Annotated in this window: 68 protein-coding genes and 3 tRNA genes (2 of these 71 running past the window's edge); 59 read left to right on the top strand and 12 right to left on the bottom strand. The window is 65.4% G+C overall.

All coding sequences use genetic code 11. From position 1 onward, the window contains the following. The 6 genes from EPJ54_RS04200 to recJ all read left to right on the top strand — a co-directional run. Window positions 1-270 carry the 3' portion of a hypothetical protein gene (locus EPJ54_RS04200; RefSeq protein ID WP_135210405.1) on the top strand. 48 nt of this gene lie to the left of the window's left edge, so the window shows 270 of its 318 coding nt (coding positions 49-318); its start codon lies off the left edge, out of view; its stop codon occupies window positions 268-270. 54 nt (window positions 271-324) lie between these two features. Next, window positions 325-1,521 (top strand): LL-diaminopimelate aminotransferase, encoded by a 1,197-nt coding sequence (locus tag EPJ54_RS04195; RefSeq protein WP_135210404.1) that lies wholly within the window; start codon window positions 325-327, stop codon window positions 1,519-1,521. A 4-nt stretch (window positions 1,522-1,525) separates the two neighbouring features. After that, the gene (locus EPJ54_RS04190; RefSeq protein ID WP_135210403.1) at window positions 1,526-2,833 is read left to right on the top strand and encodes a homoserine dehydrogenase; all 1,308 of its coding nucleotides are present in this window, start codon (window positions 1,526-1,528) and stop codon (window positions 2,831-2,833) included. After that, on the top strand, window positions 2,830-3,780 hold the full coding sequence (gene glpX / locus EPJ54_RS04185) for a class II fructose-bisphosphatase (protein ID WP_135210402.1): 951 nt from the start codon (window positions 2,830-2,832) through the stop codon (window positions 3,778-3,780). The genes EPJ54_RS04190 and glpX overlap by 4 nt, the downstream gene beginning before the upstream one ends. An 84-nt stretch (window positions 3,781-3,864) precedes the next feature. Then, complete coding sequence (locus tag EPJ54_RS04180) at window positions 3,865-4,224, top strand: hypothetical protein (protein WP_135210401.1); 360 nt, start codon at window positions 3,865-3,867, stop codon at window positions 4,222-4,224. Between the two features lie 73 nt (window positions 4,225-4,297). Next, complete coding sequence (gene recJ, locus EPJ54_RS04175; RefSeq protein WP_135210400.1) at window positions 4,298-6,097, top strand: single-stranded-DNA-specific exonuclease RecJ; 1,800 nt, start codon at window positions 4,298-4,300, stop codon at window positions 6,095-6,097. Window positions 6,098-6,184: 87 nt separating this feature from the next. Here the strand turns inward: recJ and EPJ54_RS20205 are convergent, their stop codons facing one another. Further along, the gene (locus tag EPJ54_RS20205; protein ID WP_275574741.1) at window positions 6,185-6,313 is read right to left on the bottom strand and encodes a hypothetical protein; all 129 of its coding nucleotides are present in this window, start codon (window positions 6,311-6,313) and stop codon (window positions 6,185-6,187) included. 84 nt (window positions 6,314-6,397) lie between these two features. On the opposite strand from EPJ54_RS20205, the gene EPJ54_RS04170 reads away from it, so the two are divergent. The 3 genes from EPJ54_RS04170 (at window position 6,398) to EPJ54_RS04160 (ending at window position 7,128) form a co-directional block, all read left to right on the top strand. Next, a tRNA-Glu gene (locus EPJ54_RS04170) sits at window positions 6,398-6,472 on the top strand. A gap of 54 nt (window positions 6,473-6,526) precedes the next feature. Further along, window positions 6,527-7,006 (top strand): DUF192 domain-containing protein, encoded by a 480-nt coding sequence (locus EPJ54_RS04165; RefSeq protein WP_135210399.1) that lies wholly within the window; start codon window positions 6,527-6,529, stop codon window positions 7,004-7,006. Between the two features lie 45 nt (window positions 7,007-7,051). Continuing rightward, window positions 7,052-7,128: transfer RNA gene (locus EPJ54_RS04160), tRNA-Pro, on the top strand. Between the two features lie 81 nt (window positions 7,129-7,209). Here EPJ54_RS04160 and EPJ54_RS04155 read toward each other — a convergent pair. The 7 genes from EPJ54_RS04155 to EPJ54_RS04125 form a co-directional block, all read right to left on the bottom strand. Beyond that, entirely contained in the window at window positions 7,210-8,451 is a 1,242-nt protein-coding gene (locus tag EPJ54_RS04155; RefSeq protein WP_135210398.1) for a hypothetical protein, read from the bottom strand. Next, window positions 8,426-8,668, bottom strand: coding sequence for a hypothetical protein (locus tag EPJ54_RS04150; protein WP_135210397.1), 243 nt, complete (start codon window positions 8,666-8,668; stop codon window positions 8,426-8,428). The genes EPJ54_RS04155 and EPJ54_RS04150 overlap by 26 nt, the downstream gene beginning before the upstream one ends. Continuing rightward, window positions 8,665-8,871, bottom strand: coding sequence for a hypothetical protein (locus EPJ54_RS04145; protein ID WP_135210396.1), 207 nt, complete (start codon window positions 8,869-8,871; stop codon window positions 8,665-8,667). Before EPJ54_RS04145 ends, EPJ54_RS04150 begins: the two co-directional genes overlap by 4 nt. Beyond that, the gene (locus tag EPJ54_RS04140; RefSeq protein WP_135210395.1) at window positions 8,868-9,263 is read right to left on the bottom strand and encodes a hypothetical protein; all 396 of its coding nucleotides are present in this window, start codon (window positions 9,261-9,263) and stop codon (window positions 8,868-8,870) included. Before EPJ54_RS04140 ends, EPJ54_RS04145 begins: the two co-directional genes overlap by 4 nt. Then, window positions 9,260-9,457, bottom strand: a complete 198-nt coding sequence (locus EPJ54_RS04135) for a hypothetical protein (protein ID WP_135210394.1) — start codon at window positions 9,455-9,457, stop codon at window positions 9,260-9,262. Before EPJ54_RS04135 ends, EPJ54_RS04140 begins: the two co-directional genes overlap by 4 nt. After that, window positions 9,454-10,059, bottom strand: coding sequence for a J domain-containing protein (locus tag EPJ54_RS04130; protein ID WP_135210393.1), 606 nt, complete (start codon window positions 10,057-10,059; stop codon window positions 9,454-9,456). The genes EPJ54_RS04135 and EPJ54_RS04130 overlap by 4 nt, the downstream gene beginning before the upstream one ends. Before the next feature lie 99 nt (window positions 10,060-10,158). Continuing rightward, a complete protein-coding gene (locus EPJ54_RS04125; protein WP_135210392.1) occupies window positions 10,159-10,509 on the bottom strand; it encodes a helix-turn-helix domain-containing protein in 351 nt (116 codons plus the stop codon). 110 nt (window positions 10,510-10,619) lie between these two features. Here EPJ54_RS04125 and EPJ54_RS04120 point away from each other — a divergent pair, with 110 nt between their 5' ends. From EPJ54_RS04120 to EPJ54_RS03955, 34 genes are all read left to right on the top strand, one after another. Continuing rightward, window positions 10,620-10,874, top strand: a complete 255-nt coding sequence (locus EPJ54_RS04120; RefSeq protein ID WP_135210391.1) for a hypothetical protein — start codon at window positions 10,620-10,622, stop codon at window positions 10,872-10,874. Between the two features lie 51 nt (window positions 10,875-10,925). After that, window positions 10,926-11,474 carry a GcrA family cell cycle regulator gene (locus EPJ54_RS04115; RefSeq protein WP_135210390.1) on the top strand — a complete coding sequence of 183 codons (549 nt, stop codon included), beginning with the start codon at window positions 10,926-10,928 and terminating at the stop codon, window positions 11,472-11,474. Then, a complete protein-coding gene (locus tag EPJ54_RS04110) occupies window positions 11,471-11,836 on the top strand; it encodes a hypothetical protein (RefSeq protein ID WP_135210389.1) in 366 nt (121 codons plus the stop codon). Before EPJ54_RS04115 ends, EPJ54_RS04110 begins: the two co-directional genes overlap by 4 nt. Window positions 11,837-11,872: 36 nt before the next feature. Then, window positions 11,873-12,466 carry a GcrA family cell cycle regulator gene (locus EPJ54_RS04105; RefSeq protein ID WP_135210388.1) on the top strand — a complete coding sequence of 198 codons (594 nt, stop codon included), beginning with the start codon at window positions 11,873-11,875 and terminating at the stop codon, window positions 12,464-12,466. Beyond that, on the top strand, window positions 12,466-12,759 hold the full coding sequence (locus EPJ54_RS04100) for a hypothetical protein (protein WP_135210387.1): 294 nt from the start codon (window positions 12,466-12,468) through the stop codon (window positions 12,757-12,759). The genes EPJ54_RS04105 and EPJ54_RS04100 overlap by 1 nt, the downstream gene beginning before the upstream one ends. Next, complete coding sequence (locus EPJ54_RS04095) at window positions 12,756-13,859, top strand: helix-turn-helix domain-containing protein (RefSeq protein ID WP_135210386.1); 1,104 nt, start codon at window positions 12,756-12,758, stop codon at window positions 13,857-13,859. The genes EPJ54_RS04100 and EPJ54_RS04095 overlap by 4 nt, the downstream gene beginning before the upstream one ends. Then, complete coding sequence (locus EPJ54_RS04090; protein WP_167755571.1) at window positions 13,825-14,313, top strand: hypothetical protein; 489 nt, start codon at window positions 13,825-13,827, stop codon at window positions 14,311-14,313. The genes EPJ54_RS04095 and EPJ54_RS04090 overlap by 35 nt, the downstream gene beginning before the upstream one ends. Then, window positions 14,306-14,488: a hypothetical protein gene (locus tag EPJ54_RS04085; protein WP_135210384.1), complete on the top strand. Its 183-nt coding sequence runs from the start codon at window positions 14,306-14,308 to the stop codon at window positions 14,486-14,488. The genes EPJ54_RS04090 and EPJ54_RS04085 overlap by 8 nt, the downstream gene beginning before the upstream one ends. Next, complete coding sequence (locus tag EPJ54_RS04080) at window positions 14,454-14,921, top strand: DUF1064 domain-containing protein (RefSeq protein WP_167755570.1); 468 nt, start codon at window positions 14,454-14,456, stop codon at window positions 14,919-14,921. Before EPJ54_RS04085 ends, EPJ54_RS04080 begins: the two co-directional genes overlap by 35 nt. Beyond that, the gene (locus tag EPJ54_RS04075) at window positions 14,921-15,208 is read left to right on the top strand and encodes a helix-turn-helix domain-containing protein (protein ID WP_135210382.1); all 288 of its coding nucleotides are present in this window, start codon (window positions 14,921-14,923) and stop codon (window positions 15,206-15,208) included. Before EPJ54_RS04080 ends, EPJ54_RS04075 begins: the two co-directional genes overlap by 1 nt. Beyond that, window positions 15,205-15,882: a hypothetical protein gene (locus EPJ54_RS04070; RefSeq protein ID WP_135210381.1), complete on the top strand. Its 678-nt coding sequence runs from the start codon at window positions 15,205-15,207 to the stop codon at window positions 15,880-15,882. The genes EPJ54_RS04075 and EPJ54_RS04070 overlap by 4 nt, the downstream gene beginning before the upstream one ends. Next, window positions 15,882-16,112, top strand: a complete 231-nt coding sequence (locus EPJ54_RS04065; RefSeq protein ID WP_135210380.1) for a hypothetical protein — start codon at window positions 15,882-15,884, stop codon at window positions 16,110-16,112. The genes EPJ54_RS04070 and EPJ54_RS04065 overlap by 1 nt, the downstream gene beginning before the upstream one ends. Then, on the top strand, window positions 16,109-16,402 hold the full coding sequence (locus EPJ54_RS04060) for a hypothetical protein (RefSeq protein ID WP_135210379.1): 294 nt from the start codon (window positions 16,109-16,111) through the stop codon (window positions 16,400-16,402). Before EPJ54_RS04065 ends, EPJ54_RS04060 begins: the two co-directional genes overlap by 4 nt. Continuing rightward, complete coding sequence (locus EPJ54_RS04055; protein WP_135210378.1) at window positions 16,399-16,683, top strand: hypothetical protein; 285 nt, start codon at window positions 16,399-16,401, stop codon at window positions 16,681-16,683. The genes EPJ54_RS04060 and EPJ54_RS04055 overlap by 4 nt, the downstream gene beginning before the upstream one ends. 4 nt (window positions 16,684-16,687) lie before the next feature. Continuing rightward, window positions 16,688-16,933, top strand: a complete 246-nt coding sequence (locus EPJ54_RS04050) for a hypothetical protein (protein ID WP_135210377.1) — start codon at window positions 16,688-16,690, stop codon at window positions 16,931-16,933. 154 nt (window positions 16,934-17,087) lie between these two features. Then, a complete protein-coding gene (locus EPJ54_RS04045; protein WP_135210376.1) occupies window positions 17,088-17,489 on the top strand; it encodes a hypothetical protein in 402 nt (133 codons plus the stop codon). Further along, complete coding sequence (locus tag EPJ54_RS04040; protein ID WP_135210375.1) at window positions 17,486-17,932, top strand: hypothetical protein; 447 nt, start codon at window positions 17,486-17,488, stop codon at window positions 17,930-17,932. The genes EPJ54_RS04045 and EPJ54_RS04040 overlap by 4 nt, the downstream gene beginning before the upstream one ends. Further along, window positions 17,929-18,411, top strand: a complete 483-nt coding sequence (locus EPJ54_RS04035; RefSeq protein WP_135210374.1) for a hypothetical protein — start codon at window positions 17,929-17,931, stop codon at window positions 18,409-18,411. Before EPJ54_RS04040 ends, EPJ54_RS04035 begins: the two co-directional genes overlap by 4 nt. Before the next feature lie 3 nt (window positions 18,412-18,414). Next, window positions 18,415-20,025 (top strand): terminase large subunit domain-containing protein, encoded by a 1,611-nt coding sequence (locus EPJ54_RS04030; protein WP_135210373.1) that lies wholly within the window; start codon window positions 18,415-18,417, stop codon window positions 20,023-20,025. After that, on the top strand, window positions 19,994-22,054 hold the full coding sequence (locus EPJ54_RS04025; protein ID WP_135210372.1) for a flotillin family protein: 2,061 nt from the start codon (window positions 19,994-19,996) through the stop codon (window positions 22,052-22,054). The genes EPJ54_RS04030 and EPJ54_RS04025 overlap by 32 nt, the downstream gene beginning before the upstream one ends. A gap of 11 nt (window positions 22,055-22,065) precedes the next feature. Continuing rightward, complete coding sequence (locus tag EPJ54_RS04020) at window positions 22,066-22,452, top strand: GapR family DNA-binding domain-containing protein (protein ID WP_167755569.1); 387 nt, start codon at window positions 22,066-22,068, stop codon at window positions 22,450-22,452. 82 nt (window positions 22,453-22,534) lie between these two features. Beyond that, window positions 22,535-22,891, top strand: a complete 357-nt coding sequence (locus tag EPJ54_RS04015; protein ID WP_135210370.1) for a hypothetical protein — start codon at window positions 22,535-22,537, stop codon at window positions 22,889-22,891. Continuing rightward, window positions 22,878-24,143 carry a hypothetical protein gene (locus EPJ54_RS04010; RefSeq protein WP_135210369.1) on the top strand — a complete coding sequence of 422 codons (1,266 nt, stop codon included), beginning with the start codon at window positions 22,878-22,880 and terminating at the stop codon, window positions 24,141-24,143. Before EPJ54_RS04015 ends, EPJ54_RS04010 begins: the two co-directional genes overlap by 14 nt. Before the next feature lie 9 nt (window positions 24,144-24,152). Further along, on the top strand, window positions 24,153-25,121 hold the full coding sequence (locus EPJ54_RS04005; protein WP_135210368.1) for a phage major capsid protein: 969 nt from the start codon (window positions 24,153-24,155) through the stop codon (window positions 25,119-25,121). 107 nt (window positions 25,122-25,228) lie between these two features. Then, window positions 25,229-25,711, top strand: a complete 483-nt coding sequence (locus EPJ54_RS04000) for a hypothetical protein (RefSeq protein WP_135210367.1) — start codon at window positions 25,229-25,231, stop codon at window positions 25,709-25,711. Window positions 25,712-25,782: 71 nt separating this feature from the next. Continuing rightward, window positions 25,783-26,220, top strand: coding sequence for a hypothetical protein (locus EPJ54_RS03995; protein WP_135210366.1), 438 nt, complete (start codon window positions 25,783-25,785; stop codon window positions 26,218-26,220). A gap of 14 nt (window positions 26,221-26,234) precedes the next feature. Continuing rightward, complete coding sequence (locus EPJ54_RS03990; protein WP_135210365.1) at window positions 26,235-27,083, top strand: hypothetical protein; 849 nt, start codon at window positions 26,235-26,237, stop codon at window positions 27,081-27,083. Next, complete coding sequence (locus tag EPJ54_RS03985; protein WP_135210364.1) at window positions 27,080-27,787, top strand: phage adaptor protein; 708 nt, start codon at window positions 27,080-27,082, stop codon at window positions 27,785-27,787. Before EPJ54_RS03990 ends, EPJ54_RS03985 begins: the two co-directional genes overlap by 4 nt. After that, window positions 27,787-29,370 carry a hypothetical protein gene (locus EPJ54_RS03980; RefSeq protein WP_135210363.1) on the top strand — a complete coding sequence of 528 codons (1,584 nt, stop codon included), beginning with the start codon at window positions 27,787-27,789 and terminating at the stop codon, window positions 29,368-29,370. Before EPJ54_RS03985 ends, EPJ54_RS03980 begins: the two co-directional genes overlap by 1 nt. After that, window positions 29,367-29,864 carry a GNAT family N-acetyltransferase gene (locus EPJ54_RS03975; RefSeq protein WP_135210362.1) on the top strand — a complete coding sequence of 166 codons (498 nt, stop codon included), beginning with the start codon at window positions 29,367-29,369 and terminating at the stop codon, window positions 29,862-29,864. The genes EPJ54_RS03980 and EPJ54_RS03975 overlap by 4 nt, the downstream gene beginning before the upstream one ends. After that, complete coding sequence (locus EPJ54_RS03970) at window positions 29,851-31,044, top strand: hypothetical protein (RefSeq protein WP_135210361.1); 1,194 nt, start codon at window positions 29,851-29,853, stop codon at window positions 31,042-31,044. Before EPJ54_RS03975 ends, EPJ54_RS03970 begins: the two co-directional genes overlap by 14 nt. Before the next feature lie 3 nt (window positions 31,045-31,047). Further along, window positions 31,048-32,499, top strand: a complete 1,452-nt coding sequence (locus EPJ54_RS03965; protein ID WP_135210360.1) for a hypothetical protein — start codon at window positions 31,048-31,050, stop codon at window positions 32,497-32,499. Window positions 32,500-32,502: 3 nt separating this feature from the next. Further along, window positions 32,503-34,689, top strand: a complete 2,187-nt coding sequence (locus tag EPJ54_RS03960) for a hypothetical protein (RefSeq protein WP_135210359.1) — start codon at window positions 32,503-32,505, stop codon at window positions 34,687-34,689. Next, entirely contained in the window at window positions 34,686-38,330 is a 3,645-nt protein-coding gene (locus tag EPJ54_RS03955) for a hypothetical protein (protein WP_135210358.1), read from the top strand. The genes EPJ54_RS03960 and EPJ54_RS03955 overlap by 4 nt, the downstream gene beginning before the upstream one ends. Here the strand turns inward: EPJ54_RS03955 and EPJ54_RS03950 are convergent. Together EPJ54_RS03950 and EPJ54_RS19730 are read right to left on the bottom strand one after the other, a co-directional pair. Continuing rightward, a complete protein-coding gene (locus EPJ54_RS03950; RefSeq protein ID WP_135210357.1) occupies window positions 38,327-38,635 on the bottom strand; it encodes a hypothetical protein in 309 nt (102 codons plus the stop codon). The two genes, EPJ54_RS03955 and EPJ54_RS03950, sit on opposite strands and share 4 nt — an antisense overlap. A 32-nt stretch (window positions 38,636-38,667) precedes the next feature. Beyond that, window positions 38,668-38,808 (bottom strand): hypothetical protein, encoded by a 141-nt coding sequence (locus EPJ54_RS19730; RefSeq protein WP_167755568.1) that lies wholly within the window; start codon window positions 38,806-38,808, stop codon window positions 38,668-38,670. Between the two features lie 38 nt (window positions 38,809-38,846). Between EPJ54_RS19730 and EPJ54_RS03945 the strand changes: the two genes are divergently transcribed. From EPJ54_RS03945 to EPJ54_RS03900, 12 genes are all read left to right on the top strand, one after another. After that, on the top strand, window positions 38,847-40,220 hold the full coding sequence (locus EPJ54_RS03945) for a hypothetical protein (protein ID WP_135210356.1): 1,374 nt from the start codon (window positions 38,847-38,849) through the stop codon (window positions 40,218-40,220). Further along, window positions 40,220-40,654, top strand: coding sequence for a hypothetical protein (locus EPJ54_RS03940; protein ID WP_135210355.1), 435 nt, complete (start codon window positions 40,220-40,222; stop codon window positions 40,652-40,654). Before EPJ54_RS03945 ends, EPJ54_RS03940 begins: the two co-directional genes overlap by 1 nt. 8 nt (window positions 40,655-40,662) lie before the next feature. Further along, on the top strand, window positions 40,663-41,070 hold the full coding sequence (locus EPJ54_RS19725) for a hypothetical protein (RefSeq protein WP_167755567.1): 408 nt from the start codon (window positions 40,663-40,665) through the stop codon (window positions 41,068-41,070). 24 nt (window positions 41,071-41,094) lie between these two features. Continuing rightward, window positions 41,095-41,814 carry a hypothetical protein gene (locus EPJ54_RS03930; protein ID WP_135210353.1) on the top strand — a complete coding sequence of 240 codons (720 nt, stop codon included), beginning with the start codon at window positions 41,095-41,097 and terminating at the stop codon, window positions 41,812-41,814. 1 nt (window position 41,815) lies between these two features. After that, window positions 41,816-42,793 carry a hypothetical protein gene (locus EPJ54_RS03925; protein ID WP_135210352.1) on the top strand — a complete coding sequence of 326 codons (978 nt, stop codon included), beginning with the start codon at window positions 41,816-41,818 and terminating at the stop codon, window positions 42,791-42,793. Then, window positions 42,777-43,025 (top strand): hypothetical protein, encoded by a 249-nt coding sequence (locus EPJ54_RS19720; protein WP_167755566.1) that lies wholly within the window; start codon window positions 42,777-42,779, stop codon window positions 43,023-43,025. The genes EPJ54_RS03925 and EPJ54_RS19720 overlap by 17 nt, the downstream gene beginning before the upstream one ends. Next, a complete protein-coding gene (locus tag EPJ54_RS03920) occupies window positions 43,022-43,393 on the top strand; it encodes a hypothetical protein (protein WP_135210351.1) in 372 nt (123 codons plus the stop codon). The genes EPJ54_RS19720 and EPJ54_RS03920 overlap by 4 nt, the downstream gene beginning before the upstream one ends. Window positions 43,394-43,408: 15 nt before the next feature. After that, complete coding sequence (locus tag EPJ54_RS03915) at window positions 43,409-44,677, top strand: hypothetical protein (protein WP_135210350.1); 1,269 nt, start codon at window positions 43,409-43,411, stop codon at window positions 44,675-44,677. Next, window positions 44,674-46,257, top strand: coding sequence for an Hsp70 family protein (locus EPJ54_RS03910; RefSeq protein ID WP_135210349.1), 1,584 nt, complete (start codon window positions 44,674-44,676; stop codon window positions 46,255-46,257). Before EPJ54_RS03915 ends, EPJ54_RS03910 begins: the two co-directional genes overlap by 4 nt. Further along, window positions 46,254-46,391, top strand: coding sequence for a hypothetical protein (locus EPJ54_RS19715; RefSeq protein ID WP_167755565.1), 138 nt, complete (start codon window positions 46,254-46,256; stop codon window positions 46,389-46,391). Before EPJ54_RS03910 ends, EPJ54_RS19715 begins: the two co-directional genes overlap by 4 nt. A 279-nt stretch (window positions 46,392-46,670) precedes the next feature. Continuing rightward, entirely contained in the window at window positions 46,671-48,095 is a 1,425-nt protein-coding gene (locus EPJ54_RS03905) for a methyl-accepting chemotaxis protein (RefSeq protein WP_239590743.1), read from the top strand. Between the two features lie 13 nt (window positions 48,096-48,108). Further along, on the top strand, window positions 48,109-48,573 hold the full coding sequence (locus EPJ54_RS03900) for a chemotaxis protein CheW (protein ID WP_135210348.1): 465 nt from the start codon (window positions 48,109-48,111) through the stop codon (window positions 48,571-48,573). Between the two features lie 66 nt (window positions 48,574-48,639). On the opposite strand, the gene EPJ54_RS03895 is transcribed toward EPJ54_RS03900, so the two are convergent. Next, complete coding sequence (locus tag EPJ54_RS03895; protein WP_135210347.1) at window positions 48,640-48,993, bottom strand: YMGG-like glycine zipper-containing protein; 354 nt, start codon at window positions 48,991-48,993, stop codon at window positions 48,640-48,642. A gap of 77 nt (window positions 48,994-49,070) precedes the next feature. Beyond that, window positions 49,071-50,291, bottom strand: coding sequence for a CaiB/BaiF CoA transferase family protein (locus EPJ54_RS03890; RefSeq protein WP_135210346.1), 1,221 nt, complete (start codon window positions 50,289-50,291; stop codon window positions 49,071-49,073). A 53-nt stretch (window positions 50,292-50,344) separates the two neighbouring features. Between EPJ54_RS03890 and EPJ54_RS03885 the strand changes: the two genes are divergently transcribed. The 4 genes from EPJ54_RS03885 to EPJ54_RS03870 form a co-directional block, all read left to right on the top strand. After that, on the top strand, window positions 50,345-50,806 hold the full coding sequence (locus EPJ54_RS03885; RefSeq protein ID WP_135210345.1) for a GFA family protein: 462 nt from the start codon (window positions 50,345-50,347) through the stop codon (window positions 50,804-50,806). Continuing rightward, complete coding sequence (locus EPJ54_RS03880; RefSeq protein WP_135210344.1) at window positions 50,803-51,609, top strand: potassium channel family protein; 807 nt, start codon at window positions 50,803-50,805, stop codon at window positions 51,607-51,609. The genes EPJ54_RS03885 and EPJ54_RS03880 overlap by 4 nt, the downstream gene beginning before the upstream one ends. Further along, window positions 51,600-51,674 (top strand) — tRNA-Val (locus EPJ54_RS03875). Before EPJ54_RS03880 ends, EPJ54_RS03875 begins: the two co-directional genes overlap by 10 nt. Before the next feature lie 120 nt (window positions 51,675-51,794). Beyond that, window positions 51,795-52,182, top strand: partial view of a hypothetical protein gene (locus tag EPJ54_RS03870; RefSeq protein ID WP_135210343.1) — the 5' portion only. It continues 152 nt past the right edge of the window; the window shows 388 of its 540 coding nt (coding positions 1-388); the start codon lies at window positions 51,795-51,797; its stop codon lies off the right edge, out of view.

Here is a 52,182-nt window from a genome sequence, read left to right as displayed (position 1 = left end):
GCCAGCGCCGGCGAAACGCCGGATTGGCTGGCCGAGCGCTCGGCGACCGCGGACGAAGCATATCCCGATTTGCACGCCGTGCCGCGCACGCATGACGCCAATGTCGACCAGGCCCATTGGGCGGCGGTTGAGGCGGAGATGCTGGCGGTAGGCCAAGCGGTGCGGGCGAATCCGCGAGCGGCTCCGGCCGCACAAACGGAAACCCCGACTGAGTTTCTCGAAGAGGCCCAGCGCGACCTCGAAGAGACCCGTCAGTCGCACACGCCCTGATATTACTTCCCAACGTGATCCGCTCGCGCGCGGGTCCGCATTCCCCTTTGAGCCATGAGCACGTCTGACTTTCACAAAATCCGCCGTCTGCCCCCGTACGTCTTTGAAGAGGTCAACAAGCTGAAAGCGCGGCTGCGCAATCAGGGCGTGGACATCATCGATTTCGGCATGGGCAACCCCGATCTGCCGGTGCCGGCGCATATTGTTGAGAAGCTGGTTGAGACCGCGCGTAAGCCGCGCACCAATCGCTATTCTGCGTCGCGCGGCATTCCGGGGTTGCGCAAAGCGATGGCCGGTTATTACGAGCGCCGCTTCGGCGTGAAGCTCAATCCGGATACGCAGATCGTGTCCACGTTGGGCTCGAAGGAAGGCTTCGCCAACTTGGCGCAAGCGATCACGGCGCCGGGCGATGTGATCATCGCGCCGAACCCGTCTTATCCGATCCATGCGTTCGGCTTCATCATGGCGGGCGGCGTGATCCGCTCCGTCGAAGCGCACTCGCCGGAGCAATATCTGAGCGGGCTCGGCCGCGCTGTGCGCCATTCGGTGCCGCCGCCGATCGCGCTGATCACCTGCTATCCGGCGAACCCGACCGCGCAGACGGCGGATCTGGATTTCTACAAAGAGATCGTCGCGTTCGCGAAGAAGCACGAGATGTTCGTGCTCTCGGACATGGCCTATTCGGAGATTTACTTCGAAGGCGATCCGCCGCCGTCCGTGCTGCAGGTGCCGGGCGCGACGGATGTGGCCGTCGAAGTGAACACGCTGTCGAAGACATATTCGATGGCCGGCTTCCGTGTGGGCTTCGCACTCGGCAATGAGCGGTTGATCGCCGCTTTGGGGCGCGTGAAATCGTATCTCGATTACGGCGCCTATACGCCGATCCAGGTCGCGGCCGCGGCCGCGCTCAATGGTCCGCAAGATTGCGTCGCCGAGATGCGCGACATCTACAAGCAGCGCCGCGATGTGCTGTTGGACTCGTTCGCGAAGGCGGGCTGGACGCTGCCGAAGCCGAGCGCGTCGATGTTCGTGTGGGCGGAGCTGCCGGAGAAGTTCAAGCATCTGGGCTCGGTGGAGTTCGCCAAGCGCTTGATGGAAGGCTCGGAGATCGCGGTCGCGCCGGGCGCGGGCTTTGGCGAGTACGGCGACAATTTCGTCCGCATCGCTTTGGTGGAAAATGAGCAACGCATTCGCCAGGCCGCGCGCAATCTGAAGAAATTCCTGCAATCGAACGCTGCGGCGGCGGAGTAGTACGATGACGAAAAAACTCCGCGTAGGCGTGGCGGGCCTGGGCACTGTCGGCGGCGGGCTGCTGAAGCTCTTCGCCGATGAGAGCAATCGCTTGAACGAGCGGCTGGAAGTGACGGCTGTGTCGGCGCGCAATCGTACGCGCAATCGCGGCGTCGATATTTCGCGTTTCCAATGGTTCGATGATCCAGTCGAGCTAGCAGCAAACGCTGACGTTGATGTGCTGGTGGAGCTCATAGGCGGTTCCGATGGTCCGGCAAAGCGAGCGGTGGAAACCGCGCTCGAGCGGGGCGCGCACGTGATCACGGCGAACAAGGCGCTGCTGGCGGTGCACGGTTCGCGGCTTGCGGCGATTTCGGAGCGCACCGAGGCAAAGCTGCTTTTTGAGGCAGCGGTGGGCGGCGGTGTGCCGATGGTGAAGGCCGTCAAAGAAAGCCTCGCCGGCTGCCGCGCGAGCGCCGTCGCGGGCATTCTCAACGGCACCTGCAATTACATCCTCACCGAGATGGAGCAGAACGGGCGTTCGTTCGAGGACGTGCTGGCTGATGCGCAGCGCCTTGGCTATGCCGAAGCAGATCCGACGACCGACGTCGGCGGTTTCGACGCGGCGCACAAGCTCACGATCCTCTCGGCGATCGCGTTTGGTTCGCGGCCTGATTACGAGCACGTGCGCATCGAAGGCATCGAGCGTGTGTCGCTCACCGACATTCGCATGGCCGGCAAGCTTGGTTATCGCATCAAGCTGATCGCCAAAGGCGCGTTCGACGGTAGTGCGGTGTCGATGCATGTGAGCCTGGCGTTGCTTGCGTTCGATCATCCGCTGGCGAATGTCGGCGGCTCGCTCAACGCGTTGGTGGCGGATGCTGATCCGGTTGGGCAACTTACGTTTATAGGTCGTGGCGCTGGCGAGGGCCCCACGGCGGCTTCGGTTGCCGCTGATCTGCTTGATCTGGCTGAAGGCCGAGGCGGTTACGCGTTTGGCCGTCCGCTCGCGCAGCTCGCGGAAGCGCCGCGCGCGGCGCCGGCGGAGTTCGGCCGCTTCTATGTGCGCCTCATGGTGCAGGATAAGCCGGGCGTGGTGGCTGCGGTGTCCGATCGCCTCGCGCACGAGAGCATTTCGATCGAGAGCTTCCTGCAAATGCCGGGTCACGAGGGTCCATCCGTGCCGATCGTGCTCACGACCCAATCGTGTGCACGTGCAGCATTGGAGAAAGCTGTGGAAGCGATTCAGCGTCTCGATGTTGTCGCTGAGCCCCCTTACGTTATGCCGATAGAAGAATCCGGCCACAGAGCTCGGACCTGGAGTAAGGGATGAACGCCATCACCGACGATCTCGCGTTTGCCGCGGTTCGTGCGCCGATAGCAGCCGCGATTGCGGCGGCGCAGTTTACCGGACGAGGCGACGAGAGAGCGGCGGACCAGGCGGCGGTCGATGCGATGCGCGCGGCGTTGAACGCGCTGCCGATCAAGGGCCGCGTCGTGATTGGTGAAGGCGAGCGCGATGAAGCGCCGATGCTTTATGTGGGCGAAGAAGTCGGCAAGGGCGTCGGCCCCGCGCTCGATATTGCGGTCGATCCGTTGGAAGGCACCACTCTGACGGCGAAGGCGAAGGCCAACGCGATGTCGGTGATGGCGCTGGCGCCGAAGGGCGGCCTTCTGCATGCGCCGGACACGTATATGGATAAGCTCGCGATCGGGCCGGGCTACGAAGAAGGCATCGTCGATCTTGATAAGCCAGTGGACCAAAACGTGCGCGCCCTGGCGCGCGCGAAAGGCGTCACGGTGCAGGACATCGGCGTCTGCGTGCTCGATCGCCCGCGCCATGCCAGCATCATCGAAGCGCTGCGTGCTGTCGGCGCGCGCGTGCATTTAATCGGCGACGGCGACATCGCCGGCGTTATCAATTGCACCAATCCCGAAACCGGCATCGATATGTATGTCGGCTCCGGCGGTGCGCCCGAAGGCGTGCTCGCGGCGGCGGCTCTGAAATGCGTCGGCGGCCAGTTTCAAGGGCGGCTCATCATTCGCAACGATGAAGAGCGCGTGCGCGCTGAACACGCTGGCCTCTCCGATGTGAAGCGCCGCTACACCCTGGATGAATTGGTCAGCGCCGATGCGATCTTTATTGCAACGGGCGTGACGACCGGCTCGCTACTCTACGGTGTAAAGAACGTCGCCGGAATCGTGCACACGAATACGATCGTGATGAATTCGGCGACGCGCACCGTCGCTGAGCTGCGCTTGAAGCAGCCAGTCGCCTAAACCTCACAAATTGGGGGGCCACGTCCGCGTGGCGCCGCGCTCTGCTCTCATGGAATCGGCGCGAGCCGAAATCTGGGGGCTGAGATGAAGAAGTTTGTGCGTGGCGCGATCGCTGTGGCGTGTACGCTGATGTTGAGCGCGTGCGCGAGCATGATCACGGGTGGGCCGCTGATCCGGCCGGGTGAACCGACCGGCACGATCCGCGTTTCGAACGCGAGCCCTTACATGGTCGATGTGGTGCTGATCTCGGCCTGCAATGTGTCCACATATGGCTTGAACCGCCTCCCAAGTGGCACGGCGATCCCGCCGGGCCGATCCTACGATTTCACGGTCTCGGCCGGGTGTTGGGACGTGGGGGCGGGTTCCGTGAGCGGTGGCGGCCAACAGGCTTACCAGCGCATGGCGATCCAGGCCGGCGGCGGCGTGAATTACACCGTCCACTGAGGCGGCAGGGCTTTTGAGCGCGTGCGCCTGTGCGATGCTGGCGCATGCGCCCAAGCGATTCGTTTAAACAAGCATGAGCGCCGCGTTGAAGCTGGATGCCAACGCGGCGTTTCTTGGCGTCGAGCGTTCGCTCACCGGGCGGCGCTGGCGTTCGCGTGACGCGGACCTGACGCTGGTTGAGGCGTTTCGCCGGCGCTTTTCGCTGCCGGAAATCGCGGCGCGCCTGATGGCGGGGCGCGGCATCTCGCTGGAGGGTGCGCCGACCTTTCTTGAGCCGACGCTGAAAGCGCTGTTTCCAGACCCCTCCACGTTTCAGGACATGGATGAAGCGGCGCGCGTGATCGAAGACGCTATCGTGAGTGGTCGCTCTTGTGCCGTGCTCGCCGATTACGATGTCGATGGCGGCTCATCGGGCGCGCAGCTCGTGCGCTATTTCCGCGCGCGTGGGCGCGAGCTGAAAATCTACGTGCCGGACCGGATGACCGAGGGCTACGGCCCGTCGATCGTGGCGTTCGAGCGCTTGAAGGCGGCAGGCGTCGAGCTTGTCATCACCGTCGATTGCGGCGCGGCGGCTGAGGGCCCGCTCAATGCGGCGGCTGATCTGGGTATCGATGTCGTTGTGCTCGATCACCATTTGATGGGCGGGCCGCCGCCGAAGGCGCGCGCGGTGGTCAATCCGAACCGCATGGACGATCGCTCGGGCCAAGGCCATCTAACGGCCGCAGGCGTCGTGCTAGTGGCGATGGCGGCGATCAATCGCGAGGCGCGTCGGCGTGGTTCGATTGGCTCGAACAATCTGCCTGATCTGATGCAGATGCTCGATCTTGCCGCGATCGGCACTGTCTGCGATGTGGCGCCGCTCACGGGCTTCAATCGCGCGATTGTGGCGCAAGGCCTGAAAGTGCTGCGCAACGGCAAGAATATCGGCATGGCCGCGCTTGCGGAGAATGCCGGTCGCAAGGGCCAAGCCAGCGTCTATGATTTGGGCTTTATTCTGGGGCCGCGCATCAATGCGGGCGGTCGCGTCGGGGATGCGTCGCTCGCAACGCGGTTGCTTTCGACCGAAGATCCAGATGAAGCGCGCGAGTTGGCGGCGACGCTTGAAGCGTTGAACCAAGAGCGGCGTCAGCGCGAAGCGGAGATGCTGGCGGAAGCTGAAACCGACGCGATCGCGGAGGCAGAGAAGCACAACGTCATCATCGTCGGCTCACATCGCTGGCATCCGGGCGTAATTGGCATCGCGGCGGGGCGGCTGAAGGATCGGCTGATGAAGCCGACGATCGTGTTGGGCGGCGTGAGCGAGCACGAGCCCGCGAAGGGGTCAGGACGTTCAACGCCGGGCGTGAACCTTGGCGGCGCAGTCGCTGCGGCCAAGGAGGCGGGCTTGCTTATCAATGGCGGCGGCCACGCGGCGGCGGCTGGCCTCACGGTCGAGTGGAACAAAGTCGAAGCGCTGAAGGAGTTTCTTTCAGAGAAGCTTACGGGCGAACTCGCGGCGTCGGCGGGCGAGGCGCGTGCGCTGTCGATCGACGCTGCCGGCTCGATCGGCGCGCTTGATCTTGATCTCATCGATGCGCTCGATCGCATTGGCCCGTACGGGCAGGGGCATCCGGAGCCGATGTTCGCGTTGCCGAACGTGCGCTTCAGCTTCGCGAAACTCGTGAAGGAAGAGCATGTGCGCTTCACGCTGGAAGATGGCCGCGGCGCGCGCGTCAGCGGCATCGCGTTCCGCGCCATGAAGAACCCGATGGGTGAGGCGATGATGAAGAAGGACGCGACCTATCACGCTGCCGTGCGCCTCAAGCGCAACGAATGGAACGGCAACGTGAAAGCAGAAGTCGAGATCGTCGATCTGGCCGAAGCGAAGGGTTAGAATTCTTCGTCGCGCTCGCTGAGTTTGCCGACCGATCACGCGATTATGGCGAAGCCCATGAGGGTCGAGAATGCGAGCACCGGAAAGTCAGTCGGCGGCGATGTGGAGGAAGGGAATCATCCAATCCATGCTTGGAAAGCCGAGCCTCAGGTAAATGAAGAGTAGGAGCGGCAAGAGCAGCGCCCAGCCGGTTATCAGCCCCACGATCCCCAGCATTTGCTTCTCCCCGCTTGCCAGCGTCAGCGAGCGCCTCTATATGGCGCCTTCCCGCGCGCCTGGGGCGACCTAGGCGGGCCACGCGGGCCCTTCGTCTATCGGTTAGGACGCCTGGTTTTCAACCAGGAAAGAGGGGTTCGACTCCCCTAGGGCCTGCCACTTTCCCGCCTTCGCCGCCGTGCTAGAAGCGCCCCCACACCAGGGGACGCCATCATGCTTACGGTCGCCGCGCGGACTTTTGCTCTCGTTCTATCGTTGGCGATTTACGCCTGCGCCCAGCCCGCGCCGCGGGCGACGATCGATCCGGTATCCGGTCTGGAGCTGGAGCAGGTGGTGGTCGAGACGCGCAATGGACCCGTCACCTTCACCGCCGAAATCGCTGACGACGAGCGCGAGCGCAATCAGGGGCTCATGTTCCGTGAAAGCCTCGCCGACGACCGCGGCATGCTGTTTCACTTCCAGCAGCCCGAAATGGCGAGCTTCTGGATGCGCAATACAATCATCCCGCTCGACATCATCTTCATCGCCCCGGACGGGCGCATCCTGAACATCGCCGAGCGCACGACGCCGTATTCGGAAGAGCCGGTGCCGGCGGTGGGCATGACACGCGGTGTGTTGGAGATCCGAGGCGGTCGCGCCGCTGAACTGGGTATTCGCCCTGGCGACCGGGTGCGGCACCGCATCTTCCAGTAAGTGCGTTGCGGTGAGACGCGGCGCGTGGCAACAGAGCCGCCCAGTCGGGGTATAGCTCAGCCTGGTAGAGCGCCAGCTTTGGGAGCTGGATGTCGAGAGTTCGAATCCCTCTGCCCCGACCAACAAAATCAAGGCCCGCACTGGGAAGCCGGTGCGGGCCTTTTGCCGTTTTCGTACATGGTTTCGTACAGGGCGTTCGCGGTTCAGCCCTTCCGGCGCTTCATCCGCTCGATCATGGCGTTGGCGATCGCCGGGGCCGAGACGTAGCGGCGGGCGATCGCGTCGACGTCATCCTCGGACCAATCGACCATTTCGGCGACCTCGGCGTTCGAGAAGCCCATGGTCCGCATGGTGGTCACGAACGTGCCCTTGCAGTCGTGCAGGGTCCGCTCGACGCCGGCCGCCGCCAGGCTCTCATTGACGAGCTCGCCTAGGGCGCCGGGCGTGTAGGGCGCGCCGCGTGCGCTGGTGATCACCCAGGGGCTCGACGCGCCGGTGGCTTCCCAGCGCCTGGCGTAGACCATGGCCGGGATCTCGAACACGGGCACGACGGTGACGCGGCGCTTCTTGCCGGCCGTCTTGGCCCGGCGTGCGCCCTTGAGGGCGGTGTAGGCGAGCGCGGAGCCCTGGCGCTCGGCGAACGTGTGCAGGGCCAGGTTCTCGCGCCGCATGCCGTTGTTGATCGCCAGGAGCACCGTGTCGCGCGCCGCGGCCAGCCGGGTGATCTGGGCGATCCGCTTGGTGTTGAGCCGGGGCCGGCCGTCGCGCTTTTTCAGGTAGCGTTTGCCGTTCACCACCTCGGTGACGCAGGGCGGCTCGTTGGCCCAGACGTCGTCGATCTGGCGCTTTACCCAGTCCAGGAATTTGGCGACGTGCTGCGCCTCGAGGATGAGCTCGGAGCGGTCGGTTGACCAAACCTTGGTGAGCCCGGCCACCGGGTTCTTCTCGGCCAGGCCGCGCTTCATGCCCCAATAGATCGCCGTGCGCAGATACTCGACGCGCTGGTCGGCCGCCCGGGCGCCGCGCTGGGCGGCCTGGGCGTCGCGCCAGCGCTCGAAGCTGCCGATCAGCTTGGCGGATTTGAGGGCGACGGTGGGCATGGTGCCGAGGCCGCGGCCCTCGACGCGATCGAGCAGGAGCTCGCGCAGGATCTGCTCGCGGCTTCGCTGCGTGCTGTCGGCGCAGCGCTTAAACTCGTTGCTATCGATGTAGCGCTCGACGATGCCGGCGACGGTGCGCGCGTCGGCAAATCCGGCGCGGGCGTCAGCGTAGCGCAGGGCGCGATCGGCGGCGTCGTCGCGCTCGAGCTGCTCGGCCTCGGCGCGGGTTTTGGCTTTGTATGCGCCTAGCACGACGGCGCCTCGCTCGCGGCCGTAGGTGATGCGGATGTAGAAGCCGCTGGCGCAGGCCTTTTGGGTTCTAAACGCGCCCGGCATGGCCGCCATTTTTCCACTGTTCGAACGCGGCATCTGGGTCCGTCTCGTCCAGGGCGCTATTACCCGGCGGGTTTGGTGGACCGCCGGCGGCGCGGGCGTCAAGGATGCGCACGCGGCCGTCGGGGTAGAAATCGACGCCGGCGACGTCGCTCACGCCCATTTCGCGGGCGAGCGCGGCCAGGCGCTTTCCCTCGCTGTCGGACGCGTATCGCCGGCGCTTGGTCATTCCAGACCGTCGATAAAGCTCGCGAGCCGCTCGCGACCGTAGAAGCCGATCCAAGCAGGATCGTTGAAAGCGTGGACTGCAAACGCAGCCTTGGCCCGATCTAGGTCGGGTGCATTGTCTCGGCACGACGGCCAAAGAATTTCCAGGTCGATGGCGCGTTGGCGCGCCCACCACCAATCTCGAATCCATCGCAGCGGGCTCATGTTGCAGGCCTCCGCGCTGGCTTTTTGCAGGCGCTGCACAGATCCCTGCTCACCCATGAACAGGGCGGATCACACGCGTCGTCGTCGGTGCAGCCGCATTGGTGGCAGGTGCGCAGCTCGCCCATGACGAACGCCGGCGGCTGCTCGCAACGGAAGCGTTGCAGCATGCCGGTGTGTGGGTGTCGGGTGAGGACATCGAAAGGGAGGTGATCGGCGCCTGTTGCGCCGGAGCGGAAGAGCGACTCGATGTGCCAGCGCGCAGCTTCTTCAGCGCTTTGGGCGTGCTCGACGAGCTCGGGCTCGTGATCGCCGCCCATGTTGTCGCGCATCCATGCTGCGAAAGCGGGCTTGGTGGCCTGAACTTTGGCGCGGCGCGGTCGAGCGGCGGTCATGCGGTTTTCCTTTGCACGATGTGTTTGCGGAGCTCGGCGCAGAGATCGAGGATCTGCTGCGCCTGGTGGGGGACGATCGAGCCGGACGGCTCGCGATGGCCGCGTTTGGCGGCGAGCCGTGCGTCGAGCGCTTCGCAGTGGGCGATCTGCTCACGCGCCCTGCGCTCGATGCGATCGAGGTCGGCCGGTGTCACGCGCGGATACTCCGCTCGGCCATCGCTTTGTCGCGAGCCCTATTGATCTCGGCCATGCGTGCGTCGCTGCCGCCGCGATCTGGATGGTGATCCATTAAAAGCCGGCGGTGTTGGGCGCGGATGACGTCGATCGAGGCGTCGCGCGTGCACTCGAGCACGTCCCACCAGGTGCGCTCGCTGGTGGACGGCGGCGGGAGGGCCTGAAAGCCCGTAAACGCGCGCTCGATCATGTGGCCGCCGCCGTGGCGATCGAGGCCGCGCAGATGCTCGATCGCGTGGCCGAGCGCGTGCATGTTTTCGAAGGGCTGCGTGTAGAGATCGCAGGCCATCACCATCGCCTTGCCGTCGAGCTCAAAATAAACGGCGACACCCGGATCGTGGATGAGCCGACGCGCCTGGTCGGCGTAGGGCTGGCCGTCTTGGCGAACGGCGACGTCGGACGAGATCACCGTGCGGCCCTGCGTGGCGCCCAGCATGCGCAGCTGGTCGAGCAGATTGCGCCGCGCGCGATCTTGGGTGACCTTGAAGCGGCTGGAGGTCTGCCGGTGTTTCGGTGTGCGCGGCCAACCATCCGGCCACGCGAGGGGATATGCCTGCGTCATGCGCCGACACTAACCCCACGGGTTATTCCGCTGTCAAGATGATGTGTGGCGGGCCTTGTTTCGGCGGCGCTTTGATGTGCGTTGAGCGTGCGACGGCGTCTATTCGGCGTCCGGGGTGATTCGTTTTTCGGCCAGATAAGCGAGGTAAGAAATGGCCTCGGCGTACCGTTCAGGCGGGATTCGTGCGATCTCTGCGGCAACGCGTAAGCGGCTTTGTGGATCGGTTGGATCGACGGCCAAAAGCTCCACCACCGTGACGCCAAGCGCTTTCGCGATCGCTTCGATATTTGGCTGGGTATATGGGCGTTCGCCCTTGGCCAAGCGGCCGATCTGCATAGCGGAAATTCCAACGGCGCGAGCCAATTGTGCGGGCTTCCAGCCGAGGTGTTCAAGCCAAGCTGAGATCAGCGCTGGAGTGTATGTCGGCCGGGGAGGCGCACTCGATTGCATGCATCAAACCTACCCCTTGGGTATCAACAGAACTCCACACGCACGTGGTGAATGCGGCGCTAATCTCAGCTTGACAGGGGAATAACCCCGGGGGTTATATCGGCCCCGCAATGGCAAAGCTGAACGCCCTCCAACAAGCCCTCAAGGCCCGCACGATGTCGATCGCGGACCTTCATCGCGTCATCGAGCGCGACCATCCGCAGGACGCCGTCACGGTGGTCCAGCTTGGTCGCATCGTGAACGGGCTTCGCGGGCCGTCGGCCGGCCTCTGCGTCGCGATCGAAGCGGCGCTCGGGGGCGCGATCTCAGCTGCTGACATTGCACGCCTGCCGAAGAAGCCACGGGTGGAAGCGTCGGCGGCGTGACTGGGCCGGGCGCGGTGGTCGCGCCCGGGTGTTTAGCGGAGGGGCGCCATCATGACGATGGGTGCTACGCCGGCCGTCGCGCCGGATGCGAACGCACGCGCCGGTTCTGGCGGGCGGAAGAACTTCAAGTGGACCCCGGAGCGACTTGAGTTCCTGCGGGCAGAGTGGTTGGCCAACACTTCGCCTCTAGCGATAGGCCAGCTGCTCGGCATCACCAAATCGGCCGTTTCGGCCAAGGCCAATGTCCTGGGTCTGCCGGACCGTCGTACCGATCCCGAGGTGCGCGCTCGCATGAGCGAGGCCCGCAAAAAAGCGTGGGCCGATCCCGAGGTGCGCGCTCGCATGAGCGAGGCCCGCAAAAAAGCGTGGGCCGATCCCGAGGTGCGCGCTCGCATGAGCGAGGCCCGCAAAAAAGCGTGGGCCGATCCCGAGGTGCGCGCTCGCAAATCTCGTTCGTGGGCGCGCAAAGCGGTGCGCACTGCGGGCTTGCCGATGCTCAAGCAGCACGTCGATCGCGCGATCGCGCTGCGTGCACAAGGTCACGACATGGAGACGTGTGTTGACGCGCTGCTGCGCGATCAGTCCGCGGCTGCCGCATGACCGTCGATGTGGACAAGGTGCTCGATGCGTGGTCGGCCGGCGAGCCGGCGAGCTCGATCGCTGCGCGTTTCGAATGCAGTGATCGCAACATCTATCGCATCGCGCAGAAAGCGCGCGACGACGGCGATGCGCGCGGCGAGTTTCCGTCGCACTCGGTTCGCGAGCTTTACGCTGCAGCGCAGATCAAGGATCGCGCCGCTGAGCTTTATCGTAAGGGGCTCGAGGTTTCGATCATCGCCGACAAGCTCGGCGTCGACGCGCGCATCATCCGCGCAGCGGTCTACCTGGCCACGAAAGACGGCATCAATACGGGCTTGGGGTTTTCCACAGGGGGGGGGGTTGAACACGCTTTCGCAGCGTGAGCGCTCGCACCTCCGCATCTTGGCGGGAGGTTTGGAATGTCAGAAATTGGCTGGACAGCAGAACGCATCGCAACGCTTGGCAAATTGTGGAGCGAAGGCCTCTCTAGCGGCGAGATAGCGAGGGCGCTCGGAGGCGTCACGCGCAACGCCGTGATCGGCAAGGTGCATCGGTTGGGGCTTGGCGCCCGCGTTGCGCGCGTCGGCGGGCGAGCCAATGGTGGCGCTCGGCCAAAACGCGCGACGCGCGCGGTGGTGATGAAAGCGCCACGCGTCAATCCAAAGCCGGCGAAGCTTTCACCTGGCGAAGAGCTCGCACGCGTACGTGCGCTGCGGCCGATCGAGATCGATGGCGCGCCACGCAGCGCGCTCACGCTCCGCTACATAGGCGAGTGCAAATTCGGCATCGGAGACCCGCGTTGCGACGCTGATTTTGCGTTCTGCGGCCGTGCGACCGATGGAACGCAGGTCTACTGCGCCGAGCACCGCAAGCTGGTTTACGAGAAGGCGAGCAAGCCGCAGGTCGACGCCAGCGTCGCCGGCGTGCGCAAATTGCTCGAGGCGCGGGATCGCCAGCGTCAGCGCCGCGGCGCTTTCGGCGTCGGCACAATCGATCTGCGGGAGGCGTTGTGATGCGCAAACCGCTGACCCGCACCACCCGAAAGGCGCACCTCGAGACGCGCAAGACGATCATGGAAGTGCTCGACGGTGGCGCCGTGCTCTGGTTCACGGGCCACCATTTTGAAGAGCGCGGCCGGCTACCGGGCAAGGGCCCGACGTATCCGACGGCCGAGGTGCTGCGCGTCGTGCGTACCGGCCACGGGTTGGCCACCACGCGCGCGGCAGAGGGCAGGCCGGGCTGGTTCGACATCGAGGTGCGGGCTGCACCCAAGCGCAGCCAGGCGGCGCTGGGGGCCGTCGCTTGAGCATCGAGGCCATGCACTGGGCGTTCCGGCAACGCGGACTGAGCGACGGCTGCGCGCGGCTGCTGCACGTGTTGTCGGACTATGCCGACGAGAACGGCGTGTGCTGGCCGTCGCGCGGTCGCTTGGCCGAGCGGATCGAGAAAAGCGTCGACACCGTCGATCGACGCGCCAACGAGCTGATCGAGGCAGGCATGATGTGCCGCGCGCCGCGCAATCGGGTGAGCGCCAACGGCAACGTCACGACGCTTTCAAACGCGTACTACCTGCACATCAAGGGCCAGCGCGCGTGCGCGCAATGTGAGGCCGACACCAGCCGCACTTCTGCGGCCGGTGATGTGGAACGACCCCGCCGCAATTCTGCGGCCCGCCGCACGTTGCCAGAGCAAGAAGATGCACCCCGCGAGGGGGGCCGCAAAAGTGCGGCTGCTGGCGACGACGAAACGGACCGCACAATTGCGGCGGGGGGCGAAGTTGCGGCGGAGGGGGCCGCACGTGCTGCGGCCCGGGGGGCCGCACCTGTTGCGGCTGCAGAATCCTTCATTGAACCACCAGACTCCTCCTCGTTCCCGCGACCGCGTGGATCGGCCGGTGGGTTGAAGGGCGCGGCCGGCGAGCTTGTCGCGCTGGTCAACCACCCGAAGCTCGATCCGACCAAGGCGCCGGGCCTCGTCACGACGACGGCGTGGGTGGCCGCGTTTCAGCGCCTTGAGCTCTCGATCGAGGAGATCGCGCTGGTGATCTGCCACGTGCTCGAGGTCCGCGATCGCCGCAACCCACAAGCCGACGACATCACGACCTGGAATTTTTTCACCAAAGCGATGCGCGAGTTCGCGGCCGAAAAAGCCGCAGCTTCGCTCACCGATGCACCGGAGACGCTCAATGCAGCAACAGCTGACAATTTCCGCCCGCTCAATGCTGCCGAGCGTGAGTCGGCCCTTACCCGAAATCGACGCGCATCCTGGAGCGCTGTGCTTAGCGCGGCTGAGCATGACGTCGTTCCTGGATCTGGCCAAGGAGGGGATCGCGACGAACCAGGAGCGGGAGGCGGTGCGGATCTATTTGCCAATGATCCAAGACGCACTGCGGCCGGCGGCTCGTGAGGCGGTGGCGACCTGGGTCGAGTTTCTGATGTCGCGCTATCGCGGCCGTCCGGACTCGCCGGCGTTCTCGCTTATGGACAAGCAGATGTGGCTCGCGGTGATCGGCCATTGGCCGGTCGACGTGCTGCAGGCGGCCGTCACCCAATGGTGCGCCGAGGATCGCCCGTTCGCGCCGAGCGTACCTGGTGAGCTGAAAGCGCTGGGCGAGCCGATCTACAACGCGCGTCGCTCGCTCAACGCACGCGCCCAGGAGCTGCTGCGCGGGCCCGACCAGGTCGCGCGCGACTACGTCTCTGCAGACGATCTGGCGACGCTGCGCGCACGACTTGGCCGAGGCTCGGGCATCGTGATCGTGCCGCCCGTCACCATCGAAATGTCGGACGAGCTCGCGCAGCGCTTCCGCGACGGCTCTTGGCCGCAACGCACCGAAGATCAGGAGGCGGTCGATGGCTAAGGAAGTCATCACCGACGATCTGCGTGAAGCGCTGCAGCGCGCGTTTATCGACACGCTCGAGGAAACGCACCGCAGCTCACGCCCCGACTTTTCGGCGTTTCTCGACAAGCTGCGCAGCGAGCTCGTGATTAAGGATCGCCTTGGTCACGACTGGCGAGGTGAGCGCCGTGTCTAAGTCAACGCACACGATCGCGCGGCGAGCGGTCTCGCGCGCCGAGATCATCGCCGGCGTCTCGCCCAAGCGAAACAAGTTCGGCGCAAAGCGCGTGAAGGTCGACGGCATCTGGTTCGACTCCAAGGGCGAGGCCGCGCGCTACAGCGAGCTCAAGCTCGAGGAGCGCGCCGGCGACGTGCGCAACATCAAGACGCAGGTGGCGATCCCGCTGATCGCGTTCTCGATGTACGCCGTCGGTGGTGAGGAGGTCGGTCACTACAAGGCCGATTACACCTACGAGCGGCGCAACAGTCGCGGCGACTGGTTTCCTGTGGTCGAGGACTTCAAGGGCGAGCCCACGGCAGCCAAGGAAACCTATCGGTTCAAGCGGCGCATGTTCCGCGCCAATTACGGCTTCGACATCACCGAAACTAAACGATCGAGGAGGCGCTGATGGCTCCGGAAAATGCACACCCACGCGTGATCGCCAACAACGACAGCGCACGCCAGGCGCTGCGCGCGATCGAGCGTGAGTTCGGCGTCTCGCTCGAAGAGATGAAGAGCGCGAGCCGCCGGCGTCACATCGTGCGCGCCAGGTGGGCGGCGTTTCGCGTGCTGCGCATGCGCGGCTGGTCGACGCCGAAGATCGGCGCGCTCTTCAATCGCGACCACACCAGCGTGCTCTACGCGCTGGGCGAGATCGAAGCCAAGCAGCCACGGAGCCCGGCGCCAGGCGCATGAAGGTCACCAAGCACACCATCGAGGTCGATGTCGTTCGACCGCCGCCGCGCAAGCGGATCGACCAGGCGCGCGCCAAGCGCGCAGGCGCGATCGCTGTGAAGCCGGCTAAGGTGGTGGCGCTCGAGCAGCCTCTGGCCCCGCGCACGATCGAGCTGATGGCTGACGATGCGAACGAGAAGGTGCGCCGCACGCGCGTGCTCGACGGCTGCGAGCGTGCATTCCGGCGCGGCTTTCTGCGCGGCCAGGACGATCTCTATCGCGTGGCGCGCTGTATCGAGCAGGACTTCCTGGCGCTGTTGCCGCCATCGGGAGGCCTGCGCCTGGAGCGCCTACGCCGCGGCATGAGCGAGTGCTTTGCGCTGATGCCGTCGGGCGGCGGTGTTTCAACGCGCGCGCCGCAGGCCAGGCGCGAGGATGCGCTCGATCGACTGCGCTCTGCAGAGGCCGCCGCCGGCGCGCGCGACGTCGGCATGCTGCGCGCCTGGCTGGTCGAGGATCTGACGCTTCGCGCGATCGCAACCCGTTTTCGCATCGACAATTCGAACGTGAGCAAAGTGCTGCTCAAAGCGCTCGAGCGCGTGAACGAGGGAGCTTGGAATGCGCGGCGCCGGCGACGTGAGCCAGCGTACGAGCAGCGCAAATGGCAAGTGGATGTTTTAGCGGAGGCGATGTGATGCAACCCAAAGAACCGACAGAGCCAGGTGTGGCTCTGCAGGTGAAATTCGACGGCGATCGCGTGCAGGTCGAATTCAACACCAGGCTGACGCAATTCGACCTGCACTGGCACGAGGCGCTCGGGTTCGCCGAGCTGTTGATTAAGGCGGCGCGCGCGAGCGCTGCAGCGCGACCGAAAACGCTGATCGAGATGCCGGGCAAGATGCTCACGCTCGAGACCAAGCAATGACGTGCGAGCACCCGGAGTTCCGTGCGCAAGTCGGCGTAGGGCGACTCTCGCAAGTCGAGGGTGGCCCGATCACGCACTACACGGCTGAGATCGCAATCAAGTGCGTCGCATGCGGCGAGCCGTTTCAATTTCTAGGGCTGCCGATGGGTTCGAACGCCTACGGCGCAGCGACGAGCGTTGACGCGCTCGAGCTCCGCGCGGCGATCAAACCTCAGAACGGCCCCGAGCCCCCGCCAGGCCTTCCCGGGTTTTCAGTGAAGGTCACTACGCCACCAGGAGCGATGCAATGAACGAAACAACAGAGAACCAATCGCATTTAGCGGGCGAGGATGCGCAGCGGGCCATTCACCCAGCCCCGCAGGAATTCAATCCGGATGAAGTAGCCTCGGATCCGATACTCCGGTTTTTCCACTACTCGCACCTTCCGCCGGTTCTGCAGGCCAAGTCGCAACCGTTCTGCGCCTTGGCTCGGCACATCATCGACACCACGCCGCGCAATGCGGAGCGCACTGTTGCGCTCCGCAAGCTGTTGGAAGCGAAGGACGCCGGCGTTCGCGCCGCGCTGCCGTAACCCAATGATGACGCGCGTCGACGTCCAATCGGTGGATCTGATCACGGGCGCCAATGGCGACCCGATCTTTCTGGCCGCCGACGTCGGCGCGAGCGTCGATGGTGACGGGCAGCTGTGGATCCGCTTCATGGACCCCAAGGGGAACGTGTTTGCGGTGGTGCGGCTGCCCGATTACCGGGGCCGGCGGTTCGTGCGCGGCGTGGGCGCCAAGCTCGGCTCGATCGCACCGGTTGACGTTCCAAGCGAATAAGCTACCCGGGTCACTAGCGTACTCAAGTGCGCCCAAAATCAGTTCGGCCCCGCGCGCCCACCCTGGCTGCGTGAAGTCCCCCCGCCCAACCCAATCGCGTAGCCCGGCCCCCAGGTCGGCAGCGTGGGGCCGAGTCCACCAGGGGTTTTTCCACATGGGAAATATCGAAGTCGACACGCTGCAGGCGCAGCGTGAGGTCTGGCTGCGTGCGCGGACGCAAACCGAGGCGCGGCGCAAGGAGCGCGACGAGGGCCTGGAAAGGCTCAATCGCGCCGTCGCTACCGCCGAGGAGCGTGAGCGCGTGGAAAAGAGCAACCTCGACGCCTTGGTCGAGGCCGAGATCGAGCGCAAACGCCAGTACACGCGGCTGCCAGAGGACGAGGCCTCGCCCGAGCAGGCGGCGGCCGTCGAGGTCGGCGGCGTTTTCGCGGAGCAGCAAGGCGCCACGGGCCGCTATATCGGCCTGGTGGTCAGCGAACCCGAGCAAGTCGCTGACGGCGTAGTGTGGGATCCTGAGGCGCGCGTGCATCGCCAGGCCGGGGACCGCACGCCGTGACCGAACCGGCCCAGCTGCCGGCGGTTCAACACCCCAAGGCCGGCCAGCACGGCGAGGTGGTGACGCTGAAATCCACAGCGCTCGAGGCTGCGCTTCGCGAGGCGCACGATCGTGGTTGCGAGAAGGGCGCGAAGGCCGAGCGCCTGGCGGTGCGCAAGTCGCTGGAAGCTATCGACGCGCAGCGGGTGGACGAATTGCAGCGCCTCAATGCAGATATCGTCCACCGCGAGCGCGCGGCCCACGCCCATGGCTTCCATAAGGCCGGGTGGATGTTCGGTTTTTCGGGCTTTGTGCTGGGCGTCGTGTTGACGCTGATGGGTGGCCTAGTTTGGCTGCGCATCGGCACTGAGGCCACGGTGAGCGGCGTGGCGGCGGGCTCGATGGCCCGCGACCAGCAAAACAACGTCGACGCGCTCGAGCGGCTGCGGTCGGGTGAGCCGTGAGCACAATCCACAAGCCGCAGCATGACGACGGCGCGCTGAAGAACGCGCGCCACGAAGCGGTGGTGCAGGCGATCGCGCACGGCCACACGCACCGCGACGCCTACATGGCGGCCTACCCCAAGACCAAGACGCCCGAGGCCGCCGACGCGTCCGTGGCGCGCTTGCTAGGGAATGCTAGTGTCGCCGCGCGTCTCGCCGAGCTGCAGGACATGGTGCGCCAGCACGCGGCCGAGGAGCACGGCGTCGACCTCGATTGGCTGCTGAAGCAGGGCAAAGAGGTGCTGCGCCAGGCGCTCGCGAACAAGGCTTTCAACGCGGCCAGCATGACGATCGAGCGGCTGGCCAAGATCTCGGGCAATTGGGTCGACCAGAGCGACAACGAGCACGACCACGTGCATCGGGTGTACTCGAGCGCGCCGCTGACGGCTGAGGAGTGGGCCAAGCAATACCCGCAGGCGGCGCCCCCGAAGGCGAGCTAGCGCGTGCGGCTGAAGCCCGCGCCCCGCCCAGCGCCAGGCCTGCCGCAGCCGCGTGGGCGGCCAGGAGAGCGCAGGAAGGTCGCGTACGGCGGCGATAGGCCCGTTGAGATCATCGCGCCGCAGGCGGGCCCACAGGCCGCCTACGTGCTGTGTCCGCACTTCGACGTCTGCTACGGTGGCGCGCGCGGTGGCGGCAAGACGTTCGGCTCGCTGCTCGATTGGCTCGAGCACGAGGGCAGGTACGGAGCGAAGGCCCGCGGGCTCTTCATCCGCCGCCACCAGGTCGACCTCGAAGACACGATCGAGGAAGCCAAGCTGCTGTTCGAGCCGCTGGGCGCGAAGTGGAAAGAAAAGGGCACGCACTTCCGATTCCCGTCGGGTGCGATCCTCAGGTTTCGGTATCTCGATCGCGACGAGCACGCGAAGAATTACCAGGGCCACCAATACACGCGGGTGTACGTCGAGGAGCTGACGCAGTTCCCGGATCCGAAGCCCGTGGACAAGCTCAAGGCCACGCTTCGATCGAAGTACGGCGTGCCGGTGGGCTTTCGCGCGACGTGCAATCCGGGTGGGCCCGGGCACTCGTGGGTGAAGCAGCGCTACATCGACAAGGGCGCTTGGCGGGTGGTGACCTACGAGTTCACCAATCCGTTCACGAAGGAAAAGGTCTCGCGCTCGCAGGTGTTCATCCCTGCGCGGCTCGACGACAATCCAAAGCTGCTGCAGAGCGACCCGGGTTATGTCGCCGGCCTCTACATGTCGGGCTCAGAGCAGCTGGTGCGCGCCTGGCTGCTCGGCGATTGGAACATCATCGAAGGCGCGTTCTTCTCGCGCTGGAAGACAGAGCGCAACGTCGCGCGGCCGTTCAAGATCCCGGAGCACTGGCTTCGCTTTCGCAGTTTCGACTGGGGTTACGCGACGCCGTTCTCGTGCGGCTGGTGGGCGGTGGCGAGCGAGGACACCGCGTTTGAGAGCGTGAGTGGGCGACGCTTGGTGATCCCGCGCGGCGGCCTGGTGCGCTATCGCGAGTGGTACGGCGTCAAGGAAGGCGAAGCTAATCGCGGCATCGAGCGCACGGCCGAGCAGGTCTGCAGCGGCTTTCGCGACGAAGATGGTTCGTGGGTGCCTGGCATCGTCGCCAGAAGCGAGGGCGAGCAGATCGCCTACTCGGTGGCCGACCCGTCGATCTTTCGACGTGTGACAGGGCCGTCGATCGCCAAGACCATGCATGGCAAGGGCGTGTCGTTCAGGCGTGCCGACAACACCCGCGTGGCGCGTCGTGGCGCGATGGGCGGTTGGGATCAGATGCGCAATCGCATCGATGGTGTCGATGACGAGCACCCGATGCTGATCGTGTTCGAGACCTGCATCGACTTCATCCGCACCGTGCCTGCGCTGCAGCACGATCCGAACAATGCGGAAGATCTCGACACCGACGGCGAAGATCACGCCGGCGACGATTGTCGCTACGCCTGCATGAGCCGGCCGTGGGTGAAGGAAATTCCAGTCGAGCAGCTCGCGGGCCAGTTGGCCGTCGGCGAAACGAGCTCGCTCACTTTGGACGACATTCTGGCGGAGCTCGATGGCCGAGACGACGACGACGATCGAATCTGACGCCACCGAGGATGAGTCCTCGCGTGACGAGGCCGGCGGAGAGGCGCGCTGGTGGTGTGCTGAGGTCGAGCATGCGCTGAAGGAGCGCGAGAGCTGGGTCGAGCGTGGCCGCAAGGTCGAGCGCGCGTATCACGCCAACGAGGAAGGCGGCGCGGGCGGCAAGAAGAAGACGCGCGAGCGCAAGATGAACGTCTTGTGGTCGAACGTGCAGACGCTGTTGCCGGCGGTCTACATGCAGACGCCGAAGCCGGTGGCCGCACGGCGTTGGCGCCAGCGCGATCCGGTCGGCCGCCTCGCATCGATGCTGATGGAGCGCTGCCTGCAGGTGAGCTGCAGCGAGCAGGACTTTCACCACACGCTCGAGCAAGCGGTGCGCGATCGCCTGCTGCCAGGCTGGGGCGTGGTTTGGGAGATCTACGAGCCGACGCTCTACGACGAGCAGGAGATCGGCGCGGACGGCCAGCCGGCCGTCGACGAGAAGGGCGAGCCGATCACGTTCCAGGCGCTGGAGTACGAGCGCTCGATCACCGATTACGTGCGTTGGGACGATTACCTGACCAACGTAGCGCGCACCGAGGACGAGGTCTGGTGGAAGGCGCGCCGGCACTACTTCACGAAGAAGAAGGGCAAGCAGCGGTTTGGCGAGGCCTTCACCAACGTGGTGATGGACAACAAGCGCGAGCGCCAGATGCGCGACGACACGTCGGGCTCGGGCCCGGCGTCACGCGAGCCGCGCGCTGTGGTGTGGGAGATCTGGGATCGCGACGAGGGCCAGGTGCTGTTCCTGGCGCCTGGCTCGGGCCAGAACGCGATCATCGAGAAGAGGCCCGCGCCTTATCGCTTGCGCGACTTCTTCCCGACGCCGCGGCCGTTGACGGGATCGACGACGTCGGAATCGACGCTGCCGCAGCCTGACTACCTGCAGTATCAGGACCAGGCGCTCGAGATGAACGAGCTGACGGGCCGCATCGCCAAGATGCAGCGCGCGCTCAAAGTCGCCGGCCTCTACGCCCGCGAGAACAAGGACATCGGCAAGCTGCTCAAAACCGGCGAGGGCGAGATGATCGCCGTCGACGATTGGGCGATGCACGGTGAAAGCGGCGGCACGAAAGGGCAGATCGAGTGGTATCCGGTCGAGAAGGTGATCGAGGTGCTGCGCGAGCTCTACAACGCGCTGACGATCGCCAAGAACAACATGTACGAGATGTCGGGCATCGCCGACGTCATGCGCGGCGCGTCCGACCCGAACGAGACGCTGGGCGCGCAGAAAATTAAAGCGCGCTGGGGCTCGGGCCGCGTGCGTCGTCAGCAGAACGACGTGCAGCGCTTCGCCGGCGAGATCTTCAACATCAAGGCCGAGATCATGGCCGAGGTGTTTCAGTTCGAGACGCTGCTCGAGATGGCCGGCATCGATCAGGAAGTGCTCGCCAAGTATGTGCCCAAGGGCATGAACCCGCAGATGCTGCTGGCCCAGGTCGGCCAGATGTTGAAGCAGGACATGCGGCGCAATTTCTCGATCAAGGTCGAGCCCGACTCCACGCTCGAGCCTGACGAGATGGCCGAGCGCCAGTGGCGAACGCAATTCCTGCAGGGCATGGGCGCGATGCTGAAGGAGCTCGTGCCGCTCGTGCAGCAGGGCGCTGAGGGCGCAAAGCTCGCCGGCGAGATGATGATGCTCGGCGTGCGCGGCTTCAAGGAGGCCGATCAGATCGAGGAAACGATCGAGCAGGCCGTCGAAGCTGCAGGCAAAGCTGCAGAGCAGCGTCGCGAGCAGATGGCCAAACAGGGCCCGCCGCCGGATCCGAAGATGGCCGAGGTGGAGCGCAAGGCCAAGCGCGACCAGGCCGAGCTGATGCTGGACGCGGAGGATCGCAAAGCCGAGCGCGCCGAGCGCGCCGCCGATCGTCAGCAGGAGCAGCAGGAATTCCAGGTCGATACGCAGTTTCGCTTGGCGGAGCTCCGCATGGACCGCGTCAACGGCATGGCCGAGGCGGCCGAGCGTGACGAGATGGCTGAAGCGATCGCGTAGGGAGCATGCACATGAGCGACGAGAAGGAAGGCCGCGGGCCGCCGACGGCGAAGGATCCGCACAAGTTCACGAAGGCCGACAAGCAGAAGCTGAAGCGCCACATCGACACGATCGATGCGCTGAAGCTGCAGCAAGCCGAGCTCGGCACGCAGGTGAAAGAGGCGTTGAACGCGGCCGAGGCCGACGGCTTCTCGAAGAAGCGCATCAACGACGTGCTGAAAAAGCGCCGTCTACGCCGCAAGCAAACCGCCGGCGCGCTCGATGAGGCGCAGCTGCATTTCGAGAAGTACTGGGAGGCCTCGGGCGGCGACAAGTTCGCCGACGCGCTCGAGGACGACGAGGAATACGAGATCGAGGACGACACGCCGCAGCGTGGTCGCGGTGGGGGCTTCAATTGAAGTCCGGCTGCGGTGTGCTGATTGGCATGGTGCTGGGCCTTGCCGTGTGGGTGCTGTTTCTGGCGGCGGTGGGCTGGCTTTGATGGCGCGCTTTAAGCTCTGCAAGCATTGCGGCGATCTGCACCAGGTCGGCCGCGTGCCCAGCAATTGTCGCGATGAGCCGTGGCCGCGCTCGGATCTACCGGCGCCGCACGTCATCCGCGACCAGCTTGGCGGCATCAACGGCGTTTTCCACCATGGCGCGCTTACACGCTTCGACAGCAAGCGTCGTTTTCGTCAGGCGACACGCGATCACGGCCTGATCGAAGTGGGCGACGAGCGCCCGCAGGATAAGCCGCGCGAGCACATCTACTCAAACACACGCGAGCTCGAGCGCGACGTCGCCGAGACCGTGCAATTTATGGAACAGAAGGGCATGACAGCCGATGAAGCTGCGTAAACTCGACCTGCTGAACAGCATCGCCGCATTGCCCGCGTATATGGGCCAGTGCTTTGCCTTCACGGACGCCGGCGACGGCGCTGGAGGCGGTGGCGGCAACGACGACGAGGTCGATGATCAGACGTCGATCGACGACGATGTTCGCGGCGCCATGGACGACATCCTGGCCGGTGATGACGGGCAGGGCGACCAGGCGCGCGCCGATCAGCAGCAGCGCGATCGCGTGCGTGATGAGTCCGGCCGCTTCGCCAAACAACAGCGCGGGCAAGGCGATCAACAACAGCAGCAGCCGAAGCCGAACGCGCAGCAGCAGGATCCCCAGCGCCAGCAGCAACAACCGAACCCGCAGCAGCAGCAGGATCCGCAAGCGCGTCAGCCTGGCCGCATGCCGGACAATTGGCGCCCGGGCTGGCTGAAGCCGCCGGCGGGCGCGGAAGCGACGCTGCAGCCTTGGCTGCTCGAGCAGCTTTATCAGCGCGAGAGCGCGTTCATGAAGGCCTATCAGCCGGCGGTGACGGTGGCGAAGGCCTGGGCGCCGGTTGAGGAGGCGCTCGCGAGCGTCTCGGCGCACCTGAAGGAGAGCGGCGCATCGCAATCGGTGCAGGGTTTCGTCACCAATCTGGTGAAGGTCGAGGAATGGCTGCACACCGACAGCGGCAACGAAAAGCCGTCGCTGAAGCCGTTGCAATGGCTGGCCGAGCAATATTACGGCGTGCCGCTGCACGAGCTCGTGAAGGGCATGCCGGCGCCGCAACCCGGTGGGGGCGGCGCACCGCCGGCGAACCAAGAGATCACGCAACTACGTACGCGCCTCGAGCAGCTCGAGGGCCACACCAAGCAGCAACAAGAAAGCGCGCGCGCGGCCCGGAAGGCCGAGCTCGCTGCGCAATACCAGCAATTCGAACGGAGCATGCAGACCAAAGTGCCTGCAGCTTTCGTCAACGACCCCGCGACGGGCGCCATGGTGATCGACCCAGAGGTGAAGCGCTTGATGCGTTCTTGCCTCACGTCCGATCCACCGATGGCGCGCACGTTCGAGGAGGCGTTCGAAAAGGCCTGCCAGCTACACCCGACTCTCAGCCAGCGCACGCAACAAGCTCAGCGCAAGGCTGCAGGAGATCGCGCCAGGGCTGCCGGCGTTAGCCCCCGCCGCACTTCGCCCCTTGCGGGCGGTGGTGACGGCAAGAGCAAAACCAACGGCATTTCGGTGGACGAGGACGTTCGCGCCTCGCTCGCCGAGCTCCAGCAATAGAGGACAGTCATGGCCGCAATTAATGTGGGCCAGCTGGTGGCGACGACGCTCCGCCGCCGGCTGAAGAAGACGTACGACAACGTCAGCGACAACATCGCGTTCTATAACCAGCTGCGTAAGCGCGGGAACATGAAGTTCGACTCCGGTCGCGACATCCTGGTGCCCCTCGAGTACGCAGTCGGCTCGCTCCAATGGTACTCGGGCACGGAAGTGCTCAACACGACGCCGTTCGACTTCATCGACGGCGCTGTGTTCGATTGGAAGTTCGGCGCGCTGCCGATCGTCATGACCGGCGAAGAGCGTGTGAAGAACAGCGGCGAGGCGGGCTTGATCAAGCTGGCCACGTCGAAAGTGAAGAACGCCGAGCGCGGCTTCACCAACGGCATGGGTGCGGCCGTCTATTCCGACGGCACGGGCAATGCGGGCAAGGAGATCGGCGGCCTGCAGCTGCTGACTTCGACCTCGCCGAGCTCGGGCACGATCGGCGGCATCGCCGCGTCGAACACGTTCTGGCAAAACCAGTACTTCGACGCCTCGACCTACCTTGGCGCCACGGTGACCAAGGACAACGTCAAGCAGGCGATGAACCACATGCGCATTCTGTGCACGCGCAACAACGAGTCGCCGGATTGCTATTTCAGCGACAACAACTGGTACGAGCTTTACTCGAACTCGATGTTGGAAATTCAGCGTCTGACGAGCGAGAGCGACAAGAAGGTCAATGCAGGCTGGGTGTCGCTCGAGTTCCACGGCTCGCCGTTCTATCTCGACGGCGGCCAGGGCGGGAATTGCCCGGCAAATACGATGTACGCGCAGAACTTCGAGTACCAGCACTTCTACGTGCACGAAGATCGCGACATCGAGATCGTCGGTGGGACGCGCGCCAGCATGAACCAAGATGCTGACGTGCAGATCATGATGATCGCCTGCAACATGGGCACGGCCAACCGCTCGCTGCAGGGCGTCGCGATCCTCTAAACCCGGCGCGGGGCGTAGTGGCGTTGGGGAGTGCATGACCCTGGCGCGTCGGGTGCAACCCCCGGCCCCCGCTCCAACCTTCAAACTATGATCGGGAGAGCATCCCCATGACCCATTTGTTGGGCCCGAAAGTAACCGAGACGCCGACGACTGACGAAGACGGCATCGCGCTCGGCACGATCTACACGCACTACAACGGCTATCAGTACATGAAGGTTCACGCCAACGGCGCGATCACGATTTACGACGCCGTGGTGGTGGACGAAGCGGGCGAGGCCTTCGCGATCACGAAGGCCGCGGCTGAGGACTATGGCGGGCGCCGCGTTGGCGTTGCGCAGGTCGCATTCGCTGACAACGATTACGGCTACATTCTCACCAAAGGCGTGGGCAGCGTGAACGCGCTGACCTCGTGCGCCGCTGACGTGCAGCTCTACACGAGCGGCACCACCGGCCACCTCGATGACGCCGACGCCTCGCAACACGCCATCACCGGCATCCGTCTCACGACGGCCGTCGGCGGCGGCGGTGCGGCGGCTGCGCCGATGTTCATCGACAACGCGCAGGTGATCATCGCCTTCGACGGCGCGTAAGCGTCACCACACCGAAGCAGCACGCACGCCCGTCAGAGATGGCGGGCGTGCTGCGTTGGAGCTGAAGCAACATGGAAACGAAGTTTTACAAGCTGCCCGACGGCGCGAGCGTTTCGTTCGCGGAAACGGTGGACGGCAAAGAGAAGGTGGTCACGGCCAACATCAAGGCCCACCGCCCCAACAGCGACGGCAAGGACACCGTGGCGAGCCACGAGATCGTCCGCATCCGCGCCAATGGCGAGAGGGTGGAGCGGCCAGCGCTCGAGCGCGTACGCGCGGCGTACGAGCAGCACACCCGCCCGGTCGGGCGTCCTTCGCGCGCTCCGCCGCCCGCGGCTGCACCGCCGGCGGATACGCCAGCGCCGGCGGCTGACGATCAAAGCGTACGCGCGGCGTACGAGCAGCACACCCGCCCGGTCGGGCGTCCTTCGCGCGCTCCGCCGCCCGCGGCTGCACCGCCGGCGGATACGCCAGCGCCGGCGGCTGACGATCAAAGCGGCGCGCAATAAGGGAGGCCTGGCACATGCTGCAGATGGAATTGAACGGCGAGCGGCCGTACGTCCTGCCCGACAAGTCGGTGTGCTTCTTTCACGAGGAGCCGTCGGAAAACAAAAAATGGTCGGAGGAAAACGGCCGGCCGATCTACGATCGCGTCATCGTCGTGACCATCAAGGCGCCAGGCCAGAAGAACAGCGAGGCGAGCTACGAGCTCGCCCGCATCTTCCCAGACGACGGCGAGATCGATGAGAAGACGCAGCAGCCGAAGAAGAGCCGCAAGGTGCGCGAGAACGTGCTGCAGCGCGCCGGCATCGCTGAAGCCTTCAAGGCCTACATGGAAAAGCAGGAGCTCGCAGCGTCGGGCACGCCGCTCGAGACCTGGCCGATCCTGAACGTGGTGCAGGTCAAGAGCCTGAAGCACGTCAACGTCTACACCGTCGAGCAATTGGCTGAGCTGCCGGACGGCGCGCTGCCGAACACCGGGCTCGGCATGAACGCCCGCGAGATCCGCAAGAAGGCGCAGGCCTATCTGACGCAGGCGGCCGACACCGCGAGCGTCACCAAGCTTGCGGGCCAGCTCGAGCGCATCGAGCAGCGGCTGAAAGAGCTCAACGAGGAAAACGCTCAGCTGCGGCGCGAGAACGCCGAGCTGAAACAGGGTAGCCCAGCAGCCGTGGTGAGAAAGCCAGCGCCGCCGCCAAAGCCCGAGAAGAAGCAGACGGCCGCGGCCTCGCGCGCGACGTCGAAGCCGTTCGCTGCGCCCAAGGCCAAGCGTCCGGTCGATGAAGATCGCGACATCGAGAGCGACGTGCAGGCCTCACGTGGCGACGCCGAGCACGATGGCGTCGATGAAGATCCGGACTTCATTGAATGACGCTTCTGTCGGCGCTCCAGGATGTGCAGCGGCTGAGTTCGCTGCCCACGACTAATGCGATCGTCGGCAACGCCGAGGAATCGCAGCAGCTGCTGTTCGCGATCGCGCGCGAGGCGGCGCAGGAGATGAAGCGGCGCAAGTACTGGCCGCAGATCGAGGCGTCGCACGAATTCACGACATCGGCCGCGCTGCTGCAGGCGACGGGCATGCCGGACGATTTCGATCGCGTGATCAAGGGCACATTCTGGAACGTCGACGACAAGCAGCGCGTGTGGCCAGTGTCGGCCGAAAATTGGCGCAGGCTCAATTCCGGCCTGGTCACGCCCGCCGGCGAGCAATTCTTCCGCGTGCGCGGCGGCTCGCTTTACCTCTTTCCAGCGCCGGCGGCCGGCGTGAACATGGTGTTCGACTACATCACCAACACGCCGGTGCGTAACGCGGCCGACGCGCCGATCGAGAACTTCGCGAGCGACACCGACGTGTATCCGTGGGGCGACGAGACGCTGAAGCGCGACGTGCGCTGGCGCTATCTGGCCAAGAAGGGTCTCGATTACGCCGAGGAGCTGAAGAGCTTCGAGCTTTGGCTCGAGAGCGAGTACAACGCCAGCGAAGTCGAGGGCAGCGACAACGTCATGCTGCACGGCTTTGGCGGCGACAGTGAGATGCCCGAGCCGGGCCTGTCCGACGGCAGCTGGAGCCTCTGATGCGTATCGCGCTGAAGGGCAATCGCGGGCCGCGGCGTCGCCAGGCGCCGGTGTGGACGGCGGCCTCGGACTCGTGGCCCGCACCGACGGAAGGGTGGGATACCGAGACGCCGGCGGCGGAGCTTCCGCCCACGCGCGCGATCGTGTTCGACAATTGGATCCCGCACGGCGTCGAGCTCGAGATGCGACGCGGCATGGATGCGCACGTGACCGGCATCGCCAACCAGGTCGAGACGCTGATGCCTTGGAACGGCGGCGCGGCGTCGAAGCTGTTCGCGGCGTCCAATGGATCGCTCTACGACGTCACCAGCGCCGGCGCGGTGGGTGCGGCCAGCCTCACGGGCCAGAGCTCGGACTTTTATCGCTGGGTGAATTTTCAGACGCCGGCGACGCTGCCGTTCCTGTGGGTGTGCAACGACTCGGCCGTCGACGTGCCCCAGCATTTCAACGGCACGACCTGGTCGGCGCCGACGCTGAATATGCCGGTCGGCTACACCGCGTCCGACATCACCTGCGTATGGGAATCCAAGCAGCGGCTGTTTGTGCTGCTGGGTGGGCTGACGGCGGGTTATCTCGACATCGAGAGCATCGCCGGCGACGTCACCAAGCTGCCGCTGGGCTCGGTGTTCTCGAAGGGCGGCGAGCTCGTCGACGGCACGCGCGTGTCGCGTGATGGCGGCGACGGCATGGAGGATTTTACGGCCTTTCTCACCAGCGAGGGCGAGGTCGCTGTGTATGCGGGCTCGGATCCGAGCGACGCGACCGATTGGACCAAGGTCGGGCGCTGGTGGGTGGGTGAGCCCGTCGGCAAGCGCCCGTTCGTGGACCTGGGCGCCGACGTCGGCATTCTCACGCGCAACGGCCTGGTGTCACTGTTGGCGGTGATGGCCGGAGCCGGCGATGTGGATCCGGCGACGTTTCCGTTCATCACCGCGCGGATCTCGACACCGGTGCGTGAGCGCGCGCGGATCGATCCGTCGAACCCGATCTGGCAGGCCTGCGTTTATCCGGGCGGCGATCTGCTAGTGATCAATGGGCCGCTCTCGACCACGGGTGCGCAGCAATTCGTGCGCCATCGCATCACCGGCTGCTGGGGCCGCTTCACCGGCTGGAATATGGCCTGCCTCTGCGAGTTCAACGGCAAGCTCTATGGCGGCGGCATCGCCGGCGACGTCTACCTGCTGGACAGCGGCCACGACGACAACGGCGAGGACATCATTGGCGAGATCCAATGGCCGTGGAGCTCGCTCGGCTCGCGCGGCGTGGTCAAGCAGATGGTCAAGGCCCGGCCGATCGTCACGACAGAGACGGGCGCTGCCATCTCAATGGTGGCGCGCGCGGACTATGCGGACACCCCGCCGGTGCCGACGGCGCCCGACTCCACGCTGAGCGACGGCCTGGTGTGGGGCGAGGGCCGTTGGGGCGAGGGGCGTTGGGGCGGGCGATCGCTCGGCGCGCGCCAGTGGCGCACGATCTCAGCCGTGGGGCATGCGATCTCGATCGTGCTGCGCGCCAGGTCGCGCCAGAGCAAGTTTGCGCTCAACGGGCTCGACATGATCTTTAACCTGGGCGGTCCGGTATGAGGGCGCTGGCGCGCACGGCGGGCCTGCGCGCATCGATCCCCCCGCGCAATCTGGTGTTCGGACCCGAGCTCACGGCCTGGGCGGCGGCGCGAATCCCGAACATGCGGGGTGCGCAGTTTCCAGAGAGCGCCACGGCCGTCGGCGTCACGATCGACGGCAAGCTCGCCGGCGTCGTCGTGTTCAGCGATTGGCGCCCGCACTGGCGCACCATGCAGGTGTCGGCGGTGGCCGAAGATCCGCGATGGATGCGCGCGCGCGACGCTTGGGATTGGATGTTCGATTACGCGTTTTTCGATTGCGACATCGACAAGCTTTGGAGCGTGACGCCGGCGAGCAATCTGCGTGCGCTCAAATTCGTCTGGGGCCTGGGCTTCGTGAAAGAGGCCGTGCTCGAGCGTCATTTCGATACCGAGGACGCGATCATTTCGCGCCTGTTCGCCGACGATCACTACGCGGCCCGAGCAAAGAGGAGGGCATGCATTGGACAAGCCTGATCCACCGAAAGCGCCGGATCCGGCGAAGGTCGCGCAAGCGCAGACCGCGTCGAACGAGCAGACCGCGCGCACCGAGGCTGCGCTGAACCGCGTCAACCAGATCACACCGTACGGCAACGTCACATATTCGAACGTCGGCGATAAATGGACACAAACGGTCACTGAGAGCGATCCGCAGCGCCAGCTGCGCGAGGGCCAGGAGCAAACCGGCATCGCGCTCAACGAGATGTCGAGCGAGCAGATCGGCCGTGTGCGCGACATCCTCGGCACGAACTTCAATCCGTCGAGCTATTCGACGCGCGCCGACATGGGTGGCCAGCTCGACATGGCCGAAGCGCTCGGTGGCGACTTCGACGCGTCGCGATTTGACCCCACGGGCGGCGGGCTTGATCTGTCACGCTTCGATCCGAGCGGTGCGGCCAACCTCGATCTGTCGCGCTTCGACCCGAGCCAGGCGCTAGGCGATTTCGGCCAGCAGATCGAGGAGGATCAATTCAACCTTGCAAGCGGCGCGCTCGATAAGGCGTTCGATCGCGGCGAAGAATCGCTGCGCACACGCATGGCCAACCAGGGCCTGCAGGTTGGTGGTGAAGCGTTCGACGACGAGATGGAGGGCTTTAACGTTGCGAAGGGACAAGCGTACACGAACGCACGTTTGGCGGCGCGCGACGCGGCCTTGGCTTCGCGCGGCCAGAAAGCCGACGAGCTCGCGGCGGGCGCAGGCCTCAGTGCGGCCGAGCGCGACGACTGGCTGCGGCGCATGGAAACGGGCGCAGGCTTTGAGTCGATCGAGAACGCCGACGAGCTGGCGCGCCTGACAACAGGCTTCGATCAGAGCATGGCGTCGCGCAACGCGCAGATGGCCGAGCTGTTGAACGAGCGCCAGGTCAACGCGGCCGAGGGCGAAGCCGATTACGCGCGCGATTACGCAACCGAGCTCGCGCGCCGCCAGGTGCCGTTGTCGGAGATCATCTCAATCATGTCGGGCACGCCGCTCACGCCAATCAATCCGGGCACGCCGGCGTCGAGCAATGTCGCCAACACCGACGTGCTGGGCGCGAACCGCCTCGCCTACGACGCCAACGCGAACAACTACAATCAGGCGATGGCGGGCCGGAATGCGATCATCGGCGGGCTGTTCAGTCTCGGCGGCGCGGCGCTTGGTTCGCGGGGAGGCTAAGCGATGAATTTCGGACAGCGCTTTCCCGAACGCACGCGCGCGCCGGCGACGCAGGCTGCGAACCCCGCGCTCGCCCAAGCAACGGGTGGCCGCGTGCAGCAGGGCGCCGGGATCAGGCCGCTCGACCTTGGTGTCGAGAACATCGATCTGTTGTCGCCAATGGACGCGATGGATCTGACGCCGCTCAATCGGCGCGGCGTCTCGCCGATCGACGAGGATCCCGAGGCGGCCAATCGCCAGGCGCTCGTCGATGCACTGGATTCTGGCGTAGGTCGGCCAACGGTGTCGGGCACATTGCTCGAGGGACTTACGCGCGGCGGCGAGGCGTTCTTTCGTGCTCGAGCAGCGCGCGACGAGCGCCGGCGCGAGCAGGACGATCGCGATAAAGAACGTCAGGACGAATACGAGTCAGAGGCCTCGATGGCCGATGCGATCGCAGCTTTCGAAAACAATCCAGACGATCCGGCCGCAGCGCAGCGCGCCGCAGCCAGCGCGCTGGCCAGCGAAAACCCAGAGGCCGCGTTCAACATGCTGAGCGGTCGCAACGCCCAGCAGCTCGAGATGGCCGATGCGCTCGACCTGGAAGAGCGATCGGGCCCGATCCGCGCGCGCAATACGCTGTTCGGCCAAGGCTACCGCGAAGGCGAGGGCGGCGAGTACGAGCGCTTCGGGCCGGCCGAGGACGATTGGAACCTGGCGCAGCAGAACGTCGGCCTCGGCTACGCGCGCATCAATGATGACAACCGCCGCGAGGCACGCGCCGACGCACGCGCTGAGGCCTCGATGCGTGGTGAATTCCTTCGCGGGCAGGGCGACTTCATCATGATCCGCGACGCCTACTCGACCATCAATTCGCTGATCAATCGCCAAGGGCAATTGCTCGATGCGGGCCAAGCGCCAAGCGCCACCACCGACATGGCGATCGTGTTCAGCTACATGAAGCTGCTCGATCCGACGTCGGTGGTCCGTGAGGGTGAATTCGCCAACGCACAGAACGCGGCCGGCGTGCCCGATCGGATCCGCAACGCCTACAATCGCACGGTCAACGGCTCGTTCCTGGATCCCAATCAGCGCAGCCAGTTCGGCCGCGACGCACAGGGCATTTACGCCACGCGGCTGGAGCAGCACGAGCGCGATCGCGCGCTCTATAGCGACATGGCGTCGGGCTATGAGTTCGACCCCAATCGGATTGCGCCGAACCTTGGCCTGCCCGAGGAGCTGGCCGACACGCTGAGCCCAAGCGCCGCCGGCGGCGGCGGGAATGGCGCCGGCGGGGTGATGGATCAGCTGCCGGATCCTGCAGCTAACCGCGGCCGTCGCATCGTCGACGATTCCGGCCAGGCTTATGTGAGCGACGGGCGTCGGTGGGTGCGCCAAGGCGCGCGCCGCACAGCGTTCGACGGTCCGCGTGGGCCTGGCGTGCACGCCACCAGCGGCAATCCAGGGGCGCGCTAACAGATGCCGCGCTATCGCTTTGTCGATGAGGCCCCAACCGGGCCGAGCTATCGCTTCGCCGATGATCGCATGAACGGCGCCGACGCCTTTGGCGCGGGTTTCGGCGACGCGATTACGCTCGGTTTTGGCGATGAGGCGATCGGCGGCGTCGATGCGTTGCTGGCAGCGATGGAAGGACGCGACGCCGGCGAGGCCTATCGTCAGCGCCGCGATGAGGCGCGTGGACGGCTTGAGCAAGCGCGCGAGGAGCGCCCAGGCTTCACGATGGCAGGCGGTCTCACCGCCTCACTGGTGCCCGGCACGGCCGCGTTCAGGGCTGCACGCCTGGCCGGCGTGGGCGGGCGCGCCGCGCTCTACAGCTCCAGTGCACTCACGGGCGGGCTCTACGGCGCAGGCTCGGGCGAAACGGCTGCCGAGCGCGGCATTGAAGCAGGAATCGGAACAGGCCTCGGCCTAGTGGGTGCGGGAGCTGGTGAAGCGCTAGGCACGGTGGCCGCGTTGGCCACACGTGGCGGCGCGGATCCCGCGCAGCGCGCAGCGCGCCTGGCCGGCCGCGGCTTGCGCAATGCACGCACGAGCCAGGGCACGCTCGAACGACGGCTGATCGATCAAGGCATGACGCCGGCGCAGGCGCGTCGTGAGGCGGCGCGGATCATCGAGGAGGGCAACGCTCCGCCGATGGAGCCGGAGGACCTCACGCGCTGGGCCAACCAGCTGCCGAACCAGGGCGGGCCGGTGACAGAGATCGCCGCTGAAGCTGCGCCAACGTGGGCCAATACGGCGCGCGCGGTAGCGACGGTGGATGGGCCCGGCCAGGGCATTGCGAAAACTGCGCTTGATGCGCGGCGCACGGGCTTGCGCGGGCGCATGCTCGACCAGGCGCAGGAGAGCTTTAAGCCTGCGCAGACGCACAGCCCGCGCGAGTATTACGACTTCTTGAATTCGCTGCGCGGCGCGCGCGATGCGCAGCGCCAGAGCGCGTTTAACGAGGCCTATCGCACACCAGTGGACGATCGCGCGTTTCAGGACACAGCACGGACGCTCATGCATGGCGGGCGCGTGCAGGAGCGCGCGCTGCAGAAGGCGATCGAGATCGCAGAGTTCGATCTCGCCGGCGTGCAAGGCCGACTGGCGCGTGTGTCGTCGACACCAGACGGCGGCGCTTCGGGCGAAGCCGAGGGGCTGATGTGGTCAGCGCAGGACATTCAACGCGCGATCGGGCACCTGCGCCAATTGCGCAGTTACTCGCCTGATGCTCCCGACACGGCGCTGCCGAACGGCGTGAATGCGCGCACCTTGGAATATTATCAGCAGGCGCTGTGGGACATCGTCGAGCAGGCCGGCGGCAAGTCGACGCCGATGGGCGGCGCAGCGTCTCAAGCTTGGAGCGGCTTTACGGCCGCGAGCGACATGATAGCGCCGCGCCTGGCCGACGCGCGGATCTCGTACGGTCGATCGATGCGTATCGAGGAAATGGCGCAGGCCGGCCGGAAGATTTTCGACATGGCCGACGGCGAGATCGATGCGCTGCTGCGCGGGGCCAATCGCGGGCAGGGCGCCACGCTCGAGGAGGGCGACGCATTCGTGATCGGCGCGCTGGAAGCGATCGATCAGAAACTCGGTTCTGGCGACACCGCGTTTGTGGCGCGATTGATGCGCAACGAAAATTGGAAGGCGCAGCTGCAGCGCTCGATTGTGCGACCCGGCCTCACGGGGCGCGAGCGCACGGCCGCCATGCGCCGCTACACGCGTTTCATCAGCCGGCTGAACCGCGAAGTGGCGCAACAGGAAACCAACAATTTCGTGCAATCGGGCTCGCGCACGACGCCTCTGCAGCAAGACATTCGCGCGTTGACGGATGGCGAGAGCGAGCTCGGCTTCCTGAGCGACCTGGCCGTCGACTCTGGCTTCCGTCCAGAAGTGATCGCCACGCGCGGCTTGTCGGCTGTGTACGATCGATTGAAGCGGCCGGGCATCTACGATCCGAAGGTGAACCAGGAGCTGGCGCGGCTCATGTATCAGCCGGCGACGCGCCAGAACATGACGTCGATCGCCGATCGCATCCGCGAGGCCTCGGCGCCGGTGACGACGACGCCGCGCGCACGCGGGCTTCGCGCTGCCGCCGGCGTGGTCGGCGCGCAAACCGCCACGCACCAGCGCGGCCCGCGTCGGCGTGAGGCTGCGCAATGAGTGATTTCGCGGGCCTCTTCGCGCGCCTGGTGGGCGAGACGGAAAGCCGTCGCAAGACGACGGACAAAAACGAGGATCCGCGCCAGCAACGCGCGCAGGGTCTGCTCGACCAGCAGCGCCTGAACCGCCAGCGGGATCGCGCGCTCGATTGGGCCGAGGAGCAATGGGGGCCAGCGCAGCGCCAGCAGCTCGACGAGCTGCGCGACGACGCGGGCCTGCCAGGCAACCCGGTGATCGAGCAGGCGCGCGAGGACGAGTATGTGCTCGAGCGCGCCAACGATCGCGAGGCGGGCGATCAGGCCTGGCCGATCCAGTGGGGCGCGCGCACGCTTTCGCCGTTTGTGGATCCGGTGGCGGATCGTGAGAACCGCCGCGACACTGGGCGAGGCGTACAGCGTGGCCTGCGCGCCGTGGGCGATTGGATCAACAACGACGCGCTCGACAGCCCATCACTCGAGGCGCGCAACGCCCAGGGCCCAGCGCCCATGGACGACGAGCGCTTTCAGCGCTGGTACGGGCAAATCGAGCCGGACATCGTCGTGGAGGGCCAAGCGCCATCGCTGGCCACGCGTGCGCGAGCCGCGGCCGACGACGTTGGCGATTGGGCCAATCGCACTGGCGCAGGCATCGAGCGCGGCTGGAACGAGTTTCAGGCGCGCCACCCCAACCAGGATCTCGTCGAGGCGGTCGGCGAGGAGGCGTTCGACTTCCTGGGCCAGCCGTGGCGCGATTACGAAGAAGGCGCCCAGCAGCGGGATCGCCTGCGTTTCCGTGGCGATGAGGAAGGTGCTGCCGACCAGGCGTTAGCAAACCTCGGCGACACGACGATGGCGGGGCTCACTGTCGCGCCTGGCGTGGGCGAGGCGTCTCGCAACGTACGGCGCGCAAACGAGAGCTTGCGTGGGCTCCGGGCGTCGATCGGCGAGATCGGCATCCGCGAGGCTCCAGAGGCCGCCCAGCGCCGCGCCTGGCGCGCTGCTGAGGAGGAGCGGTTGTCGGAGGTGCTCGAGGCTCGGCCAGCGCCGGACGCGCCGCCTGAGGGCATAAGGCCGCCCAGAGCGCCGATTGATGTCGAGGCCGCAGATCCGGCGGCGCGCCAATGGCGGGCGGCCGTGCGCGATCCTGAGACCGGCACGGTCTACACGGGGGCCGATCACCTCGAGGCGATTGATAGCGCGCCGGAAGAGATTCAGGGGCGGCTGTTCGGCCATTACGGCGGCCAGGTCGAAGATCCGAACGTGGTGGGCTTTGTCGTCGACGGCCAGTTTATGTCGCGCGAGAACGGCCTCGCGGCGATGCGCAACGGCCGTGCGCGCGGGCCGACGCTGCAGGCGCAGCGGGTGGATGAGGCCGAGGCCGATCCGATCACGCATCGGGCTGATGGCAAGCCATTCTTTGGCGCTGACGGGCGCTTGATGTCGGGCTTCGACCCGACCGCGTTCGCTGGGCGGGGTGGTGGCGCTGCACGAGCACGTAATTACGACATTACCGAAACCGGGGTACGAAGCGCGACCGTTAGGAGAACAGAACCAGGTTTCGCGGAAAATTCTGCGGACGCGATCAACCAGGCGAAGCGCACGCTGCGCACTAATCGTGAGATCTCGCTTCGCGACTGGGTCGCCAAGAGGGGGGGCATCAGCGACGATCGCGGCGACTTGCGCGACCTGAACGAGGGCCGGCATGGCTGGCATCGCATCGTGCGCACGGGCGGCGGCGGGCGTCAGATCGATGATCTGGCGACGGCGGCTTGGGAAGACGGGTATTTCACCGAGATCCCGTCACGCGACGAATTCATTGAAGCGCTGCGCGCCAACAACGCGGGGCGGTTGGCGACGGGCGCTACCGACGAGGCGGTCGAATTGGAAGTGGCGCGCGACACGCTCGATCAGTTCGATCAGATGGGTGCGGATCTATCGCTGCGCGGCCGACGTCTGCGCGATCACCTCGAAGAGATCGCACCCGAAGGCGCGCAGCGCGCGCGCACGCTCGAGGAGACCGTCGACATAGAGATCCCCACGGATCCGGATCAGTGGCGCGACCTGGTGGGGCGTCACCCGTGGATCAGCAGCCCGAGCCGGGCGCAGATGGTGATCATGGCGAACGCCAAACGCGCCGACGGCAGCTTTGCCTACAGCACCAACGACATTCTCGAGCGCACCGGCCTGAGCTCAGGGAATTCGCTGCAGGTGCAACTGAGCAAGGCGCGTGCCGAGGGCGTTCCAATTGCGCAGCGTGCGCGCGGCACTGGAGGCGCCACCCGCGTGCCGCACGAGCGCCTGGTGCGCACTCTCGACGTGCTGGAATCGGCGCCCGGGATCTCGCGCGAGGATCTGGCGCGGCGGTTGGGAACGACGCCCCAAGCGATCTCGGTTTTGCTGTCGACGGCGCGCAAAGGCTTCGACACTAACCGCCGTGGAGCAATCCCGGCCGAGCTCGCCGAGCGCGCGCGCAAATTGACGGCCCGCGCAGGCTTCGATCTGGACGATGCTGCGGGGCTCGCCGCGACAGGCGGTTATTGGACCGCCGTCTCGACGATCGGTAGCCTGGCTGCCGCGATGGGCGTGAGCGACGCCGACGCGGAGACGCCTGAGGAGATGGCGGCCTGGGCGCAAGCCGAGGGGTTCGAGCAGCGGGGCGATTATGTCATTGCGCCGGCGGACCATGCGGAATTTGGCGGCGACGCACCGCGGTTCGGCACGTTGGAGAATGAACGTTATGACGGGCCGCTCGTCATCCGAACGAACCGCGACGGCGAGAGCTTTGCGTGGGAGCGCGATGCGCGCGGCAACACGAGCTATCTCGGCCGCGTCATGGTCGATCCGGCCGTCACGGAAGCGGGCGCACCGCAGGAAGAAGAAACCCAGCAGGGCAATTCAAATCTGGCGTGGAGCGGGCCCGCAGGAATTGCGGCGGCGTTGGCGACGCGTCGCGGTGGTCGCGCCTTCATGCGCGGCCGTCGGCGTCAGCTTGGCCCTTCGCGCGGTAGCGCAGGGCCCTCGAGTGCGCGCACGCAAGGCATGGGGCGCGGACGCATCACGCCCGGTCGCGCGGCAATGGTCGACGGCCTTGCGATCGGCGCGGGCGCCGGCGCAGGCGCTGTAACAGCTGCAGCTACGGGCAATGATCCGCTCGCTGGCGCCGGGATCGGCGGCATGGGCGGTGCTGCGACAGTCGCCGCAGATCGCATGCTGACGCCCAGTCGCGCGCGCGGCGTACGTGGCAGCGCGCCGCCGGCGATCGGCGATCGCAGCATGCAGCCAGCGCCTGCAGCAGACATCGAGGAGCGCGTCGCGCGCGGCCAGCAGGTACAGGGCCGCATGCGTGGCGTGCGCGCCGGGCCTCCGCCGCCACCTCAGCCGCGGCGCGTGGGCGGCAAGCAGATCGAGGAGCGTCTGCAGGCGACGGGGCGCGGTGGTGTGGAGACGCATCTGCGCGGGCTCAACGCCGGCGAGCTGCGATCGGCCGCGAGGATCCTTGGTGTTGAGATCGGCAAGAACGCGCGCGCATCGGTGAAGCAGATCGCCGACGCGATCCGCAACAATCCGGACGCTGTGAACTTGCTGCGTGAGGCGGGATTGGCCTCGGTTATCGCTGCGGCTTTGGCGGCCGACTCGCAGCCGGCGAACGCGGAAGCGCCTTAGGCGTCGTGATCCTCTTCGACGTCGTGGGGGCCAAACAAGACGTCAAGCAGCGTGCCTGCGCCAACGATCAGCACGATGGCGCCGCCACCGATGCCGAGTGCGCTGAACGTAAAGCTGGCGACGCGGCCTAGATCCCAGGTCTGGCCAAACAGGAGCACGGCCGCGAGCAGGGCACCGAGAACGCCGATGAGCAGGCCTGCACCGAGCAAGCCATAGGCGCGACGCACCTCGGAATATTCGACGGTGAACGGGGCGTTAAACGGCCAGTGTTGGCGGCGGTGGCGCTCGATCGGCAGTTCGGTCATGCGCGCAGCTTAGCACAACCCAGCGGGTTATCTCAATCGGTAACGGCGCGGTGGGCGACGAAGCCGCCGATCGCGACCACGACGAGCGCGATCGCGACGATCGGCATGTTCGAGAAGAAGGCGAGCGCAGCGAGGGCGATGAGCGCCAGCGCGCCGATTGCGACCAGATCCATGGGCGCCATGGGCCAAGATATTAACAAGGGAGTCAAGCATGCCGCGTGACGGTTCCGGCAATTACGCGCGCGCGGTCGATCCGTACGTCGGCGGCGAGATCGCCGAGGCGGACGGCGCTGATGGCGTTAACACCGAGATGGATGACATCGCCGATGCGCTGTCGGACTCGCTCGCGCGCAACGGTGAAGCGCCGTTTACAGGCGATCAGGACGCTGCTGGCTTCACGGTGGGCGGGCTGCGCGCATCGACTGCCAACGGCGAAGCCGTACGCCACGAGCAGCTCTCGGCCTACATGCTCACTGACGTGCTCGTCACGGCGATCGCAGGGCTTACCGTGGCTGCCGGCGACGTCATCTACGCGACGGGCGTTGATCTGGTGTCGACCGCGCCGTCGACGTCGTTTGGTCGCTCGATCTGGAATGCTGCCGATGCTGCAGCGCTGCGCACGCTCGCGGCGTTAGGCACGGCGGCCGTCGCAACGATCGGCACAAGCGGCGACGCCGTTGGCAAGCTCAACACGAACAAAACCGACAGCGGCAACAACACGCACACTGGATCAAATTTATTCAGCGGCGCCGACGCCAACGTCATCACGTTTTATCGTTCAGGTGCCGCCGCAAAATCACGCTGGATTGAGAGCACGAATAACAACGCCTGGGGTGCGCGCAACGACGCAAACACTTTGAAGTTCGACTACAACGGCACTGACCGCGTAGAAATCGACGCCAGCGGCAACGCTGTGTTTGATGGGGCGCTCACTGCCGGCGGGAGCGTCGTGCTCACCACCGCGACCGGCGCCCAGCTTGGTGCCGCAAACTTCTTCACGGCGCAGCAAACCGTCCAAAGTACAACATTCGCGTCCTTTCAATTATATAGCACCGGGGCGGGAACAAACGAAAAGTACCAACGCTGGTGGAACAACGGCGGGACGCTTGGCTTTGACTTTGTGAACGACGCTTATTCGTCGGCAACGTCTTGGCTTACGGTTACCCGCTCGGGCCAATCGCCGGTCGTTGCCGAGTTTGACGTTTGCGATCTTCGCATTGAGCCAACACCTACAGGCCAAGCGTCCAACAGCGCGGGCTTCCGTGGGCTTGGCGCGGCGAATACTCGCAACAGCGCGTATAGCATTGCGCTGAGCGACAATGGTCGAAGCGTTAAAGCTGCGTCCGGCACTCCGACATATACGCTGGAGCCGCAATCCACCACAGACGTACCCGAGGGCTTCGCGGTTTACCTCATCGCTGAAAGTCAAATCACGCTGTCGCGCGGCTCTGGCGTGGCCCTCTACAATTACAAGGCCAGTGGAGCGCCGGCTAACGCCAACGTCACTATTCCGCAAGGCGGTTGCGGCCTGCTCTGGAATCCGGTCGGCGATAACAACTGGCACTATAAAGGAGATTGGGTCTAATGCCGGATTATACAGAACAAGTAGTGGACCGCGAACTTCGCGTGAGCCTCTACATTGACGGAAGCTTCGCCAGCGCAGAGGCGCGTAAGCGCGTGCAAGTGTTGCGCGACGGCGAGACCGTGGGCCAACCCGAATGGCAAAATGAGCCGATCTCGCAAGAGGCGCTAAAGACACTACTGGGCGACGCCGCAGTAGAGCAGCGCGGCCACGTAGAGCGCGTCGAGGCGCAAGTCCTGCAAATGCGCGCGGACCGCGCCGCCGAATTGAGCGCACTGCGCGAAACACACAGTGCGGCGCTAACCGCCGCCGAGACCGCCCGCCAACAAGTCATTGCCGAGGCCAACACAATCATCGAAGCGAAGAACGTGGCGCTTGAGCTTGCGCGTGCACGCATCTCGGAGCTTGAGGCGGCGCTAGCCGAGCCAGCGGAATGACGGGAATAATGCTGGCCGCAGGCGCTGGCGCCAAACCTCGCGTAACCCTTACAGCCGAAAACATAACCGACACTGTTGTCGCGCCTGCGTCGGCGACCGCGGGTTATGAGCTTCAATCGACTGGTGACATCGCCAAGCGAGACTTTAGTACCGGCGGCTCATACGTTGACATAGGTGACTGGATCGCGCCGAAGGCGGCGGCCGGCGCGGCGTACGAGTGCCGCGTAACGCTAAATTCCGGAACGTTGAGCAGCGGCACAACAGGGGTGTGGCTGGCTTTGAGTTCCACAAGAACATGGACGGTCTCTGCTTCAAGCACGCTGAAAACCTGCAATTTCACGGTTGAAATTCGCGATGCCGCATCTGGAGCCGTGCTGGCCACTGCAACAATCATCCTAACCGCTGAATCGTCCTGAGAACGATCTCCCAACGAAGGTGCAATGATGATCGACAAGGATCGCCAGGCGCAGCGCGCTGCGTTTACCGCGGCGCGTGGGCGCGAAGAAAAGAAGCGCAGAGCCGAGGCGGTCGCGCGTCGCGCCTTAGATGAACGCCGCGCGGCTGAGGAGCTCGCCGGCGTCACGAGCCAGGTGCGCGAGATCCTCGCCGATCTCGACGACGTCGTGGTCGAGCGTGTCGGCGAGCTTTGGAAGATCCGGGCGATGTATCGCGGACGCCCGCATGGTGGCGCGCGCAGCGATGCGATCAGCCTGGCGCACGACATGCGCGCCGCGGCGATCGCAGAGCGCGAGACGGTGGCGGCGGCAGCTGTGGTCGAACCACCGCCGCCACCGCCTCCACCTGCAGAACCGCCGCCGGCGGTGGTGGTGCACATCGATCCGCTGGATCCTGCGCATTGGAGTTCGATCGAGGGCGCGCGCGCAGCGCTGATCGTGCTGGTCACGCGCGCTGCAGCGGCCCGCACCGGATTCGGCGTCACGCTCTACGAGCGCATGGTGGAGCTTGACGCCAGGAAGGCGAGCGGGCGCGCCACACGCGACGAGGAGCTCGAGCTCATGCAGCACGAGAGCTGGTCGCAGCTGCGCGAGGGCGTCGAGGCCGCACGGCGTGCGCACATCGATCGGATCAACGCGCTGCAGAGCGTCGAGGCGGCGCGCGCCTATCACCCGAGAGTCGACCAGGACTGGCCGGAGACCTGACATGGTGCAGAGCAATGATCATCGCCCGATCGCCGAGACGGGTTGGACGCTTGACGCTGAAGCGCAGGCGCAGATGCGTCGGCTGCGCAGCTGGTTTGCGTTTCGCTTTTGCCCGGGGGCGTTGGTGGTGAGCCTGGTTCTGTGGGCGACGCTCGAGAGCCCGTTCTTTCAGTGGGCTGTGTTCGTCACGGCCGCGATCTGGTCGATTGGGCTTTTGCTCTACGTCGAGCGGCGCAAGGAATTCGGCCAGGTGTTTGCCTGGCTGTGGCGCGAGGCGGGTGAGGCGCTCGATGCGCTGCGCCATTGGAACGCAATCGCGCACGCCAAGAAGATCGCCGCGAGCGATGCGCATCCGGCCTATTGGTCGACGCCGGCGCAGCATGAGGACCAGGCGCGCTATCGGCGCACGTGGGAAGCGCTGGCGCTGAAACCCGATCGCACCGACGCCGAGGATGCGACCCTGGTGCAGATCCTGCGAGGCTTGCGTGCGTTCGGTGATGATCCGCTGGCCGACCCGCCATCGCTGACGCGGCCGTCGCGCTTTGCGGCCGTGTTGCCGCAAGTGGGCCCGCTGCGGTTCTGGCCACTCTATGCAGCGCTCGGCCTGGTGGGGGCGCTCGGTGTGCAAAGCGTGCGCGTAGAGCGGTTGAAGCACGACGCCAACGAGGCGCGTCGCGTCGCGCAAGGTTGGGCGATGCGCGCCGGCGTGGCCGAGCAAAATCTGGCGACCATGCAAGCGGCTCGAGACGAGGCGATCACGCGCTCGATCGAGGAGGAATTGGAATCCGCGACTTTGATGGATGAGCGCGACGATTTGCGTGCGCGCTTGCAGCAACGTGAGAGGAGCAGACGTCATGAAGCTCAAGCTCGCCGCCCTGGCGATGTTGTCGATTACAGTGAGCGGTTGCGCGAGCTTTCTGAGCCCGCCTCCGTGCCCAGTGTGTCCGCCACCCCAGCCGCCGGTGATCCCGCCGGCTGAGTGTCAACGCGATCCGCCGGCGCTGCAGGCCTACAATCCTGGGCCGCTGCCGCCGGCGTCGCAGGAGCTCGCGCACGCGCGCGCCGTTGCTGACTCAACCATCAGCTACGCCGACGAGGTGCGCACCCAATACGAGGACGTGCGCCTGGTGGGCGTGCGCTGCGCGGAATTCAACAGGCGCACGGCCGAGGAGCAGCAGGCGCGATATCGCGGGGGGAGGGATGTGCAATGACGAGTGAGGCTGGGGGGGAAGGTTTAGTTTCGTATCGCGAGCACGTCGCACTGAAGGACAACCTGCAGAGCCAGATCACCAAGCTCGAGCACAACGACATCGAGATGCGCGCCAAGCTGATGCACATCCCGGACACGGTGGAGCGCATGCGCGCGGAATTGTCGGCGAAGCTCGATCGCTTGTCTGCGCCACCACCGCAGCCGCCGCCGACGACGGCCGCGGCTGACGGTCTGGCCGTCGTGCTGACGCGCGCGATCGATGCGCTCGACAGGCAGAGCGGTCGACGCAAGGGCGACCTCGGTTCGACCATCAACACAATCCTCGGCATCGCCGGCGCGTTCGCGCTCGCATGGATGCTGCGCGGTTAATTGGAGTTTTAGAGCATGCACCTCTGGTTTGAGGCGTTCGCCTCATATTGGCGCGACCCGCGCAATGTGATCGGGCCGCCTGGCGCACTCGTGCGTCGTCTCTTCAAATTCGCTTGGCTCGTGCTGTCGATCTACGTGCTCTGCTGGATCGCAGGCCCGAGCCAGGTCGCGTCGTGGCGCTTGTGGATGGCTGACGATCGGCTGGCCACCGACATCGCCTGGGGCTTTACTTTCGCCGGTGCGCTCGGCTTCGCGATCGTGCGTTACGCGGCCGAGGGAACGTCGCCGGTGCGCGTGCCGCTGATCGTGCCGATCCTCGAGTTCGACGAGCAGCGCTTCAAAGGCCTCAAGATCCGATCGGCGCACCTGCACCTGCCGAACGTCACGGTCGGCGCTGGCGCGTTGCTGGTGGCGGCGCTGTTCGCGATCTCGCTGCTCGGCATGTGGAATTATTACCTGCACGAGCAGCGCATGTCGGGCGGCGCCAGCGTTGTGGCGATCGACGGCGCGACGTCGTCGGTGTCGGAAGCGACGAGCGCGCTGCAGCGTCACAACCTGGAAGCCGCGCAGCGTGCCGAGCAGGGTCGCGCCGAGCTCGCGCGCACGCCCGAGAATTTCGCCACCGCGCGATCGCGGATCATCACCGCCAACACCGAGCAGACCAGGCTCGACAACGCTGAGCGCGCGCGCCTGGAGGCGGCGCTGCAGGCCGCGCGATCGGCGAACGTCACCACGCACCAGGAATTCACCGATCCGCGCCCGGTGGACGGCGAAGTGGCCAGCGCCACGGGCCTTGCGCGCGAGCTCGTGGCGTCGCTGCTGGATCTACTCCGATCGGGCGTCGTCGAGATGCTGCTGGTGCTGGGCGCGGGCCTCGGCCTGGTGGGCGCCACGAGCAAACTCGGCGTGCTCGAGGGCGAGCCAGTGTCCCAAAATCCGCCCACAAATGAGGACGAGGAAATTATCGCGCCGGCGACGCCTGCCGATGATCTCGATTTACCGATCCTGGCCGATTGGCGTCTGGTGGAGGATCCCGAGTTTACACAGCGCCACATGATGGTTGACGAGCACGGCCGCCGGCAAAAGCGGGTGGCGGGTCACTGGCGCGTCGACGACGATCGCGCGCCGCGCGGCTCAAGCCGTGATCGCCGCCGGTCTGATTCCGAGCCCACGGCCGACAATCCAGAAGAGCCAGGTCCGCAATCACCGCCCGAGGGCGATGATATCGACGATCTGATGTCGAAACTAACAGGTGCTCGCGTGCCTGAGGAGCAAACGCAATGACGGCGGTGGGTATCGATCTCGGCACGACGAATTCGTGCATCGCGGTTTGGCGTAAAGCCGGCGTTGTGGAAGTGATCAAGGACATCGAGGGCGCGCTGGTGACGCCGTCCATGGTCGCCGTGAAGGACAACGGCGAGGTGTTGGTGGGCTGGCCTGCCAAACGCGAGGCCGAACTCAACCCTGAGCACACGTATCGCTCGGTGAAGCGGCTTATCGGGCGGGCCTTCACCGAGGACGAGACCGCGCAGATGGCGACCAAGTCGCCGTTCGCAATCGCGCGGGCTGACAACGGCGAGGCCTGGATTCAGGGGCGGGACAATCCGATGCCGCCGGCGCAGATCTCGGGAATGGTGATGACGCGGCTGAAAAAGGCCGCCGAGCGGGCTTTGGGCCGGGAGGTCACCAAGGCGGTGATCACCGTGCCGGCGTTCTTCAACGACGCCCAGCGCCGGGCCACGCGCGACGCTGCAGGCATCGCCGGCATCGAGGTGCTGCGCATCGTTAACGAGCCGACGGCGGCGGCGCTGGCGGCCGATATCGACGCCAGGGACGGCCGCACGGTGGCGGTTTACGACCTGGGCGGGGGCACCTTCGACCTTTCGGTGCTGCGGGCTGAGAGCGGCCAGTTTGAGGTGCTCTCGACCAATGGCGACACCTTCCTCGGCGGCGACGACTTCGACGCCCGGCTGATCGATTGGGTGGCCGAGCGCTTCCTGGCCGATCACGGCGTCGATCTGCGCGAGGGCAAGGTCTCGCTGCAGCGCCTGGCCGACGAGGCCGAGCGGGTGAAGCGGGCGCTTTCCGAAAGTGATCGGGTGCAATTCTCGATCCCTTACGCAGCACTGGAGCCGGTGAAGCCCGGCGCCGACGGGCGGCCGCACATCGATCTCGATCTCGAGATCACCCGCGAGCAGTTCGACGGGCTCACCGCCGACCTGGTGGCGCGTACGATCGATTGCTGCGAGGCCGCGCTCGCCGACGCCGGCATTGCGCCCGGTGATGTCGACGAGCTGCTGCTGGTGGGCGGCATGACACGCGCGCCGGCCGTGCTCGAGGCGGCCACGACCTATTTCGGCGGCGTGCCGTGGCGCGCGCCCGATCCGGATCAGATCGTGGCCCGCGGTGCGGCGATCCTGGCGGCGGCGCTCACCGGCCAGCTCGACATTGAGCTGGTGGACGTCACCCCACACCCGATCGGCATCGAGACCGCCGATCACTCGATGGCCGTGCTGATCCCGGCCCAGACCAAGATCCCCTGTCAGGTAAAGCGAGCGTGCACGACCCAGGTCGACTCTCAGGAGGCGGTGACGGTACGCTTACGCCAGGGCGGGGCCGAGCTCGCCGCTGACAACCTGGCGCTCGGCCAATTTCACCTCGAGGGCATCGGGGCCAGGCCCGCGGGCGCCGCGCGCGTCGACGTCACGATCGACATCGACGTCGACGGCATCGTCACGGCCAGCGCCAAGGATCGCGCCACCGGGCGGAGCAACAACATCACCGCAGAGGCCGCGGGGCTCGCGCCGAAGGCCGTGGAGCGCATGGCCAAGGCCGCGCGGAGCGTGAGGGGAGAAGCAGCATGAGCATCGAGTTATTGCCGTCGGCGTGGCGCTGGTGGCAGCCGATCGTGTTCGGTTTTCTGGCCGCGGCCGGGGTGGCGCTGTTCAACACGGTGCTGCCGATCGCCGTCGATCTGGTGGGCAAAATCGGCGACTGATTTTCGTACATCGGCCGGGTAACCCACTGGTCTAATTGGGGTGGGTGAGGGCGTTTTCGTACACGCCCGCCCATACGCCCCATGGATTCCGGCCAGCTTTGGGAGCTGGATGTCGAGAGTTCGAATCCCTCTGCCCCGACCATTGCATTTCTAACTTAGGTTAGAACAATTATACCGGGTACACCGGTGTCGATGCACGTGTAACGCGAATTATATTAACCAGACGAGCGCACGCTCCTCCTTGCGGCATAGGCCATAAGGCACAGGGCGGGCGGCATCATGGGCATGTTCTCACGGCGCGCAGAAGCGGCGGTGGCACAGGTGGCGCAATCAGCGGATCTTGAAGCAAAATTCGCGGCAATTGGGCGATCGCAAGCACTGATCGAGTTCGAGCCCAATGGCACGATCCTTTGGGCGAATGAAAACTTCCTCGGGGCGGTCGGATATGGCCTTCAAGAGATCGTCGGCCAGCATCACCGCATCTTCATGGACCCGGCGGAACGCGAGACCGAAGCGTACCGCGAATTCTGGCGCAAACTGCAGTCGGGGCAATTCTTCGCGCAAGTCTTTCGGCGCGTCACAAAGTCCGGCGCCGAAATTTACATCCAGGCGTCCTACAATCCGGTGCTCGATGGCGCAGGCAGGACCATCAAAGTTATCAAGATCGCTTCCGACGTCACCGCGCAGGAGCAGCGGCGCATTCAATTGGAAGCAGAGCGCGCCGCGAAGGAAGCCGAGCAGAACAGCGTGGTCGCCGCGCTCGCAGATGCGTTGAAACGGCTTTCCGATGGCGACCTCACGGCGTCGATCGATGATGATTTCCCCGAGAGCTATGAGCGACTGCGTTTGGACTACAACGCAGCGATTTCCGAGATGCATGAAGCGATCAGCGCGGCGGCCGATGTGGCGCGCGGCATGCAGAACGGTACGCAAGACTTGGCTAGCGCAGCGGATTCGCTGTCACGCCGTACCGAGCAGCAGGCGGCCAACCTCGAAGAGACCGCCGCCTCGCTCGACGAAATCACCGCGACTGTCGGCACCACGGCGCAAGGCGCCAATCACGCCAACGCGGTCGTGCGCCAAGCCAAGCAAGAAGGCGAGCGCTCCGGCGAGATCGTGCAAACCGCGGTCGCCGCAATGGGCGAAATCCATCGCTCTTCGGGTCAGATCGGCCGGATCATCGGCGTGATCGACGAGATCGCGTTCCAAACCAATCTGCTGGCGTTGAATGCTGGCGTCGAAGCGGCGCGTGCAGGTGATGCGGGCCGGGGCTTTGCGGTTGTGGCCAGTGAAGTGCGCGGCCTGGCGCAACGCTCGTCGGAAGCCGCGCGCGAGATTAAGATTTTGGTCTCCACGGCGGCCGATGAAGTGGAGAAGGGCGTCGAGCTGGTGAACGCCACCGGCCAGTCCCTCCGCGGTATTGTTAGCCAGATTTCAGAGATTTCTCAGATCGTTGAGCAGATCGCGGCTGGGTCACAAGAACAGGCCACCGCGCTGAAGCAAGTTAACAGCGCCGTTAACGAAATGGATCAAATGACGCAGCAGAATGCGGCCATGGTCGAGGAGAGCACGGCCGCGAGCACGTCGCTGGCGCATGACGCCGAGCAACTCGCGGCGCTGATGGGGCGCTTCACGGTGGCGAACGCCCCTGTGGTGCAAACCTGGCAGCCCTCATCGGCCCGGGGGCAGCGCCGTCGCGCTTGATGGAGGAACGAACATGCTGCGCGAAGACGTGCACGGGGGCAAAGGTCAAATGGAACTGATGCTCTTCCGCATTGCGGGCCAAGAATATTGCATCGACATTCAGGAAGTGCGCGAAATTCGCGGCTGGGCGGCGGCGACGCCGTTGCCGCAGGCGCCGCGTTTCGTGCGTGGCGTGATCAATCTGCGCGGCGCTGTATTGCCCATCCTCGATCTCGCTGACCGTTTGGGCTTTGGCCCTACGGAAGTCAGCGCGCGCAATGCGATTATCGTCGTGCGCATGGGCGAAGGCTTGGTTGGCCTGTTGGTCGATGAGGTGTCCGAGATCATGACGGCGGGCGCCGACGCGCTGCAGCCGCCGCCGGCCGTGGTTGATGGCGACGGCTCGTTCGTGAAGGGCATTCTGGTGGAGGGCGAGCGCCTGATCACCTGGATCGTGCTCGAAAACGTCCTCCCGCGCGAAGTCTCGATCGCCGCTTAAGAACGACAACGCCGCGCTCCTTTGAAGAAGCGCGGCGCGTCTATTTCAGAGTTTGCGGATGACGGCTTACGGGTAACGCTCGCCGTTCTCGTAATAATATTGGCCCGATTGCGGATCGCGGAAATAATAGCGGCCCGAGCGCGCGTCGTACGATTCACGACGGTTCACTTGTTGGCCGTTGTTGCCACAGCGCCCGTCACGTACGCAGCCTGCATAGGCGCCGCCGGCCGCACCTACTGCGGCGCCAATAGCTGCGCCGGTTTCCGCATCGCCATCGCCGACATTGTTGCCGATCACAGCGCCGGCAACGCCGCCGAGCACAGCGCCGGTTGCAGCGCCGCGTTCCATATTACCAGTCTGCGTACACGCAGCCGCCAACAGGGCGGCGGATGCGATCGATGCAATCAAGCTCATGCGCATGGAACTCTCCTTCAAAGCTTCGAGCCATGAAACGCCGTTCGGTCGGCCTGCGTTCCGCCGCGTTCTGTGGAGAGGTGTTAGATGACGTTCGCTTCACGCAGACGTGCGAGTTCTGCTTCGCTTAGCGCGAGAAGTTCCTTCAGCGCATCGTCGGTGTTTTCGCCTAGCGGCGGCGGCGCTGCGCGTGTGCGCGGCGGTGTCTCGCTCATGCGCAGCGGATTGGCGGCGAGCTTCAGCGGCGTGCCATCCGCGCGCGTGATGTTTTCAACGGCATTGCGGGCGATCACCTGCGGGTCGGCGTAAACCTGATCGAGTGTGTTGATCGGCCCGCAAGGTACTTGCGCAGTTTCGAGCGCCGACACCCATTGCGCCGTGCTTTTGCGCTGCATGATCGTGTTGAGTGCTGCGGTGAGTTCGACGCGATTGTGCACGCGCGCTTCGTTATGCGCGAATTTCGGGTCGTCGCAGAGCTTCACGCCGGCGGCCTCGCAGAAATCGCGAAATTGGCCGTCATTGCCGACGGCGAGAATGATGTGGCCGTCTGCGGTCGGCAGCACCTGGTAGGGCGCGATCGCGGCGTGCTGATTGCCGAGGCGCGTGGGCTTTTCGTTGGATTGCAAATAGCTGGCGCCGAGATTGGCGAGCATCGCGACTTGCGCGTCGAGCAGTGCGGCATCGATCTGTTGGCCTTCGCCGGTGCGTTCGGCGTGGCGGAGTGCCGCGAGAATGCCGGTTACTGCGTACATGCCGGTGAAAAGATCGGCGACGGCGACGGCGCTCTTCATCGGTTCGCCCATCGGTTCGCCGGTGAGGCTCATTAAGCCGCCCATGCCTTGGATGATGTAATCGTAGCCAGGCCGCTTCGCGTACGGTCCGTTCTGACCGAAGCCGGTAATCGAGCAATAAACGATGGCCGGATTGATCGCGCGCACGCTCTCGTAATCGAGGCCGTACTTCTTCAAGCCGCCGGTTTTGAAGTTTTCGACGAAGATTTGGCATTGCGGAATAAGGCGCTTCACAAGCGCCGCCCCTTCCGGCTTTGCGAAATCAATTGTGACGGAGCGCTTGTTGCGGTTGGCGGCGAGATAATAGGCGGCGTCGCCATGCGCATCACCTTCGCCCTTCAGAAAGGGCGGCCCCCAGGCGCGGGTATCGTCGCCGGCGCCTGGCTTTTCAATCTTGATCACGTCGGCGCCGAGATCGCCCAGGATTTGCGTCGCCCAAGGGCCGGCGAGCACGCGGGAGAGATCGAGCACGCGCACGCCTTCGAGGGCGGCTTTGGGTTTGGTCTCGCTCATGAGCTCGTCGCCTATCGCTTTGCGCCAATAGGGGGCGGTGGTAGAGCGAGGCCATGAGCGAAGTCAAAACGCCGATCGCCACAGGCGGCTGCCAATGCGGGGCTGTGCGCTATGCGCTGTACGTTAAGCCGCAAGCCAGTCACGTCTGCCATTGCCGCATGTGCCAGCGCGCGACGGGCGGGGTTTTCGCTGCACTCGTAGGCGCGCCGAAGGCGGAATTCGCGTGGACGGCTGGTGAGCCTGCGATGTTCGCCAGTTCCAATCTGGCGCAGCGTGGCTTTTGTCGCGATTGCGGCACGCCGCTCTCGTTCGCTTACAACACGCCAGAGGCCCGCTTCTATGTGACGATTGGCTCGCTCGACGCGCCGGAGGATGTGCCGATCGAGATTCAGTTTGGTATTGAGAGCCGCCTGCCTTGGGTAAAGTTCTGCGAGGATGTGAAGGCTGAGCGCACCGGCGAAAGCGAGAGCGCACAGGCGTTCTTCGCCAACATGCAGGTCAATCAAAGCTCATGAGATCGCGGCTTCGCTCGCGGGTGCGGGCGCTTTATTTCGGCCACACGCAGCGCGCGCTGCGCTTTCAGGGCGTGCTGCTGGCGCTTGATCTGCTGATCATCGGCTTTTTTATCGGCAGCCAATTCATTGCCGAACAGCCGTGGTTCTGGATGGTGGACGCCGCCATTGCGGTGTTCCTCGCGACGGATTTGTTTGCGCGCTTGTTCGCGTTCGGCACGTTGAAACGCTGGCTAAAATATCCGACGACGTGGATCGATCTCGTCGTCTTCGCCACGTTGTTATTGCCGACGGTGCTCCACAATTGGGGCTTCCTACGCATCGCGCGGCTTTGGACGATCGTACACAGCGAGCGGTTCTGGAACGTGCTGGCGCGCGGACGTTTCGACGAGACACGGATCGAGGATCTCACGAAAGCGATTGTCACGTTGTTCGTGTTCATTTTCATGGCGGCGGGCTTCACGCAGGCTGTGTTCCTTGGACAGCACCCGAAGCTCAACAATTTTGTCGATGCGATTTATTTCGTCGTCACGTCGCTTACGACAACGGGTTACGGCGACATCACCATCGACAGCGCCGCCGGGCGGCTGTTCTCGGTTGTTCTGATGATCACGGGCATCAGCCTGTTTTTCTCCATCGCGCAGAAAGCCTTCGCCAGTTCGCACAAGATCATCCCATGCCACGCCTGCGGGCTCGATCGGCACGAACAGGACGCGAAATTCTGCAAGTCGTGCGGCGAGAAATTGGGCGCGGCCTTGCGTCGGCGCGCGCTTGCGGTCAGAAGGCGCGACCTAGAGGGCGGTTAGCTCAGCGGTAGAGCGTCTCGTTTACACCGAGAGGGTCGGGGGTTCGATCCCCTCACCGCCCACCAGCCTTATCTGCGCGCAGCGGTGCGAAGGCTGCGCTGAAGCCGAGAGGGCGACCAGCACAGAGCCCGCCGCCTGTGGATAAAAGCTTCGCCTCACACGCGTGCCGGGGTATGAGTCTGCGCATGAGCTGGGCGATGACTCGTTGCGGACTTGGCGCATTGGCGGTTTTGGCCGTTGCGGGCTGTGACCGTGTCGGGCTTGAACCGGCGCCCGCGGCCTCGGCCCCAAGCGCCCCCGCCGCGCCAGCCTACCTCGACCCCGACATTCGGCCTTTGGCGGGGCTGGATTACGCGGCCTTCGCTGAAATCGATGGTATGCAACGGTATTCCGCCGACTCGTTACGGTTGAATGGGCCGGAACAAGCGCGCTTTGAGGCGGGCATGGCGGTCCAGCAGCCCGCCGTTGTGGCGTCTGGGGGCGGGGCGGAAGCTCTCGTGTTTTCGGGCTGCGCGTTGTCGGGTTGCGCTCACGGCCGCTCAGTCCTCGCCATAGACACGCGAACGGGTGCGA

Origin of the sequence: Vitreimonas flagellata (genome assembly GCF_004634425.1) — a bacterium.
Lineage (GTDB): Bacteria > Pseudomonadota > Alphaproteobacteria > Caulobacterales > Aquidulcibacteraceae > Vitreimonas > Vitreimonas flagellata.
Note: the sequence above shows the minus strand (reverse complement) of the source record. Positions and strands in the feature narration are given on the sequence as shown.

What these genes read in the sequence shown, in the direction of transcription:
- EPJ54_RS04195 (WP_135210404.1), top strand. Translation starts at nt 325, where the DNA reads ATGAGCACGTCTGACTTTCACAAAATCCGCCGTCTGCCCCCGTACGTC.
- EPJ54_RS04190 (WP_135210403.1), top strand. Translation starts at nt 1,526, where the DNA reads ATGACGAAAAAACTCCGCGTAGGCGTGGCGGGCCTGGGCACTGTCGGC.
- glpX (WP_135210402.1), top strand. Translation starts at nt 2,830, where the DNA reads ATGAACGCCATCACCGACGATCTCGCGTTTGCCGCGGTTCGTGCGCCG.
- EPJ54_RS04180 (WP_135210401.1), top strand. Translation starts at nt 3,865, where the DNA reads ATGAAGAAGTTTGTGCGTGGCGCGATCGCTGTGGCGTGTACGCTGATG.
- recJ (WP_135210400.1), top strand. Translation starts at nt 4,298, where the DNA reads ATGAGCGCCGCGTTGAAGCTGGATGCCAACGCGGCGTTTCTTGGCGTC.
- EPJ54_RS20205 (WP_275574741.1), bottom strand. Translation starts at nt 6,313, where the DNA reads ATGCTGGGGATCGTGGGGCTGATAACCGGCTGGGCGCTGCTCTTGCCG.
- EPJ54_RS04165 (WP_135210399.1), top strand. Translation starts at nt 6,527, where the DNA reads ATGCTTACGGTCGCCGCGCGGACTTTTGCTCTCGTTCTATCGTTGGCG.
- EPJ54_RS04155 (WP_135210398.1), bottom strand. Translation starts at nt 8,451, where the DNA reads ATGGCGGCCATGCCGGGCGCGTTTAGAACCCAAAAGGCCTGCGCCAGC.
- EPJ54_RS04150 (WP_135210397.1), bottom strand. Translation starts at nt 8,668, where the DNA reads ATGACCAAGCGCCGGCGATACGCGTCCGACAGCGAGGGAAAGCGCCTG.
- EPJ54_RS04145 (WP_135210396.1), bottom strand. Translation starts at nt 8,871, where the DNA reads ATGAGCCCGCTGCGATGGATTCGAGATTGGTGGTGGGCGCGCCAACGC.
- EPJ54_RS04140 (WP_135210395.1), bottom strand. Translation starts at nt 9,263, where the DNA reads ATGACCGCCGCTCGACCGCGCCGCGCCAAAGTTCAGGCCACCAAGCCC.
- EPJ54_RS04130 (WP_135210393.1), bottom strand. Translation starts at nt 10,059, where the DNA reads ATGACGCAGGCATATCCCCTCGCGTGGCCGGATGGTTGGCCGCGCACA.
- EPJ54_RS04125 (WP_135210392.1), bottom strand. Translation starts at nt 10,509, where the DNA reads ATGCAATCGAGTGCGCCTCCCCGGCCGACATACACTCCAGCGCTGATC.
- EPJ54_RS04120 (WP_135210391.1), top strand. Translation starts at nt 10,620, where the DNA reads ATGGCAAAGCTGAACGCCCTCCAACAAGCCCTCAAGGCCCGCACGATG.
- EPJ54_RS04115 (WP_135210390.1), top strand. Translation starts at nt 10,926, where the DNA reads ATGACGATGGGTGCTACGCCGGCCGTCGCGCCGGATGCGAACGCACGC.
- EPJ54_RS04110 (WP_135210389.1), top strand. Translation starts at nt 11,471, where the DNA reads ATGACCGTCGATGTGGACAAGGTGCTCGATGCGTGGTCGGCCGGCGAG.
- EPJ54_RS04105 (WP_135210388.1), top strand. Translation starts at nt 11,873, where the DNA reads ATGTCAGAAATTGGCTGGACAGCAGAACGCATCGCAACGCTTGGCAAA.
- EPJ54_RS04100 (WP_135210387.1), top strand. Translation starts at nt 12,466, where the DNA reads ATGCGCAAACCGCTGACCCGCACCACCCGAAAGGCGCACCTCGAGACG.
- EPJ54_RS04090 (WP_167755571.1), top strand. Translation starts at nt 13,825, where the DNA reads ATGATCCAAGACGCACTGCGGCCGGCGGCTCGTGAGGCGGTGGCGACC.
- EPJ54_RS04085 (WP_135210384.1), top strand. Translation starts at nt 14,306, where the DNA reads ATGGCTAAGGAAGTCATCACCGACGATCTGCGTGAAGCGCTGCAGCGC.
- EPJ54_RS04075 (WP_135210382.1), top strand. Translation starts at nt 14,921, where the DNA reads ATGGCTCCGGAAAATGCACACCCACGCGTGATCGCCAACAACGACAGC.
- EPJ54_RS04070 (WP_135210381.1), top strand. Translation starts at nt 15,205, where the DNA reads ATGAAGGTCACCAAGCACACCATCGAGGTCGATGTCGTTCGACCGCCG.
- EPJ54_RS04065 (WP_135210380.1), top strand. Translation starts at nt 15,882, where the DNA reads ATGCAACCCAAAGAACCGACAGAGCCAGGTGTGGCTCTGCAGGTGAAA.
- EPJ54_RS04060 (WP_135210379.1), top strand. Translation starts at nt 16,109, where the DNA reads ATGACGTGCGAGCACCCGGAGTTCCGTGCGCAAGTCGGCGTAGGGCGA.
- EPJ54_RS04055 (WP_135210378.1), top strand. Translation starts at nt 16,399, where the DNA reads ATGAACGAAACAACAGAGAACCAATCGCATTTAGCGGGCGAGGATGCG.
- EPJ54_RS04050 (WP_135210377.1), top strand. Translation starts at nt 16,688, where the DNA reads ATGATGACGCGCGTCGACGTCCAATCGGTGGATCTGATCACGGGCGCC.
- EPJ54_RS04045 (WP_135210376.1), top strand. Translation starts at nt 17,088, where the DNA reads ATGGGAAATATCGAAGTCGACACGCTGCAGGCGCAGCGTGAGGTCTGG.
- EPJ54_RS04025 (WP_135210372.1), top strand. Translation starts at nt 19,994, where the DNA reads ATGGCCGAGACGACGACGACGATCGAATCTGACGCCACCGAGGATGAG.
- EPJ54_RS04020 (WP_167755569.1), top strand. Translation starts at nt 22,066, where the DNA reads ATGAGCGACGAGAAGGAAGGCCGCGGGCCGCCGACGGCGAAGGATCCG.
- EPJ54_RS04015 (WP_135210370.1), top strand. Translation starts at nt 22,535, where the DNA reads ATGGCGCGCTTTAAGCTCTGCAAGCATTGCGGCGATCTGCACCAGGTC.
- EPJ54_RS04010 (WP_135210369.1), top strand. Translation starts at nt 22,878, where the DNA reads ATGAAGCTGCGTAAACTCGACCTGCTGAACAGCATCGCCGCATTGCCC.
- EPJ54_RS04005 (WP_135210368.1), top strand. Translation starts at nt 24,153, where the DNA reads ATGGCCGCAATTAATGTGGGCCAGCTGGTGGCGACGACGCTCCGCCGC.
- EPJ54_RS04000 (WP_135210367.1), top strand. Translation starts at nt 25,229, where the DNA reads ATGACCCATTTGTTGGGCCCGAAAGTAACCGAGACGCCGACGACTGAC.
- EPJ54_RS03995 (WP_135210366.1), top strand. Translation starts at nt 25,783, where the DNA reads ATGGAAACGAAGTTTTACAAGCTGCCCGACGGCGCGAGCGTTTCGTTC.
- EPJ54_RS03990 (WP_135210365.1), top strand. Translation starts at nt 26,235, where the DNA reads ATGCTGCAGATGGAATTGAACGGCGAGCGGCCGTACGTCCTGCCCGAC.
- EPJ54_RS03985 (WP_135210364.1), top strand. Translation starts at nt 27,080, where the DNA reads ATGACGCTTCTGTCGGCGCTCCAGGATGTGCAGCGGCTGAGTTCGCTG.
- EPJ54_RS03980 (WP_135210363.1), top strand. Translation starts at nt 27,787, where the DNA reads ATGCGTATCGCGCTGAAGGGCAATCGCGGGCCGCGGCGTCGCCAGGCG.
- EPJ54_RS03975 (WP_135210362.1), top strand. Translation starts at nt 29,367, where the DNA reads ATGAGGGCGCTGGCGCGCACGGCGGGCCTGCGCGCATCGATCCCCCCG.
- EPJ54_RS03965 (WP_135210360.1), top strand. Translation starts at nt 31,048, where the DNA reads ATGAATTTCGGACAGCGCTTTCCCGAACGCACGCGCGCGCCGGCGACG.
- EPJ54_RS03960 (WP_135210359.1), top strand. Translation starts at nt 32,503, where the DNA reads ATGCCGCGCTATCGCTTTGTCGATGAGGCCCCAACCGGGCCGAGCTAT.
- EPJ54_RS03955 (WP_135210358.1), top strand. Translation starts at nt 34,686, where the DNA reads ATGAGTGATTTCGCGGGCCTCTTCGCGCGCCTGGTGGGCGAGACGGAA.
- EPJ54_RS03950 (WP_135210357.1), bottom strand. Translation starts at nt 38,635, where the DNA reads ATGACCGAACTGCCGATCGAGCGCCACCGCCGCCAACACTGGCCGTTT.
- EPJ54_RS19730 (WP_167755568.1), bottom strand. Translation starts at nt 38,808, where the DNA reads ATGGATCTGGTCGCAATCGGCGCGCTGGCGCTCATCGCCCTCGCTGCG.
- EPJ54_RS03945 (WP_135210356.1), top strand. Translation starts at nt 38,847, where the DNA reads ATGCCGCGTGACGGTTCCGGCAATTACGCGCGCGCGGTCGATCCGTAC.
- EPJ54_RS03940 (WP_135210355.1), top strand. Translation starts at nt 40,220, where the DNA reads ATGCCGGATTATACAGAACAAGTAGTGGACCGCGAACTTCGCGTGAGC.
- EPJ54_RS19725 (WP_167755567.1), top strand. Translation starts at nt 40,663, where the DNA reads ATGCTGGCCGCAGGCGCTGGCGCCAAACCTCGCGTAACCCTTACAGCC.
- EPJ54_RS03930 (WP_135210353.1), top strand. Translation starts at nt 41,095, where the DNA reads ATGATGATCGACAAGGATCGCCAGGCGCAGCGCGCTGCGTTTACCGCG.
- EPJ54_RS03925 (WP_135210352.1), top strand. Translation starts at nt 41,816, where the DNA reads ATGGTGCAGAGCAATGATCATCGCCCGATCGCCGAGACGGGTTGGACG.
- EPJ54_RS03920 (WP_135210351.1), top strand. Translation starts at nt 43,022, where the DNA reads ATGACGAGTGAGGCTGGGGGGGAAGGTTTAGTTTCGTATCGCGAGCAC.
- EPJ54_RS03915 (WP_135210350.1), top strand. Translation starts at nt 43,409, where the DNA reads ATGCACCTCTGGTTTGAGGCGTTCGCCTCATATTGGCGCGACCCGCGC.
- EPJ54_RS03910 (WP_135210349.1), top strand. Translation starts at nt 44,674, where the DNA reads ATGACGGCGGTGGGTATCGATCTCGGCACGACGAATTCGTGCATCGCG.
- EPJ54_RS19715 (WP_167755565.1), top strand. Translation starts at nt 46,254, where the DNA reads ATGAGCATCGAGTTATTGCCGTCGGCGTGGCGCTGGTGGCAGCCGATC.
- EPJ54_RS03905 (WP_239590743.1), top strand. Translation starts at nt 46,671, where the DNA reads ATGGGCATGTTCTCACGGCGCGCAGAAGCGGCGGTGGCACAGGTGGCG.
- EPJ54_RS03900 (WP_135210348.1), top strand. Translation starts at nt 48,109, where the DNA reads ATGCTGCGCGAAGACGTGCACGGGGGCAAAGGTCAAATGGAACTGATG.
- EPJ54_RS03895 (WP_135210347.1), bottom strand. Translation starts at nt 48,993, where the DNA reads ATGCGCATGAGCTTGATTGCATCGATCGCATCCGCCGCCCTGTTGGCG.
- EPJ54_RS03890 (WP_135210346.1), bottom strand. Translation starts at nt 50,291, where the DNA reads ATGAGCGAGACCAAACCCAAAGCCGCCCTCGAAGGCGTGCGCGTGCTC.
- EPJ54_RS03885 (WP_135210345.1), top strand. Translation starts at nt 50,345, where the DNA reads ATGAGCGAAGTCAAAACGCCGATCGCCACAGGCGGCTGCCAATGCGGG.
- EPJ54_RS03880 (WP_135210344.1), top strand. Translation starts at nt 50,803, where the DNA reads ATGAGATCGCGGCTTCGCTCGCGGGTGCGGGCGCTTTATTTCGGCCAC.